The organism is Myxococcus sp. CA023 (assembly GCF_010998615.1).
In the GTDB taxonomy this organism is placed as follows: domain Bacteria; phylum Myxococcota; class Myxococcia; order Myxococcales; family Myxococcaceae; genus Myxococcus.
Map to the genome: position 1 here is coordinate 1 of NZ_JAAEAH010000054.1, position 57671 is coordinate 57671.

General features: G+C 69.2%; 41 protein-coding genes (1 of these 41 running past the window's edge). 15 read left to right on the forward strand and 26 right to left on the reverse strand.

The window, feature by feature from the left end; genetic code table 11:
- Positions 1–360 precede the first annotated feature (360 nt).
- The 9 genes from mnmG (at position 361) to F8M74_RS23150 (ending at position 16347) form a co-directional block, all read left to right on the forward strand.
- Positions 361–2208 carry a tRNA uridine-5-carboxymethylaminomethyl(34) synthesis enzyme MnmG gene (gene mnmG, locus F8M74_RS23110; protein WP_141253897.1) on the forward strand — a complete coding sequence of 616 codons (1848 nt, stop codon included), beginning with the start codon at positions 361–363 and terminating at the stop codon, positions 2206–2208.
- 98 nt (positions 2209–2306) lie between these two features.
- On the forward strand, positions 2307–2960 hold the full coding sequence (gene rsmG, locus F8M74_RS23115) for a 16S rRNA (guanine(527)-N(7))-methyltransferase RsmG (RefSeq protein ID WP_141253898.1): 654 nt from the start codon (positions 2307–2309) through the stop codon (positions 2958–2960).
- A gap of 180 nt (positions 2961–3140) precedes the next feature.
- Entirely contained in the window at positions 3141–3797 is a 657-nt protein-coding gene (locus tag F8M74_RS23120; RefSeq protein WP_228559626.1) for a hypothetical protein, read from the forward strand.
- A 360-nt stretch (positions 3798–4157) separates the two neighbouring features.
- On the forward strand, positions 4158–4616 hold the full coding sequence (locus tag F8M74_RS23125; RefSeq protein ID WP_141253900.1) for a DUF5063 domain-containing protein: 459 nt from the start codon (positions 4158–4160) through the stop codon (positions 4614–4616).
- Between the two features lie 8525 nt (positions 4617–13141).
- Positions 13142–13933, forward strand: coding sequence for a ParA family protein (locus F8M74_RS23130; protein ID WP_090491169.1), 792 nt, complete (start codon positions 13142–13144; stop codon positions 13931–13933).
- Between the two features lie 25 nt (positions 13934–13958).
- On the forward strand, positions 13959–14849 hold the full coding sequence (locus F8M74_RS23135) for a ParB/RepB/Spo0J family partition protein (protein ID WP_141253901.1): 891 nt from the start codon (positions 13959–13961) through the stop codon (positions 14847–14849).
- Between the two features lie 3 nt (positions 14850–14852).
- On the forward strand, positions 14853–15305 hold the full coding sequence (bacM, locus tag F8M74_RS23140) for a bactofilin BacM (protein WP_011557381.1): 453 nt from the start codon (positions 14853–14855) through the stop codon (positions 15303–15305).
- A gap of 2 nt (positions 15306–15307) precedes the next feature.
- The gene (locus F8M74_RS23145; RefSeq protein WP_141253902.1) at positions 15308–15853 is read left to right on the forward strand and encodes a hypothetical protein; all 546 of its coding nucleotides are present in this window, start codon (positions 15308–15310) and stop codon (positions 15851–15853) included.
- A 299-nt stretch (positions 15854–16152) separates the two neighbouring features.
- Positions 16153–16347: a hypothetical protein gene (locus tag F8M74_RS23150; protein ID WP_141253903.1), complete on the forward strand. Its 195-nt coding sequence runs from the start codon at positions 16153–16155 to the stop codon at positions 16345–16347.
- 66 nt (positions 16348–16413) lie between these two features.
- Here F8M74_RS23150 and egtD read toward each other — a convergent pair whose 3' ends face one another.
- From egtD to F8M74_RS23165, 3 genes are all read right to left on the reverse strand, one after another.
- Complete coding sequence (egtD, locus tag F8M74_RS23155; protein WP_141253904.1) at positions 16414–17439, reverse strand: L-histidine N(alpha)-methyltransferase; 1026 nt, start codon at positions 17437–17439, stop codon at positions 16414–16416.
- Between the two features lie 9 nt (positions 17440–17448).
- Positions 17449–18792: an ergothioneine biosynthesis protein EgtB gene (gene egtB / locus F8M74_RS23160; protein WP_171410178.1), complete on the reverse strand. Its 1344-nt coding sequence runs from the start codon at positions 18790–18792 to the stop codon at positions 17449–17451.
- Positions 18793–18999: 207 nt separating this feature from the next.
- Complete coding sequence (locus F8M74_RS23165; RefSeq protein ID WP_141253906.1) at positions 19000–19200, reverse strand: hypothetical protein; 201 nt, start codon at positions 19198–19200, stop codon at positions 19000–19002.
- 399 nt (positions 19201–19599) lie between these two features.
- Between F8M74_RS23165 and F8M74_RS23170 the strand changes: the two genes are divergently transcribed.
- Both F8M74_RS23170 and F8M74_RS23175 read left to right on the forward strand, forming a co-directional pair.
- A complete protein-coding gene (locus F8M74_RS23170; protein WP_140870281.1) occupies positions 19600–20121 on the forward strand; it encodes a hypothetical protein in 522 nt (173 codons plus the stop codon).
- Between the two features lie 98 nt (positions 20122–20219).
- Positions 20220–20600 carry a helix-turn-helix domain-containing protein gene (locus F8M74_RS23175; RefSeq protein ID WP_140796247.1) on the forward strand — a complete coding sequence of 127 codons (381 nt, stop codon included), beginning with the start codon at positions 20220–20222 and terminating at the stop codon, positions 20598–20600.
- Position 20601: 1 nt separating this feature from the next.
- Here F8M74_RS23175 and F8M74_RS23180 read toward each other — a convergent pair whose 3' ends face one another.
- The 20 genes from F8M74_RS23180 to F8M74_RS23275 form a co-directional block, all read right to left on the reverse strand.
- A complete protein-coding gene (locus tag F8M74_RS23180) occupies positions 20602–23460 on the reverse strand; it encodes an Ig-like domain-containing protein (protein ID WP_141253907.1) in 2859 nt (952 codons plus the stop codon).
- 349 nt (positions 23461–23809) lie between these two features.
- Positions 23810–26659, reverse strand: coding sequence for an Ig-like domain-containing protein (locus F8M74_RS23185; RefSeq protein ID WP_228559628.1), 2850 nt, complete (start codon positions 26657–26659; stop codon positions 23810–23812).
- Positions 26660–26910: 251 nt separating this feature from the next.
- A complete protein-coding gene (locus F8M74_RS23190; protein ID WP_141253909.1) occupies positions 26911–27879 on the reverse strand; it encodes an ornithine cyclodeaminase family protein in 969 nt (322 codons plus the stop codon).
- A gap of 21 nt (positions 27880–27900) precedes the next feature.
- Complete coding sequence (locus F8M74_RS23195) at positions 27901–28326, reverse strand: DUF4326 domain-containing protein (protein WP_141253910.1); 426 nt, start codon at positions 28324–28326, stop codon at positions 27901–27903.
- A gap of 19 nt (positions 28327–28345) precedes the next feature.
- A complete protein-coding gene (locus tag F8M74_RS23200) occupies positions 28346–28624 on the reverse strand; it encodes a hypothetical protein (RefSeq protein ID WP_141253911.1) in 279 nt (92 codons plus the stop codon).
- Between the two features lie 102 nt (positions 28625–28726).
- Positions 28727–29422 (reverse strand): class I SAM-dependent methyltransferase, encoded by a 696-nt coding sequence (locus tag F8M74_RS23205; RefSeq protein WP_141253937.1) that lies wholly within the window; start codon positions 29420–29422, stop codon positions 28727–28729.
- Between the two features lie 104 nt (positions 29423–29526).
- A complete protein-coding gene (locus F8M74_RS23210; RefSeq protein ID WP_141253912.1) occupies positions 29527–33333 on the reverse strand; it encodes an FG-GAP-like repeat-containing protein in 3807 nt (1268 codons plus the stop codon).
- A gap of 40 nt (positions 33334–33373) precedes the next feature.
- Positions 33374–34957 (reverse strand): caspase family protein, encoded by a 1584-nt coding sequence (locus F8M74_RS23215; RefSeq protein ID WP_141253913.1) that lies wholly within the window; start codon positions 34955–34957, stop codon positions 33374–33376.
- On the reverse strand, positions 34954–35754 hold the full coding sequence (locus tag F8M74_RS23220; RefSeq protein ID WP_141253914.1) for a zf-HC2 domain-containing protein: 801 nt from the start codon (positions 35752–35754) through the stop codon (positions 34954–34956). The genes F8M74_RS23215 and F8M74_RS23220 overlap by 4 nt, the downstream gene beginning before the upstream one ends.
- Positions 35751–36314: an RNA polymerase sigma factor gene (locus F8M74_RS23225; protein WP_141253915.1), complete on the reverse strand. Its 564-nt coding sequence runs from the start codon at positions 36312–36314 to the stop codon at positions 35751–35753. The genes F8M74_RS23220 and F8M74_RS23225 overlap by 4 nt, the downstream gene beginning before the upstream one ends.
- A 119-nt stretch (positions 36315–36433) precedes the next feature.
- Positions 36434–37486, reverse strand: coding sequence for a hypothetical protein (locus F8M74_RS23230; RefSeq protein ID WP_141253916.1), 1053 nt, complete (start codon positions 37484–37486; stop codon positions 36434–36436).
- A gap of 5 nt (positions 37487–37491) precedes the next feature.
- Positions 37492–39729 (reverse strand): hypothetical protein, encoded by a 2238-nt coding sequence (locus F8M74_RS23235; RefSeq protein WP_141253917.1) that lies wholly within the window; start codon positions 39727–39729, stop codon positions 37492–37494.
- Between the two features lie 24 nt (positions 39730–39753).
- A complete protein-coding gene (locus F8M74_RS23240; RefSeq protein ID WP_141253918.1) occupies positions 39754–40383 on the reverse strand; it encodes a hypothetical protein in 630 nt (209 codons plus the stop codon).
- The gene (locus F8M74_RS23245) at positions 40367–41050 is read right to left on the reverse strand and encodes a hypothetical protein (protein WP_141253919.1); all 684 of its coding nucleotides are present in this window, start codon (positions 41048–41050) and stop codon (positions 40367–40369) included. The genes F8M74_RS23240 and F8M74_RS23245 overlap by 17 nt, the downstream gene beginning before the upstream one ends.
- 94 nt (positions 41051–41144) lie before the next feature.
- Positions 41145–41990 (reverse strand): DUF1963 domain-containing protein, encoded by an 846-nt coding sequence (locus F8M74_RS23250; protein ID WP_141253920.1) that lies wholly within the window; start codon positions 41988–41990, stop codon positions 41145–41147.
- Between the two features lie 197 nt (positions 41991–42187).
- A complete protein-coding gene (gene epsA / locus F8M74_RS23255) occupies positions 42188–43003 on the reverse strand; it encodes an exopolysaccharide biosynthesis glycosyltransferase EpsA (RefSeq protein WP_141253921.1) in 816 nt (271 codons plus the stop codon).
- The gene (gene epsB / locus F8M74_RS23260; RefSeq protein ID WP_141253922.1) at positions 43000–45210 is read right to left on the reverse strand and encodes a GH44 family glycoside hydrolase EpsB; all 2211 of its coding nucleotides are present in this window, start codon (positions 45208–45210) and stop codon (positions 43000–43002) included. Before epsB ends, epsA begins: the two co-directional genes overlap by 4 nt.
- 37 nt (positions 45211–45247) lie before the next feature.
- On the reverse strand, positions 45248–45805 hold the full coding sequence (gene epsC / locus F8M74_RS23265; RefSeq protein ID WP_020478618.1) for a serine O-acetyltransferase EpsC: 558 nt from the start codon (positions 45803–45805) through the stop codon (positions 45248–45250).
- A 9-nt stretch (positions 45806–45814) separates the two neighbouring features.
- On the reverse strand, positions 45815–46828 hold the full coding sequence (gene epsD / locus F8M74_RS23270; RefSeq protein WP_141253923.1) for an exopolysaccharide biosynthesis glycosyltransferase EpsD: 1014 nt from the start codon (positions 46826–46828) through the stop codon (positions 45815–45817).
- Positions 46825–47343: a hypothetical protein gene (locus tag F8M74_RS23275; protein ID WP_228559632.1), complete on the reverse strand. Its 519-nt coding sequence runs from the start codon at positions 47341–47343 to the stop codon at positions 46825–46827. The genes epsD and F8M74_RS23275 overlap by 4 nt, the downstream gene beginning before the upstream one ends.
- Before the next feature lie 262 nt (positions 47344–47605).
- Between F8M74_RS23275 and epsE the strand changes: the two genes are divergently transcribed.
- From epsE to mgtE, 3 genes are all read left to right on the forward strand, one after another.
- Positions 47606–48844, forward strand: a complete 1239-nt coding sequence (gene epsE, locus F8M74_RS23280) for an exopolysaccharide biosynthesis GT4 family glycosyltransferase EpsE (RefSeq protein WP_141253925.1) — start codon at positions 47606–47608, stop codon at positions 48842–48844.
- A 249-nt stretch (positions 48845–49093) separates the two neighbouring features.
- Positions 49094–50659, forward strand: a complete 1566-nt coding sequence (gene epsF, locus F8M74_RS23285; protein WP_141253926.1) for a response regulator EpsF — start codon at positions 49094–49096, stop codon at positions 50657–50659.
- A 45-nt stretch (positions 50660–50704) separates the two neighbouring features.
- Positions 50705–52024, forward strand: coding sequence for a magnesium transporter (gene mgtE, locus F8M74_RS23290; RefSeq protein ID WP_141253927.1), 1320 nt, complete (start codon positions 50705–50707; stop codon positions 52022–52024).
- A 9-nt stretch (positions 52025–52033) separates the two neighbouring features.
- Here the strand turns inward: mgtE and wzy are convergent, their stop codons facing one another.
- A complete protein-coding gene (gene wzy / locus F8M74_RS23295) occupies positions 52034–53617 on the reverse strand; it encodes an exopolysaccharide repeat unit polymerase (protein WP_171410177.1) in 1584 nt (527 codons plus the stop codon).
- A 57-nt stretch (positions 53618–53674) separates the two neighbouring features.
- Here wzy and epsH point away from each other — a divergent pair, with 57 nt between their 5' ends.
- Positions 53675–54982 (forward strand): exopolysaccharide biosynthesis glycosyltransferase EpsH, encoded by a 1308-nt coding sequence (epsH, locus tag F8M74_RS23300; RefSeq protein ID WP_026113899.1) that lies wholly within the window; start codon positions 53675–53677, stop codon positions 54980–54982.
- 9 nt (positions 54983–54991) lie between these two features.
- On the opposite strand, the gene F8M74_RS23305 is transcribed toward epsH, so the two are convergent.
- Together F8M74_RS23305 and F8M74_RS23310 are read right to left on the reverse strand one after the other, a co-directional pair.
- On the reverse strand, positions 54992–56347 hold the full coding sequence (locus F8M74_RS23305) for a sigma-54 dependent transcriptional regulator (RefSeq protein WP_141253928.1): 1356 nt from the start codon (positions 56345–56347) through the stop codon (positions 54992–54994).
- Positions 56344–57671: the 3' portion of an ATP-binding protein gene (locus F8M74_RS23310; RefSeq protein WP_228559633.1), read on the reverse strand. It continues 175 nt past the right edge of the window; 1328 of the gene's 1503 nt are visible here — the last part of the coding sequence; its start codon lies beyond the right edge, outside the window — the gene reads right to left on this strand; its stop codon occupies positions 56344–56346. The genes F8M74_RS23305 and F8M74_RS23310 overlap by 4 nt, the downstream gene beginning before the upstream one ends.

Consider the following 57671-nt stretch of genomic DNA (forward strand, 5'->3'; position numbering starts at 1 on the left):
AGGCGGGGAGGTGCCGTCAACCCGGGGGGGCGGGCGGCGCCATTCCTTTCTCCCCACGCGACGACTTGGTTTTTGCCGCCCGGGACAGGGGGCGCGGTCCGGCTCGAAAGCCGGGCCCGACCTTCCGCCAGGTGGCCGGTGCGCGCGAGGCAGACAGCGCCTCAACCCCTCCCACTGCCTGCCTCGCGCGCTTCCGTAAATTCTCGAACGAGGGCAGGGCAGGGCGCTCGCTCCACCGGGCGCCCTCCCGCTCTCCAAGGGCCTTTGCTTGCCAAGGGCCCGGGTTGGGCGCCATACGAAGGCGCGAAACGGCGGCGGGGCAGGTCAGCCTGCCCGCGTCGCCCGCGACCTTCGTGAGACATGGGACTCCGGTACGACGTCATCGTGGTGGGGCTGGGCCATGCGGGCAGTGAGGCGGCGCTCGCCTGCGCGCGGATGGGATTGGCCACGTTGGGCCTGACGCTGAAGCGCGAGCGCTCGGCGGTGCTGAGCTGCAATCCGGCGGTGGGTGGCACGGCCAAGGGCCACCTGGTGCGTGAGCTGGACGCGCTCGGCGGGGAGATGGGGCGCGCGGCCGACCAGGTGGGCACGCACTTCAAGACGCTGAATGCCTCCAAGGGGCCCGCGGTGCAGGCCTCGCGCCTGCTGTGTGACAGGGATGCTTACGCGGCCGGCATGCAGGCGGTGCTCTTCTCGCAGCCGAACCTCACGGTGCGCGAGGGCGAAGTCGCCGCGCTGGTGGCTGGCGGAGGCCGGGTGGAGGGCGTGGTGTTGGGGGACGGCACGCAGGTGTCCGCCTCCGCGGTGCTGCTCACCACGGGCACCTTCCTCCAGGCGCTGATGCACGTGGGCGAGCAGAAGGAAGTCGGCGGCCGTCTGGGTGACGACGCGGCGCGCGGGCTGTCGGAGTCGCTGCGCGCGCTGGGCTTCACCCTGGGCCGCTTCAAGACGGGCACGCCGGCGCGGCTGGCGCGCGCGAGCATCGACTGGGACGCGCTGGAGCCGCAGCCGGGGGACACCCTCGTGCGGCCTTTCTCCTGGCGGACGAAGGTGGAAGGGGAGGGCGGGATGCCGTTTCCCCGTCAGCCCTCGGTGACGTGCGCGCTCACGGCGACGACGCCGCGCACGCACGCGGTGCTGCGCGACAACCTGCACCGCTCGCCGCTGTACCAGGGGGACATCGTCGGCCGGGGGCCGCGCTACTGCCCGTCGCTGGAGGACAAGGTGGTGCGCTTCGCCTCGCGCGAGAGGCACCAGGTGTTCCTGGAGCCGGAGGGGCCCACGTCGCCGCTGGTGTACCCGGCGGGTCTGTCCACGAGCCTGCCGGCGGACGTGCAGCTCACCTTCCTGCGCACCATTCCGGGCCTGGAGCAGGTGGAGGTGGTCCGCTTCGGCTACGCGGTGGAGTACGACTACGCGCCGCCCACGCAGCTCAAGGCCACGCTGGAGACGAAGGCCATTGCCGGCCTGTACTTCGCGGGGCAGCTCAACGGCACCTCGGGCTACGAGGAGGCCGCCTTCCAGGGCCTGTGGGCCGGCATCAACGCGGCGCTCCAGATGAAGGGCGAGCCGCCGCTCCTGCCGGGCCGCGACGAGGCCCACGGCGCGGTGCTGGTGGATGACCTGGTGACCAAGGGCGTGGACGAGCCGTTCCGCATGTTCACCAGCCGCTCCGAGCATCGGCTGAAGCTGCGCGAGGGCAACGCGGACCTGCGACTGGCCCGTCACGGGCACCGGGTGGGGCTGCTGCCGCGCGAGGCCTTGGAGCGGGTGGAGGCGCGAGGCCGCGCGGTGACGGAGGAGGTGGCTCGGCTGAAGCGCACCGGGCTGGCGGCGCGACTGCGGCGGCCGGAGGTGACGTACGCGCAGCTGGGCGAAGGCCGCGAGGACTGGCCGATGCTGTCACCCGACGTCTCCGAGGAGGTGGAGGTCGAGGTGAAGTACGAGGGCTATGTGGCCCAGGCCGCGAGGGCGGCGGCGCGCGAGGCCGAGTCCACGGACCGGTGGCGGATTCCGGAGGGCTACCGCTTCCATGAGGTGCGGGGTCTGAGTTCGGAGGCGGTGGAGAAGCTGACCGCGCATCGGCCCGGGACGGTGGGACAGGCTCGCCGGATTCCGGGGCTGACGCCCGCCGCGGTGTCGCTGCTGCTGGTGGCGCTCAAGCGCGGAACAGAGGCGCCCGCAGTCTGCTCGCAGCCCGAGGATTGATCAAATAAAGGGCTGTGGACAACGTGTGGGAAACTTTAGGGCTTGCCATCTCCTGAGTGATTCCAGTGGGTTGCAGGTAGGTTTGACGCGGAGGGCTTGTGGATAACGCGCGGTTCGAGGATCAGCTCGCGGCGGGGTGCCGGGCGCTGGGAGTGACGGTGGCGGCGGACCTGGGGCCGCGGCTCCAGCGGTTGATGAGCGAGCTGCTCAAGTGGAACGCGAAGGTGAACCTCACGGCGATTACGGCGCCGGAGGAGGTGCTGGAGAAGCACTTCCTGGATTCGCTCGCGGTGTTGCCGGAGGTGACGGGCGCGGCGACGTTGCTCGACCTGGGCGCGGGCGCGGGCTTCCCGGGTCTGCCATTGAAGCTCGCGCTGCCCGCGCTGGGCGTCACGTTGGTGGACACGGTGGGCAAGAAGGTCGCGTTCATCAAGGCCGCGGCGGCGAGCCTGGGTTTGCAAGGTGTGCGCGGTCTGCACGCGCGTGCGGAAGGTCAGCCGGAGACGGAAGGGATTCCGCGCGCCGAGGTGCTGATTGCGCGCGCCTTCATGGACCTTCCGGATTGGCTCGCGCTGGCGCCCGCGTATGTCGAGCCGGGCGGGCGCGTGGTGGCGATGCTCGGCAAGGCGCAGACGGATGAGGAGCTGGCGGCGCGCGCGGCGGAGCGGCAACTGCGCGTCGTGTCCGCGCGGGCGTACCGGCTGCCGTTCTCCGGCGCCGAGCGCCAGGTGGCGGTGTTCGCCAAGGAGTAGGAGAGGGGAGTGCCGCCGTGCGCGCCGGCCCGTGGGTGATTCCGGGCAGCGTGACACGGCGGTGTTTCCTCCCGGGGATGCACGGCGCTGCTGAGTGACTTCAGCGGCGCGCATCCCACCGGGAGGGAAGGGTGGCGCGAGCCAGGGGCCTCGTTAGGTTTCACGGCGGAGGTGCCGCGCATGCAGCCGCTTCCGACGGACAGTCCTCGCGTCTGGTTGTTCGAGCGTCACGCTCACGCCGTCACGTTGAAAGCCTCGCGCTCCAGCTTCGAGCGCCAGTGGGGCCCGCCACATCGCGTGGTGACTCGCGATGACGGCCGCTTCCTGGAGGCGCACTGGGGTTGGCGCAGCGAGTGTGGGCTCGAGTTGGTGGTCGTCTCGCTGCGAGAGGCCGACCGGTTCCATGTCTTCATCGAGCCCTTGGAAGTCGACCACGCCATGGCCCACCTGGGGTTGAAGGACGAGGTCGTGGAATGGAGAGCGGACGCGGGGCTCCCGCGCCCGCGTGAAGGCTGGGCAGTCACGCGCATGGATGAGACGGGCAATCGCTACGACGTCGCGCTGTCGCCCGAGCGCGCGCATGTGGCGTGCTTCGCGCGCATCCTCGAAGAGCGTGCGCACAAGCAGTCGTACTACGTCGAGTTCCGCGGCACGCCGGCCCCTGAGGAACCCTCGCGAAAGGACTGGGCCGTCATCCGTCAGGATGAGCACGGCAATCGTGCGGAGGTGGCTCGGCTTCAGAGTGAGCAGGGGGCTCACGCATTCGCTGATGCCTACGAGGCGGATCCTCGGCACAAACAGACGTACTTCGTGGTGCCCGTGGCTCCGCGTTCCTGAGTGGGCGCCGCGGGTGCGTGGTGGACGTGTCGAATTGGATGCGCGCGCCGCGCGCCCCGCGTTGATGTTGAACCGCTGATGCCGACCGGACCAGCACGGGCTTGCTCACAACTACGCGGGCGCCTCATTCGTGCATCCGTTGTGGCAGCGAGCGTTGCTGTATCGCGACAGTCGCCTCCACGGGCAGGTCCAAGCAGCGCGCAGGCGCCGCGAACGGCAACGAGCCGCTGTCAGCCTCCTACGTTCTCGCGCTGTTGCCGGCTCGGGTTCGCGGCGACAACACCGCGTATTCTCGCAAGGGCCCCGGCATGCACGCGTCGCACGAGTCCCGTGCGTGTTCTCCCGGTGCGGAGAGACTTCATGACCAGGAAGGACATCCTCGATGCAGTGAAGCGCTTCCTCGGAGTTCTCGACGAGCAGAAGCGCTTTGAGGACCGCGAGGGCTCGCTGCGTGCAGCCCTGGACTGGCTCGCTCTGGCCTACCACTTCGCCGACGCCCCGTTCGACCCCACGAAGTATCCGGACGCGCCCAGTGCTGACGACAGCGCGCTGCGAGCGTGCATCGCGTCACTCTTTCCTGCCCTCGGCTTCTACAACGAGGCCTTGCACCTCGCGGACAAGGTGGGTGAGTCCGAGCTCTGCATGGGCGACGCCATCGACGACCTCACCGACATCGCGATGGACATGCACAGCGTCCTCTTCCGCTGGGAGAACACGAGCGAAGAAGATGCGCTCTGGCACTTCCGCTTTGGCTTCGAGACCCATTGGGGACTGCACCTGCGAAGCTTGCAGCTGTACCTCCACGAGCGTGCCTGCTGATGTGTCGAGCAACTCGCGAAGGCAGCTGAGCCGCCGCGGATTCGCCACGACTGACTGCCCGACTTGATGCGGATGACTCCAGAGGCGCTAGCAGGGGAGGGGACACGACCCTGCTTGGTGCACGTCCTTGTTCACAGGGGCTCGGAAGCAGGGCTGGCAACCGAAGCTGCAAGTCGGCCGCTCGTTGCAGGGTGGCGAGCGGTTGGATGGTGAAGCACCACGCTCGGTGCATGACCTTGCTCGCAGCGGCTTGAGAGCATCGTTGGAAGTCTGCGCTGCATGAAGGGCGACGGGCGGTTGGATGATGCGCCAATACGGCCGCGTCACTGTTCATCGAGGTGAATGTCGAGGCGCGGGCTGTTGATGGAGCGCTGCGTGGGCACGGTCGGCTCACTTCTCTCGGGCAGGCGGGACAACGCTCGTGCCGTCGGATGCTCGGAGTCTGTGCGGCAGTGAGGCGGCTTGCCTAGCGGCGGGCCGAGAGGCACTGCTCAGCGAGCGGGGGCCGATGGGCGCGAGGCTGCGTTCTCGACATGGGCCCGCAGTGCGCCGCCTCCTGGGGTGAGCTGGTTCGAAGGCGATGTCCGTGAAGAGAGGCTGAGCTGAAGCCCACGTTGACCGGACAGCCAGCCTGGCGCCTGGTCGGCGTGCATGAGAGGCCTACGTCCTTGATGCTGCCAGCGGGCACGTCGTCATCCTGAACGCTGCATCCGTGCTCCCGGTGTTGGGGACAGTCCGCGCATCGGGCGCGAGCGAAAGTCGCGACACGGTGCCTCGGGGTACTTGATGCAAGTCGGGATGGGGTGACGACGACGTGCATCCTCGCCGCGGTTTCGTGCACACGGGGCTACGCGTCCGTCCTGTGCGGAGCGGTCTGTCTCCGTGAGGCTTCGAGGCTTCGGATGGATGGAGGTGCATCGCATGTCCGCCTCGGCGATGCCGTCTCGTTGGGGCGCGAAGTCTCCCCGGCTGCGCTCAGCTGAAGGCTGGATTGTCGTGGGCGGTGTTGCGGAGGGCTTCATGGTGGTCATGGGCCCGCACGCCACCAGTGGTTTCGGTAGGTGCCGTGGCTCGCCTTCCTGTGGTCCCTCAAGTCCGGCTGCGTGTGGGTGCCTGACTACGCTGCTCGCGAACAGTAGCGGTGACCAGGCTCGCGGATTCATGCGCGCGATGCGCGGCATGCTCCCTGTTCAGGTCGTGATGGTCCTCGTGACACGAGTGCCTGGCTTGGACCCAGGTGTTGGCGTGGTGCGCGCCTTCACTTCGTCATCCAGGAACAGCCCATGGGACGTAGCGAAGGCAGCCGGGGACAGTGGTTCTTCAGCGGCTGAACCGATGGGCCTCGTTCCACGTGGAGCAGGGGAGGGGAGTTCCCGTTACGGCACCCCGTGGTGCATGTCGCCATGGCTCCGCGAGCGAGCGGCACCTTTGGCTCAAGAACCTGCGAACGGTGATGCGTGATGGCCGCACCACTTCTCGCGAGGGCTCTCATCCGGAGCGCGTTCATCGGGCTCGTGCTTCAAGCGGACCGTGGTGGCACCGGTTGCGGCATGGAAGCGCTCCGAGAGTCGCGATGCGCAAGCGGTCGCATCGACATCAGCGGGCGCGTGCCTGTTCCGGATGAACCGCACGTTGATGGGAGTGGGGGTCGAGCATGGCTTCGCGGTGGCTGCGCGCGGCTCCCACCCGGCGCGCCGAATTGGATGGCCCGCGGAGGCGATGACCGGAGCGATGTGGATGCGAGCACGGCTTGTGACGGGCGGATGCCGTTCGCTCACGCGACTGGCTCAGGTCCCGTTCCACGTGGAACGGGGCGCTCGGCATGCTCATGCGTTGTGGTGGAGGAGCGCGGCGGGTCGCGGGTGTTGCTCAGGCGCCATCCGCGTTGATCGTGGGCATCTCGTGCACACGTCATCACGGAGAACTGGCGGCGCCAGTGCTCATGCCCGGGACATCGCATGGTCCAGGGGGACGGAGCCTGGGTGACGGGCGTCAGTTGTTCACGGGCTCAGCCAGCGTCCCCCGCGTGCGCATGTCCTCGCGGTGAACGGCATCGGCTGACCTCGTCTTCGACCTGGCGCTCGTTCCACGTGGAGCATGGAGCGCCTCACCTCAGAAAGGGGTCGTCATCTGTTCGCGTGCTCACCTGGGTTCCCACATCACGCGGAGCGCGGGGGGCTGCGAGTACGCGGCTTCGATGCGCGCTCATCCACCTTGGTCGGGCGGTTCCACGTGGAACAGGAAGGTGGAAGCGCAGGCCGGCGTGCTGACCGGAGTGGCTTGCGCATGCGCGATGCCACCGTCGCTCCCCGTTGAGCAGGAAGGCGCGAACTCATGGTCGCGTTGGACGGATGCGGCCTGCGCATGCGCGGGCCCTTTGCTGTTTCACGTGGAACGTGGAGGAGGGGAGTGCGGCGAGCCATGTCCAACGGATGGAACGCGCTGCTCGTCACTCCACCGTGCTCCGTGAATAAGGAAGGAGCGAGTGCATGGCCGCGTTGGACGAACCCGGTCGGCACATGCGCGTGCCCTCACCGTTCCACGTGGAACAGGAAGAAGGGACGCGCGGGTGGCCGCGCTGAACGGGTGCGACTCGCTCATGCGCGATGCCTGCCGTGGTTTCACGTGGAACAGGAAGGCGGCTTGATGCGTGGTCCTGCTGAGCGTGTGCGGCTCGCTCATGCGCGATGCCTGCCGCGGTTCCACGTGGAACAGGAAGGCGGCGTTGATGCGTGGTCCTGCTGAGCGTGTGCGGCTCGCCCATGCGCGATGCCTGCCGCGGTTCCACGTGGAACAGGGGGGAGGGAAAACCGCGTGGTGGCGCTGAACGAGTGGGCTCGTTCATGCGGGATGGCAGCCGCGGTTCCATGCGGAGCAGGAAGAGGCTGCGGTGCGCGGTTGCGCGAAGCGGGTGCGGCTTGCACTAGCTCCATGCCTTCTGTGGTTCCACGTGGAACAGGGAGACGGCACACGCGCACGGTTGTGCTGAACGAGTGGCGCTCGTTCATGCGCGATGGCCTCAGCGGTTTCATGCGGAGAAGGAGGTTGCGTTGGTGCGTGGCCGCGCTGAACGGATGCGGCTCGCACATGCGCGATGCCCATCGCCGTTCATGAGGTGCGGGAGCTGGGAGTGCGCGGAGCGGTCTGATGCGTGCGCAGTTCATCTGCCTGACCGTTCCACGTGGAACATGGCCGGGGCTGTGAGCACGTCATCGCGGAGAACAGGCGGCGTCCGCTCAGGTGCTCAAGGCGGCCTTCGTTCCACGTGGAACACGGAGGCCATGAGTGAGCGGCCGCGGTGCGCGAGGCGACATGAGCACGCGCGGCGCTCGCTACCCGTTCCACGTGGAACATGGAGCGCCGCACCTGATGGTGGTGCGCGAGCGCCTGCTTCCTCGCGTGTTCAGCTCACGGCGTGTTCCACGTGGAACGCCGGAGCGATGGGCAGGTTGGGATGTTGGGCGCAGTTGGCTCGCTCAAGTGCGTGCTCGGTTCCACGTGGAACACGCGGACGACATGAGCGTGCCCGGCATGATGGTTGAGCGTGCTCGCGTGCGCTGCTTCGGACCGTTCCACGTGGAACGTGGATGGCCGCAGGGGCACGCCAACACGGCGGTTGAGCGTGCCCCTGTTCATGGCCGCGCCTCATCACGTGTTCCACGTGGAACGTGGACGCGGCTTCTTGGGCTTCCAGTTCATGGATGCGGTGGCCGCCGTGCACACGTGAGACGCACGCTGCTTGTTCCACGTGGAACGTGAACGCGTGGCGTGCACCCGGGCGTGTGCGCGGTGCATCGCCAGTTCCACGTGGAACGTGGGCACGGCGTGGGCTCGAACTCTGCGCCATGGAGGAGCTTGGGCATGAGGCGGGTCTGGTGGATGGAACGGCCTGAGCACCTCTTCAACAAGGTCCGCCGTGGTGGCGTCCCAGCGAGTTCGCGAACGCGTGTTCCACGTGGAACGAAGAAGCGGCGCATCAGGTGCTTCTTCGCGGTGGTTGGAGCCGCCGTTCGGCATGCGCACTTCGCGGGGGCAGCGATGGTGGTGGGCGCCTGCGCACCGCATCGATTCGCGCATGCGTCCCGCTTGGTGTGAGTTCCTGGCGCTTGGCGAAAAGGGTGCGCGCGCTGACGCGTGCACTTCATCGAAGTGGATGGGCGCGACTGCTCATGGGCGGGTTGCTCTGTTCCTGTTCCACGTGGAACGCCGGACGGGTTAGTGGCGGGCGCGAGCACCGCGCCGAAGCGTCCGCTGACGGCTCCACGTCGAGGCCCGTGAGGCGCTCACTGCTCATGGAGCGGTGAGCGCACCGCCGTGTGTCACGGAGAGGTGGTCACAAGAGGGCCTTTGCCCATCCGCCACCCAGCGCCTGTTCCACGTGGAACGCCTGAAGAGCTTCGCGATGCATGGAGGCACCGGATGGGTGTGCCACTTGCCGGCCAGTGGAGTTGGCTTGATGCACGCCCTCCATGTGGAGTGTCCGTGTGCGGTGCGGCGCCAAACACCCAGGCCGCTCGGTGCACATGCTGATGGAGATTCCTGGGCAGCGTCGGTCGTGCGTTGTGCGGGCTCCATCCCGGCGCTCCGCGCTGGAGTGGCCACGCGCTCTTCGACATCTGTGCTCAACGCGGGGCGTCCCCCGTGGGGCGCGTTGAACGTCGGAGTGGTGCCGCCGCCGCGTTGCTGCGTCCCTGCGAATGCCGCCTGGTTCGCACGAGGGGCGGTGAGCTTCAGGTGGAGCAGGCGGTGCGGACTGGCGATGGCGCGGATGGCCACATCGGCCCGAGCGGATGTTCTCCTGTGCCCGGGAGAGTTCGTCTGGAGCAGGCAGTGACGACTGACGATGGCGCGGATGGCCGCATCGGCGCGACCGGATGTCGTCCTGTGCTCGGGGACGCTGCGAGTCCACGTGGAGCAGGTAGTGAAGACTGGCGATGGCTGAAACTGCCTCCTCGGTACGAACGCAGGCCACTTCATGCTCGGGTGAGCGGCGAGTCCAAGTGGAGCAGGTGGTGAGGACTGGAGATGCCTGAGACTGCCGCCTCGGTACGAACGCAGGCCACTTCATGCTCGGGTGAGCGGCGAGTCCGAGTGGAGCAGGTGGTGCGGACTGGAGATGGCTGAGACTGCCGCGTTGGCACGAGCGCAGGCCACCTCATGTTTGGGTGAGCTGCGAGTTCATCTGGCGCGGTTGGTTCAGACTCGCGGTGGCTGGGACTGCCGCATTCGACTTGGCCAGGTGCTGCCTCGCTCCCGCGCGGATGTGCTGCCAGACCTAGTGGAGCTTGGGGGAGACAGCTCGAACTGCCGCATCGGCACCGCCGCACACTGTCCTGAGGTGGTGGTCACCAGATGCGAGTCCGAGTGGATGGAGCTAGCGGCGACGATGGGGGGTGGCTTGGGCGGCCGCATTGGCAAGTCCGCGTGCCATCTGGAACGCACTCGCAATGAGGTGCGAGTCCGAGTGGATGGAGCTAGCGGCAAGGATGGGTGGTGGGTCGAACTGCGCCGCATCGGAACACCTGCATGTCGTCCGGGCTCATTCGTAACGAGGCGCGAGGCTCGAGCGGCTGGAGCAGGCGGTGAGAAGGAGTGTTTTGGGAGACGGACTGCTGCGTCGGCATGGCCGCGTGGCGTTCAGAAGCCATGCGCATGTGACGCGCGTTCCGCGGGGAGCAGTCGATGCTGACGGAGCTGCGGGGGCAGCGCAGGTGCATGCCGTCCGGAGTCCATGCTCACCGAGGTGCGAGACTCGTGTGGCGCAGATGGCAGGGACGGGCGGCAACTCATCGCGCAGCTCAGATGAGCTGAGCGACGGAGCCGCTGCAGTGGGCGAACCCTCCGCGACATGTCGTCCGTGGGTCGCGCGAGCGCCAGGCAGGGCAGGACGAGCGACAGCAGGACGGAGCGGTTCGCGTAGGAGTGCATGCGCGCGGGGGAACCTTGTGAGCGCCCGGCGCGCGCGGATGCCATCACCTCCGTGGTGGATTTCATGCTGAACGGACCGCGCGCCCCCCCGGAGGCCCCTCGCGCGGGGGCGCCGGCGGCACTCCCGTAGTCCGCTGTTCGGAAATGTCGGGGGTTTTGCGCCCGCGAAATCTCCCGACATTTCCGAACAGCGAGCTGCCGAGGTGCGCCCCGGCTCTCGGGGCGCCTCGCCTCATGGCGCGCCTCAAAAGGGCTGAGCGATTGCGTCGCCGCGGTGGGCCAACCCACCGGCTGCCTCGCGCGGAGAAATGGCCGCCAGGAGGGGTGGGGTACTCGCTTGCCAGGCTGCGATGGACCGCTCGCGCAGGTCGAGCGAATGCGTACCGGACATGGCAGGCGGTACCTCCTCTCACTCAATAGTCTCCGTCTGCTCGCATCATCCGCACGCCGCGATCAGACTGCGACACCGGTACGTCGACACTCCTTCCGGAGTTCATGCTCACCGAGATGCGAGGTCCGTGTGGCGCAGATGGCGAGTACGGACTGTTCCCGTGAAAATGCATCGGTCCGATTGCAGGTTGGCGGGCGCTCCGGCTCAGCGATGTGCGAGTCCCATGCGGAGTAGTCGGCGTGGACGAGCAGCCGTTCGGGCCACGTCTTTGGCACGGTCTCATGTCGCCCTGAAGCTCTGGCTCAATGCAGAACCGGGCTCGATGTGACCGCGGAGAAGCTGCGGCCCACACCACTCGGTCCCGCTCAGCGGTGCGCTATCCGATCCCTGTTCCTGATGGGAAATCAGGGCACCTCGGTTGAGGCATCGATGTGACGGCATGCTGCCTCGCGATTCGTGAGGCGCTCAGTGGGCGTGGAGCTCCCGGTGATGCCGCCGGACGCAGAACCTCATCGATGCGACGTCTGGCGCTGCGTACCCATGTCGAGCGGCCCATCTCCGGCACACTTGGAGGGCGCGAAACGAACTCACCGTGGTTGGCGAAGTCCGATGGAGTTCCTCGCCTGCCGTCATCGGATGCGTGGCCCTGATGAACATCCCTGCGGCGAAAACCTCGTGCAGGTGTGAGTCGCCATCCGCATCGCCGTTCGTCGCGGCGTGTTTCGCGCGACCGCTGTCCGTCCCGAGTGGTGAGTCCGCTGAGCTGGGCCGGCAGTTGGACTGACCTCGTCGATGTGATGCCTGCGGTCGTTGGCGGAAGTGAGGGGGATGGGTCCTCGCCTGGAGTTCGCTTCGAACCACGTGACCGGGTCAGACGCGTCGCGCGCGATTCCAAGAGGGTAGGGCTTCGCGGCGGGAATCCTCGGCAAAGGGGGAACCAATGTGCGTGGTCATGTGGACTGCCGGCGGCGTGGCTCATGCGGACGGCTGACGTTGAGGCTCATGTGAAAGCACCATCGCCGCGCGCAGGACTCCGTCGCCCGTTCCACGCGGAACATGGATGCCACGTGTCAGCGTCACTCAAGCCGGTGGCTCATCGACGCTCGCAGGTTACACTCGGCAAGGCCTGGGCCGCTTCAACGCGCGTCGCATGGGGTGGCGGCATGGCTCAACTGCGCGGCATGGGGCGCTTCCAGTCGCGTGCGCAAGTTCGCTGCACTGACCCGACTTACCGCGCGCATCCCGGAAGCGACGGTGCCGCATCGCGCGGGCGAGAAAGAACAGCTGAAGTGCCAAGGCCTCGCCGGAACCAGGCGCTGCGCGGGTCTACGAGGCGGTGCAGCGGTTGCTCCACGCAGATGGGCCGAGCCAAGCCGGTCGGATGCGGAACCATTGGGCCCAACACTGCCAATGGCACCGCGTCGTGCCCGAGGACGGCCCACCACCGATAGCGTGTGATGCGCCGAAGCAATCAGCGCGTGCCTTCCGCGTGCCAACCGGCAACCCCGACCGTAGCCTCACGCGGGCATCGTGCGAAACGCACCCGCTACCCGCGACAACGTCACCGCGTGAGGACAGAACCCACGGATGCCCGTGGCCCGAAACGCGCGGCTGCATCCACATTCAGGGAACCCAGAAGCCCGGCCTCGCGCGCGAACGCGACGCACGTTCGTGGGCTCTGCTCGAAGTCCACCACCGCCGACCCCCTGAAAACTGGCTCAAAGGTCCGGGAACCCCGCAAACAGACTCGGCACGTCTTATTCCGCGAGGGCTTCCTTCCCGCCTGCTCACTCGCTGCACGGCCGCGGGGTTCCACGAGGAACGTGCCGTCTCCAGCCTGGGGACGGCGTGGCCACGGCTGGGCGGAACAGGTGCAGCCCGGTGGGGGCCCCACGGACCGGCGGCTCGGCCGCATCATTATATAGGGGGCTGACACGGGCCCTCCGTGGCCCCGTTCGACTGGCACCCCGGCGCACCGCCTCCTTATATAAGGAGGCACACCCGGCCAGCCTCCAGGCCTCTTCCGGGCACCTGCCACCGGCCTCCAGGTCGCGCAACCCCCGTGAAGAGAGCAGGGAAGCAAGGCTCGCCGTGAATTTGATCCGATACCAAACCGCGTGCTAGCAGCGTGGATCAGCGCGCAACCGTGCACTGCATCACGCGCGGGGCCCTGGCCTATGGCCGGGGAGAGAGAGGATGGGCCACCGTGGGTCGTATCATCTGCATCTCCAACCAGAAGGGCGGCGTCGGGAAGACCACCACCGCCATCAACCTCGCCGCGAGCCTGGCCTCCGCGGAGCGCCGCACGCTGCTGGTGGACATGGACCCGCAGGGCAACGCGGGCAGTGGCCTGGGCATCAAGCAGGACAACATCACCGGCACCATCTACGAAGCGCTGCTCAATGACCGGCCCATCCAGGAGCTGCTCCACCCCACGGAGCTGCGCTACCTCCAGGTGGTGCCCGCCACGCCGGACCTCACCGGCGCCGAGGTCGAGCTGGTCAACCAGGACAACCGCGAGTTCCGCCTCCGCGATGCCCTGCGCCCGCTGGCCTCCGAATACGACTACATCATCATCGACTGTCCGCCGTCGCTCGGCCTGCTGACGCTCAACGCGCTGGCCGCCGCGGACTCCGTCCTCATCCCGCTCCAGTGCGAGTACTACGCGCTCGAGGGACTCTCGCAGCTCACCCACACCATCGACCTGGTGAAGCAGGGTCTCAACCCGGACCTGAAGATGGAGGGCATCCTCCTCACCATGTTCGACTCGCGGGCCAACATCGCCCACCAGGTCGTCGAAGAGGTGCGCGGGTACTTCAAGAAGCAGGTGTTCGAGGTCATCGTGCCGCGCAACGTGCGCCTGTCCGAGTGTCCCTCCTTCGGAAAGCCCATCATCCTGTACGACATCAAGTCGAAGGGTTGTGAGAGCTACCTCGCGCTGGGCCGCGAGCTGATGAAGCGGGACACCCCCAAGAGCCCTCGCAGGCGCGTGGCTTGAGCCGCGCCCTGGCTGGAGTCACGACGTGGTGAAAGCAGACATGCAGAAGCGGGCCCTGGGGCGCGGGCTGTCAGCCCTCATCCCCCAGGCGGGCGCCACCGGGGCCGCCAAGGGCGAGCAGGCCCCGAAGGCCGGCGTCCTCAAGCTCCCCATCGAGTCCATCCACCGCGACAAGGACCAGCCGCGCCGCTACTTCGACGAGGAGAAGCTCAAGGAGCTCACCGAGTCCATCAAGGCGCAGGGGGTGCTGCAGCCCATCCTCGTCCGCAAGGCGAGTGACGGCTACCGCATCATCGCGGGTGAGCGCCGCTGGCGCGCGTCCCAGGCGGCCGGCCTCAAGGAAGTGCCCGCCATCGTCCGCGAGGTGACGGAGGTCCAGGCCTTCGAACTGGCGCTGGTGGAGAACCTCCAGCGCTCGGACCTGAACCCCATCGAAGAGGCGGAGGGCTACAAGCGCCTGGTGGAGGAGTTCAAGCTCACGCAGGAGCAGGTCAGCGTGCGCGTGGGCAAGGAGCGCTCCACGGTGGCCAACGCCCTGCGCCTGCTGGCGCTGCCCGCGGACGTCAAGGGCATGGTGGCGGATGGCTCGCTCAGCATGGGCCATGCGCGCGCGCTCCTGGGCGTGCCCCGGCTGCCGGAGCTGCAGAACCTGGCCAAGCAAGTCGCGGACAAGAAGCTCTCCGTGCGTGACACGGAGCGGCTGGTCCAGCAGAGTCGCTCCAGCGGGAAGAAGGACGCGGGCAAGGCGGCACCGAAGCAGAGCCCGCAGGTGAAGGCACTGGTGGAGGAGCTTCAGCGGCGACTGGGTACCAAGGTCCGGCTCACCGAACGAAGCCCCGGAAAGGGCACCATCGAGGTGGACTTCTTCTCGTACGATGACCTCGACCGGCTCTTGAAGCTTCTCAGGAAGGAGTAGGACGTGGCGCTCCTTGGCGGGAAAAAAGACGAATCATCCAGCAAGCCTCTGTTCAGGCGGGAGGAGGAATCCGTGTCGCAGCGTTCTGGTGAGGTCCACACGCTCCTGGGCAAGGGGAGCGAGTTCGAAGGGAAGCTGACCTTCGAAGGGCAGGTCCGTATCGACGGCAAGTTCCAGGGGCAGATCATCACCAAGGACGTGCTCGTCATTGGGGATGGCGCCAAGGTCCAGGCCGAAATCCAGGCTGGCACCGTCATCATCAACGGCCAGGTCGAAGGCAACGTGAAGGCGACGCAGATCATCGAGCTGAAGACGCCTGGCCGCGTGAAGGGCAACCTCGAGACGCCGTCGCTGTCCATGGACCGCGGTGTCATCTTCGAGGGCTCGCTGAAGATGGAGAACCTGGGCACCGCGGGCGCCCGGCCGCCTCCGCCTCCGGGTGGCGAGAAGAAGTAGACGTGCGTTCCTGGAAGCACATGGCGCCAGCCTCACTGCTGGCGCTCACCCTCCTGGGCGGCTGCAAGGGTTGCGGCCAGGAGGATGCTGCTTCCGGCACCGGAGAGGATGACGGCCGTCCGTCCTCCATCCGCTCCGGTGTGAAGGTGCCGCTGCCGGAGGGCTGGTCCGCGCTGGTGGCGCCGGATGAGAGCTTCCAGGCGGGTCCGCCCGGCCGGCCCGTGTTGCGGGTGGACCTGCGGCGCGGGGACGGCGAGCAGCTGCCCTCCGTGGACACCCTGGCCGACCGCGTCCGCGAGGAGCTGAAGGACTTCGAGCTCTCGCTGGACCAGGAAGAAGAGACGGAGCGCTACTCGCTGCTGCGCATCACCCTGGCGCCCAAGCTGGCGGATGGGGGCGTGGGCCCGGAAGCCCCTGGTTTCTTCGGCGCGCGGCGCGTGGGCAACGACTTGTTCCTCTGTGCCAGCCTGCCGGGCGCGTCCGCCGAGGATGTGCTGCGTGCCACCGAGGCCTGCCGCGAAATCCAGGTCCAGGGCGCGCTGCCATAGCGAGCAGCACCGCGCGTCCAAGGCAATCACACGTCGAGACAGGTGGGAGTGTCACCTCCTGGCGGAGTCGATGCAGGCGAGCAGGCTTCCGTTACCGCCTCGTGAACATCTGGCGCGGCTCGGGTGTCCCAACGTTATGCATTTCAGGGTGCACTTCCGTGCACGCCACGCCGACATTGACGCTCAGGGACTTCCCCTGGCCGTCACGAATCTTTAACCTCACCCTCCCGGACTGCGTTGGGTGCTCGCCTCGGACCCATCCAGGACCTCCACGCAGTGCCCTCGCAAGGAGTCCCCGCATGTCGTTCTCCGGAATGCTCCCCCTCCAGTTCGCCACCGTGGACATCGCACCCGTGGGAGAGCAGCTGATCGCCGTGGGCGGCCTCGTGGTCGCCGGGCTGGGGGCGCTCTGGGCCGCCTGGACGCGGCCGTCCGCGCAGCCGGTGCCCATTCCCGTGCGCGGCGGCTCGTCGCGCCGCAACCCGCGTCGCTGAATCATTGCGAAGGGCGCGAAGGTGGGGTGAGTCCCCGCCCCGCGCCGCTGAAAGCAGCACCCCGCCTCAGCGCTTGAAGGCCAGGGAGAGGGCGAAGTCGCCCGCGGCGTCCGTCCACCACTCGGCCAGCGTGAGTCCCGCGGCCGACAGCTCGGATGCCACCTGCCGCTGGTGGAACTTGCAGCTCACCTCCGTGCGCAGCACCTCCCCTTCGGCGAAGTCCACCTGCTTGCGCAGCGTGGACAGCCACACCGTCTGCGCGCGCCGGGACACCAGGCGCATCTCAATCCAGGCGTTCTTCTCGTCGAAGGGCGCGAAGTGCTCGAAGGCGTCCGGGTCGAAGTCCCCTCCCAGCTCGCGGTTGAGCACCTTGAGCACGTTGCGGTTGAACTCGGCCGTCACACCCGCGCTGTCGTTGTAGGCGGCGTACAGCCGTTCGCGGTCCTTGATGAGGTCGGTGCCCAGGAGCAGCCCGTCTCCCGGCTGCAGCCCGGCGGAGAGCTGCCTCAGGAAGAGCGCGCGCTGCGCCGGCTTCAAGTTGCCGATGGTGCCGCCCAGAAAGGCGACCAGCCGCCGGCCGCCGTTGGGGATCTGGCCCAGGTGGCGCTCGAAGTCGCCCACCACCGCGTGCACGGTGATGCCCGGGTACTCGCGCGCCAGGCCCGACGCCGCGCGCCGCAGGAAGGTCTCGCTCACGTCGAAGGGGACGAAGCGAGCCAGTCGGCCCGCCTCCTCCAGCGCGTCCAGGAGCAGGCGCGTCTTCTCGCTGGTGCCGCTGCCCAGCTCGATGAGCGTGTCCGCGCCGCTCAAGCGGGCGATGTCACCGGCGTGGGCCAGCAGGATTTCCCGCTCGCGCCGAGTCGGGTAGTACTCCGGCAGCCGGGTGATGTCGTCGAAGAGTTGGCTGCCGCGCTCGTCGTAGAGCCACTTGGGAGATAGCTCCTTGGGCGTGCCGCACAGGCCCTGGAGCGCCTCTTCCCGCAGGGCGCGCTTCGCGTCGCCCGGCTTCACGTAAACGTCCACCTGGACTCCCGGCGTGTGCTGCGCGTCTTCACCCGGAGTCGCCACCGTCGGTACCGTCGTCACCCGCATCGCCTCACCTCACCTCGCGTTCCGTGCACAGCGGAAGCCGGCGAAAATCTGCCGGCGGTTGGGGAAGTCCCAATTGCGAAAGCCGTTGCGCACCGCGACCGGTGCGCTGGCCCATGCGCCTCCTCGGAGAACCTTGTAGGACTCGCCGAAGAACACCTCGGAGTACTCGGGGTACGGGAAGGCGCTGAAGCCCGCGTACGGGCGGAAATCGCTCGCGGTCCATTCCCACACGTCGCCCAGCAGTCCCCAGATGCCGTCCTGGCTGACGCCTCGCGGATGGCTGCCCACGGGCGCCGGGCCCCACGTGCTTCCGTCCAGGTTGGCGTGGGCCCGGGTGGGCGGCGTGTCGCCCCAGGGGTACTCGCGGGGGCGGCCGTCACTGCCGCGCGCGGCCTTCTCCCACTCGGCCTCGGTAGGCAGCCGCTTGCCGGCCCAGCGCGCGTAGGCGTCCGCCTCGTACCAGCACACGTGCTGCACCGGTTCGTCCCTGGGCAGCGGCTCTACCTGGCCGAAGCGCCGCCGCAGCCAGGTGTGGTTGCCCTGGGGAAGCCAGAAGCCCGGGTACTTCAGCCCTTCTGCCTGGATGACCTCCCAGCCCTTGGGGTCCCACCAGCGCGGGTCCTCGTAGCCACCCGCCTCCACGAAGACGAGGTAGTCGCCGTTGGTGACGGGGTGCGCGTCCATCAGGAACGGGGCGACGTGCTGGGAGAACGCGGGCCGCTCGTTGTCGTAGGCCCACGGCGACGTGCTGCCCAGCCGCGCCTCGCCGCCGGGGATGAAGACCTCCGCCTGCGGCACGGCGCCGGGCTGGGGCCGCGGGCGCGCCGAGGGCACGTGGTACCCCGGCGACGTCATGAGCTGCAGCGTGGCGGCCAGCGTCTCCGCGTGCTGCTGTTCGTGCTGCGCCACCATGCCGAAGACGTAGCCGCCCGCCAGCAGCGGCGCGGTGCTGTCCTCGGGCAGCCGGTGCAGGTGTTCGCGCACCGCCTCACGCACGCGCCGCGCGTAGGCGAAGGCGGCCTCGGGTGGCAGCAGCGGCAGCTCGGCGCGCGTGGCGCGCGGGTGCCGGAAGGCGTCGTAGATGGCGTCGAACGCCGGGGCGGTGATGGCCGGCGCCCCCAGCGCCCGGAGCAGCCACTGCTCCTCGTAGTTGGCCACGTGCGCCACGTCCCAGATGAGCGGCGACATGAGCGGCGAATGCTGACGGCGCAGCGCGTCCTCGGGCAGCCCGGCGAGCATCGCCAGCACGCGCGCGCGCGCCGTCTCCAGCTCGGTCCAGGCACGGGACTTCCAGGGTGAATGGGCCCCGCCTTCCTCTCGCGAGCGACTCCGTTCCTCGGCCATTTGGAACATCACCCGTCCAAGGTAGGGAGGCGCCCGACGCGGAGGTAAGCCCCCGCCTCACCGGCGCCCGAGCGGCTCGTGAAGGAGCGCACGTTGCCCGTGCGTCCCCAACGCCTTGTCTCTACGCCTGGCGTGGATCCACGTCCTGGGCTCAGCCTGGAAATCCGCCATGAAAGTTGAAGCTCAAACACTTTGCCCAGCAACGAGCGGAGCCGTTCAAGGCTCACTGGGGACGCGAGCGAGACCGAGCAGGGTGAGCGTGCGTGAGCGCTCGTCCCACGCATACTCCAGCGCCAGTCCGTGCTGCGGCACGACATGCCGCGCCACCAGGCCGTTGGCCGCTTGGGGCTCGCGCAGGGCCGGGTCGCCCAGGCGCTCCAGTACCTGCTGGAGTGCATGGAACGTCTCCGCCGTCATGCGGCCCACCTCCCGCCACGCTTGTGGCGCGTAATGCACGCGGTGAGGGCCCTGTCGTTGGCGGAGCTGCGGCATATCCCGGTGGTCCTTCGTCCTTTCCGGGATGCTTCGTATGCCAACGGCGTGCCCACCCCCGTCGCTTGGATTTTCAACAAGCTGGGGCAGGTGCGGGGCGACCCGTGCTGCAGGAGTTACAGGCAGGCGACAGCGGAGGCAGAAGAAAGGACAGGCTCAAAGTCCCGGGAGCGGGGTGCGGCTGGGAAGTGCGAGGCCGGCCCGGTGGCCGGCCAGGGAGGCGGCGTCGCGGACCCCCGCCGCGTCGTGGCTGCCCGCCTGTGCCGGGCATGCCCAGGTTCAACGCAGGGCCGAGCATGCGGCGGGCCCTGGCAAGGAGGAAGGATGGCTCGGCGGAGGTACACTCCCTGGTCCGCCACCAACGGCCTGCTCTTTGGCATGGCCGCGGGCGTGGTGCTGGCATTGGCGGAGGTGGTGCTGGCGGTGGCGTCGGGGGACAACCCGATGCGTCCGGTGCGCATGTCCGCTGGGGTGCTCCTGGGGCCGTCAGCCTTCACGGCCGCGGTCTCCGACAGCACGGCCCTGCTGCTGGGCATGGGCGTCCACCTGATGATTTCCGCGGTGGTGGGGCTCTTCTACTCCGTGTTGGATGCGTTCCTGCCGCCAGACGGGCGCAGCCGCTGGGAGTTCCAGGCCGCGGTGGGGATGCTCTACGGCATCTTCGTGTGGCTGGTGAACTTCCAGTTCATCGGGCGTGGCTCGTATCCGTGGTTCCTGGACGTGCCGCAGTTCCCCCAGATTGTGCTGCACGCCTTCTTCCTGGGACTACCGCTGGCGTCGCTGTTCACCGCCGCGGAGCGTCGCCGGCTGCTGCTGGATGCGGCGGAGAGCACCCCCGCTCGCTGAGACGCGCGAGCGCTTTGAAAAAACGCGGAAGGTATGGTGAAAGTACCCGACCTTGAGGGTTAGCTGGGCCGGCCCTTCTTCCGTGGACTGATACACGCATGGACACAGAACTGGCGAGCATGCTCGGGGCCGCGTCGAGGGCCGCCCGGGTGCGGATGGGGCTGACGCAGGCGGATGTCGCCGAGCGCATTGGCATGGCGTCGGAGGTGTACGGGCGGTTGGAGCGCGGCCACATGCTGCCCAGCGTCCAGAACCTGCGCCGGCTGTGCATGGTGCTGAACGTGCCTCCTCACGAGCTGCTGGGCCTGGGCGAGGGCTTCACCGCCCCGCCGCCGGTGAAGGAGAAGGCCGCCGCGAAGAATCGCGAGGAGGACACGCCGGAGATGCGGCGGCTGATGCGCAACCTGCGCAAGCTGACGGCGGTGCAGCTCAAGCTGATGAACCTGGTCGCCTCGGCGATGCAGCACAAGAAGAAGTAGCCTACGGCTGGTTCCGCGTGACGAAGGGGAACGTCTGGATGGCGAAGTTCCCCGCCGGGTCATCCATCCACACCTCCACGGTGTGCTCGCCGTCCACCAGCTCGCGCGTGTCCAGCTCCGCCGTCCAGGTTCCGTCCGGCTGGAGCGTGGCGGCCCGGATGCCGGAGCCATCCCGCGTGAAGGCCACCCACCGCACGCCGCTCACCGCGTCCGTCACCCGCGCGGTGATGTGAATCACTCCGCTGTACGTCTGCCCCGGCACCGGCAGCAGCAGTGAGGCCACCGGCGCGGCGTCGTCGTAGCGCACCGTGCGCGACAGCGTGGCGCGCATGCCCGTCTCGCTCGTCACGTCGATGGTGAACGCGTTGTCCCCGGGCACCAGGTCCAGCGTCGCCTGCACGCCGCCGCCACCCCGAGGCAGCGTGTACGTCCGCCCCGTGGACAGCGTCACCGTGGTGGCGGACGCGGAGTACACGCCGATGTCGTAGGGCATCGCGTTCCCCGGCTGCGGCCCGACGAGCCACCCATCCGGCAGACCCGTGGACACCCACGGCGCCTCCGCGTCCACCCACACCGTCAGCATCCGCTCCGTGACGTGGCCCACCGAATCCGTGGCTCGCACCAGGATGAGGTTCTCCCCCGGCCACAGGTCCACCCGGTGCGTCACGTCCCCTCCGCCCGCGGGCACGTCCGTCACCTGCACCCAGTTGGTCTCCACGCGCACCGGCGACCAGTCACGCACCACCATCCGCACGTCCACGCTGTAGGAAGGCATGGCCGCGCCGTTGGCCGGTGAGAGGAAGGTGAGCTCCGGCGCGGTGTTGTCCACCATGACCACGGCTTCCTCGCTGGCGATGCCGCCGAACGAGTCGGTGGCCACCAGCCGGATGACGTTGGGTCCGTCCACCAGCGGCAGCACCGTGTCCACGTAGCCGCCGCTGGGGTCGGGGGCCACCGGGTGGCTGACGCCCTGGATGACGAAGGTGGCCGAGTCGATTTCCGCGCCCGCCGCCAGCGGAGTGACGAAGCCGCACACCTCCAGCGTCAGCGCGTCCGTGAAGTCCGGCAGTCCGCACAGCGTCACCGACGGCGCGGGGAAGGGGGACGGGTGCACCTCCACCGCGAACGACGCGGCGCTGCCCAGCCGGTTCTCCCGCGCGGGCGCCAGCGTCACGCCCGAGTACACCGCGCGCAAGTCCTGCACGCCCAGCTCGCTCCAGGTGGAGGCGCGCGGACGCCACACGAAGGAGTAGACGCCGTCCCCGTCCGCGTCGTTGTCCGCGCCCACCGTGACGCCCGCCACGGAGAACGTCACCACGCCCATGCCCGGGCCTCGCGCCTCCCAGCCCCGGTCATCCACCACGCGCGCGGACAGGGTGTTGTTCAGCGCGACCGTGAGCTGTCCGTCCACGGGCGCCAGCAACGTGGTGACGGTGGGCACGCCGTCGGTGGGCGGCGGCGGGTTGGTATAGGTGGTGACGCGCACCGAGCCCTTCACCCCCTCTGCTTCCTGGGAGGCCGCCACCACCATGACGTCCGAGGTGAGCGACGGCTCCAGTCCCTCCGGCGCGGTGATGGTGAGCGTGAGGGTGGCCTCGGTGTCGGGCGCCAGCTCCAACGTGGTGCGGCTCAGCGTCGCCGTCCAACCGGTGAGCCCGCCCTGGGTGCTCAGCCGGTAGCTGTCCGTCCGGTAGCCGTGGTTGCGCACCGTGACGGGGTAGGTGACGGATTGGATGCGCGGCAAATCATGCTCGAAGGGCCGGCGCGTCCCGCCGCTCACGCTGACGCCCACGCTGTAGTCGCCGAAGCACGCCAGCCCCAGCGAGGCGAAGGTGGTGGGGATGTCCGGATAACGCGTGTCCGCGCCCCAGCTCCCGTTCACCGCCTGCCGCGCCTTGAGCCACTCCAGCGCCTCCGACATGCGCCCGTCCGCGCCGGGCTTCCGGCCCGCGAGGCACAGCGCATACAGGGAGATGCCGGTGGCGAACTCGTCCGGCACGTCGCCTTCCAGCGAGCCCCAGCCCGGCGCGCCTCCGCCCGCGCGCGTGGACAGAAGCCGCGTGGCCATGGTTTCCAGGGCCAGGGTGTTCATCGCGTTGGTGCCCGGGCCGGCGGCCTTGAGTCCCACCATGGCCCACGCCACCTGGTGCGTGTAGCGCTGGCCGTCGGTGGCCGGGCCATCCGTCCAGTCATTCATGTGCGCGCGCACGTAGTCGGCCGCCCGGTCCAACGCGGCCTGGTACCGCGAGGCCTTGGCCGGGTCCACGCGCTGCCGGGCCTGGGCAATGGCCGTCATCATCCGCGCGGTGACGCCGACGTGGCCGTAGCCCACCGGGTAGAAGGGGAAGTCCTCGCGCCAGCGGCCGGTGGCCTCCTGCCGCGTCAGCGCCCAGTCCGCGGCCAGCACCAGCGCGTCCGAGTACCGCGTGCCCAGGTGTGCGTCGTAGCCCGCAAGCCCGAAGGCGGAGTAGCTCGTCTTCGCGTTGGGATAGAAGATGCCCTCGTGGAACCACGAGCCGTCCGCGCGTTGCTCGGAGACGAGCCGCCCGGTGATGAACTCCAGGTTCTCCCGGTTGGTGCGCCCGTTGTACGTGAGCGCGTCCAGGTCGTAGCCGGTGGTGCGCGCGTTCGCGAGACCGAACATCGCCGCGCCGTGGCGGTGGCACGACGTGCAGCCGAAACGCACCGACCAGTTCGCCGCGTCCGCGCTGAGGTAGTTGATGGCGCGCTGCGCGGACTCGGCGTTGGTGGCCGCCTGTGCGGGCCCGGCGAGCAGCAGCCCCGTCAGCGTGACGAGAAAGAACGTGACGCGCGCGAGTGCGGCGCGCGGCAATGCAGGAGAAGCGGCGTGTGAGGGCATGGGGGGCTCGCTCGAAGGATACCGCTCTGGGTATTCATGCAAGCAAAGCGCCCGAGGAAGTGAGTGCAAGCCTGTCTTGGAGGCATGACAGCCATCATCTTCACGTGAGGGTCGCGCCCCACCCCGAGGCCACTTCGCCCCGAGGCAATCGAGACACATGCGCAATCCATGTTCATCGCGCTGGCGCGCCGCGTGTGCGGCTCCCGCGCGATTGACATGACACACCAGACATTCGCTGGATGCCGTGCTGGCGGTGAATCAAACACATTCCCGAGACAGGCTTTGCGCCGTGTGGGGGAAGGGCGCCCACCCTGGATGGGATTCCAGGGTGGGCCCCACGTTCACCGCATCAGTTGCTGACGACGATGTTGAAGCTCTGCACGGCGAAGTTGCCCACGCCGTCGTTCATCCACAGGTCGATGGTGTGCGCGCCGTTCACCATCTCCCGCGTGTCGAATTGCGCCGTCCAGGTCCCGTCCGACTGCTGGGTGCCCACGCGGATGCCGGACATGTCGCGGCTGAAGCCCACGTTCGTCACCGGGCCGAAGTTGTCGGTGACGCGCGCGCGCACGTTGATGGTGCCGCTGACGGTGCTGCCCGCGGTGGGGCTGAGCAGCGTGGCCGTGGGGGCCTGCACGTCGTAGTTCACCCGGCGCACGAGGTTGGCCGTCATGCCCGTCTCGCTGATGACGGAGATGCCCAGCGTGTTGACGCCCGGGGCCAGCGTCACCGACGTCTGAATCTGGCCGCCGCCGCGAGGCAGGTGGAAGGGCGCCCCTCCGTTGACGCGCACCGTGGTGGCGGAGACCGTCTGCACGTTGATGGCGTACTGGAAGGTGCCGTTGGGCAGCGGGCCGTAGAGCTGGCCGTCCGCGAAGTTGGTGCTCACCACGGGCGTGCCCGCGTCCACCCACAGGTAAAGCAGCTTCTCGGTGACGTTGCCGGCGCTGTCGGTGGCGCGCACCAGGATGACCTGGCTGCCGTAGCTGACGTTCACCGGGTGCTCCACGGTGCCGTTGCCGAACTCCAGGAGCGAGCTGTTCACCCACTGCGTCTCCACGCGCACGGGCGTCTGGTCCTGCACGGACGAGCGCACCGTCACCACCGGCGTGTTCACCGCGGCGTTCTCCGCGGGCGACAGGATGGTGAGGATGGGGGCCACCCGGTCCACGGTGAGGTTGACCTGCTTGGTGGTGACGCCGCCGAAGCTGTCACGCGCGGTCATCTGAATGATGTTGGGGCCTTCTTCCAGGGTGATGGAGGTGTGGATGAGGCCGCCGTTGCCCGGCGTGAGGACGATGGGCGCGCCGCCGTTGATGATGAACGCGGCGTAGGTGATGACGGCGCCCGGCGCGCGCGGCGTGGCGTAGCCCCAGATGTCCAGGGCCGTCTCCCGCGTGAAGGCCGGCGGGTTGCCGATGGTGACCATGGGCGTCAGGTGGGGGAACGGGTCGATGATGAGGGTGCTCGACGCCGTGCTGCCCAGCAGGTTGGCCAGCGGGGCCTGCCGCTCCACGCCGGAGTACACCGCGCGGTAGTCCTGCGCGCCGGTGATGGTCCAACTGTCCACCGCGGGCACCCAGTTGAAGGCGTAGATGCCGTCGCCATCCGCGTCCACGTCCGCGCCCACGGGCACGCCCGCGACATAGAAGGTGACGACGCCATGGGCCGGGCCCGGGACGATGGCGCCCCCGTTCGTCACGCGCGCCGACAGCAGAGTGCCGTTGCCAACGGTGACGCGCGCGTTGGCCGCGGGCGTCACGATGGTGGTGACGGTGGGCAGGCCCGTCACGGGCGGCAGGGGCGGGGTGTATGCCGCCACGCGCGCGGAGCCGGTGACGCCGGGCGCGCCGCCGGACGAAGCGATGAGCGTCACCGCGGAGGTGAGCGCGGGCAGCAGCCGGGGCGGCGCATTGACGGTGACGGTGACGGTGCCTTCGCCGCCCGCGGGCAGGAAGAGGGTGACGGGGCTCACGGACGCGGTCCACCCGGGCAGGCCGCCCTGGGTGCTCAGCGTGTACGTGTCCGCCTGATAGCCGTGGTTCTTCACGGTGAAGGTGAACGTGGCCTGCTGCGGCGCCGGGTTGTCGATGCTCAGTTCCTGCCGCTCCGCGCCGACGACGGAGACGCGCACGCTGAAGTCACCGAAGCACGACAGGCCCAGGGCCGCGAAGGTGGTGGGGATGTCGAAGGTGGCCGAGCCGGTGCGCCAGCTGCCGTCGGCGGACTGCCGCGTCTTCATCCACTCAATCGCGTTGCGCAGGCGCGGGTCGGTGGCGGGCTCACGGCCCGCGAGGCACAGCGCGTAGATGGCGCTGCCGGTGGCGAAGTCGTTGGACTCCTCGTTGGGCAGGTTGCCCCAGCCCGCGTTGCCGGGGGACGTGCGGGTGATGAGCCGCTCGGCCAGCGTGTTGATGGCGCCGGTGTTGACGTCGTTGAGGCCGGGGCCCGCGGCCTTGAGGCCCAGCACCGTCCAGGCCACCTGGAAGGTGTAGGGCATGCCGTTGCCGGGCGCGCTGGTGTCGTTGTTGTTGAGGTTGGCGCGCAGGTACGCGGCGGCGCGGTCCAGCGCGGCCTGGTACGTGGCGGCGCGCGCGGGGTCCACGCGCTGCTTCGCCTGGGCCATGCCCGTCATGATGCGCGCGGTGGTGGACACGCTGCCGTGGTCCACGGGGAAGTGCGCGTGGTCGCTCGGCCACCGGCCGCTGGGCTCCTGCGTGGTCAGCGCCCAGTTGGCCGCGTTCACCAGCGCGTTGCTGTACTGGGTGGAGACGTTCTCGTCGTAGCCCGCCAGGCCGAAGACGGAGAAGGACGTCTTCTCGTAGCGGAACGCGGTGCCCTCGTGAATCCACGAGCCGTTGGCGAGCTGGTCATTGCGGATGCGCTGGGCCAGCAGCTCCAGGTTGGCCAGATTGGTGCGCCCGTTGCCGACGACGGCGTTCATGTCGTAGCCGTTGGCGCGCGCGCTCGACAGGCCGTACACCACCGCGCCCTGACGGTGGCAGGCGACGCAGTTGTTCTCCTGCGTCCAGTGCACCACGTCCGCACTGAGGAAGTTGATGGCCCGCTGCGTGGACTGGGTGTTCGTCTGCGTCTGCGCGGCTGAGGGAAGGGCGACGACGAGCGGGACGAGCGCCACCAGCCGCAGCAAGAGCGCGGGGAGGTGGCGCCAGGAGGGACGCCGGGGGACGTGAGCCATCTGAGGTCTCCGAAGAGAGGCAGGTGCCGGGATTGGCACTCCGCGCGACCTCCGGGAGGAGCGCTCCAGACGCACGACGGCAGCGCTGGGCGAGCGCTCTCTCCGCGCTTCACCCAGAGTAACTGTTGCGGCTTTGAGAGCTTCCCCCCGGACTGCGCGGTTGAAGGAATACTCCTGTGTTGTTGGAACTGTCCAGTCCTGCGGGTTTCGAATGAGTCACAAGATGTACGGGGTAGGGCCGACCCACTGGGTCATCCGTTTCCGATGATGTCGAAGGACTGTCCGAGCCCTCGCGCCAGAGCGGCGTCGTAGAGGGCGCGAGCGAGGGCCACGTCCTGGAGCGCGAGGCCGGTGGAGTCGAAAACGGTGATTTCGGTCGCGCGGGTGCGGCCGGGCTTCTTGCCAGAGACGACTTCACCCAGGGTCCCGGCGATTTGCTCGGGGTGGAGGAGGCCGTCATGCAGCGGCACGTTGACCTCGCCGGAGTGGAGGGCCTGCTCGGTGTCGTCGATGAAGACGCGGCCTTCGGTGAGCAGGCGCGCATCCAGCTCCTGCTTGCCGGGGGCGTCAGCGCCCATGGCGTTGATGTGGGCGCCGGGCTGGAACCACTCGCGCTTCACCACGGGGACGCGGGCGGGGGTGGCGGTGCAGACGATGTCGGCGCCGCAGGCTTCCTGGGTGCTGACGATGCGGCCGCCCTTCTCGGCCTGGAGCGCCTTGGCGGCGGCTTCGGAGGTGTCGGCGAGCAGCAGCTCCAGACTGTCTCCGAAGAGGGCGCGGTGCGAGTCGATGAGCACGCGAGCCTGCACGCCGCAGCCGACGAGGCCCAGGGTGCGCGGCTGCTTCTTCGCGAGGAACTTGGAGGCCACGCCGCCCGCGGCGCCGGTGCGCCAGGCGGTGAGCAGGGTGCCATCGAGGATGGCCAGCGGGGAGGCGGTGTCCGGGTCGCTGAGGATGTAGAGGGCGCGGACGGTGGGCAGGCCGTGCTTCTCCGGGTTGCGCGGATGGGCGTTGACCCACTTCACGCCAGCGGCGCCGTCGAGGAACGCGGGCATGGCGCGGAAGTCGCCGTCGTAGGAGGGCAGGGACAGGTACACCTTGGGCGGCATCAGCGACTCGCCGAGGCCGTGGGCACGGAAGGCCCGCTCGACGGCGGTGAGGCCGAGCTCGACGGTGTACAGGCTGCGGAGGTCCTTCGCGCTGAGGATGAGGGTGGGCATGGCGGCGCTACATAGCGCCCCCTACTCCGGCTGCGCATCCACCCACTCCGCCAGGATGTCCGCGTGGCAGGGGCCGGGCTTGCACCAGCAGCCCAGGTGTTTGCCACGCAACGTCAGCACGGCGGCGCGGTAGTCCGCGTCATGCCGGGTGCGCAGCGCCAGGTACCAGCGGAACGCGTCGAAGGCGTCCTCCTCCGGCCCCATGCGGCGCAGGGCTTCCTGGCGGATGCGCTCCTGCTCCGCCTCCGGAAGCGTCCCCAGCCACGGCGCGAAGTAGGTGCGCAGCATGGCGCCTGGAGTGCGCACGCCTCCGGGCTTGAAGGGGTTGCCGAAGCGGCCGGGCACCGGGTTGAGCGGGCTCGGCTTCGCATAGGCGCGGAAGGCCCGGCCCACGTACACGTCGCAGCCGTCGTGGACATGGACCGCCGTGGTGCGCGTCACGGTCATCGGCGTGGCCTCGCGGACGCTACTTCTTGCGCTTCTTGCCCGCGGCGGGCGCGACGACGGGCTCCGGGGGCTTCTCCGCGGCGGCCTTCAGCGTGTCGCGCTCCTCCAGCACCTTCGCCAGCTGCCCCTCCAGCTCGCTGACGCGCTCCTTCAACGTCGCGTTCTCCCCGCGCAGCGTGTCCGCGTCCTTGCGCAGCGTGTTTGCCTCCACGCGCGCCCGCGTCAGCTCGCGCGACGACGTGCAACCCACGGCGAGGGGAACCACCGCCAGCGACACCACCGTCATCCATGCCTTCATGTGATTCAGCTCCTGGACGCCCGGGCCCAGGGCCTTGAGCCCAGTCGGCCCGGCGTCGTGGCGCGGAGCGTAGGCATGGAGCCCGCGTCACAGGAAGCCGCGTCAATTGGTTGTATCTCCAACGACACTGTCGCGGACCTCTTGAATCCAGACGTGCTCCAGGCCCCAGGTGAAGAGCAGCCGATGCTTGGAGAGGACGGTGAAGCCCGGCGCCTCCACGGGCCGCGTCACCGTGAGGATGCGCGTGCCGGGGCGGCAGGTGCGGAATCGCTCCACCAGCCGGGCCCGCGTCTGTGGCGTCAGCGCCGTCCAGTTGGTGAAGACATGGGTGGCGTCCTGGAGGTCCGCGCGGGTCGCGTCGCCCACGATGAGCTGTGCGCCTGCCTTCTCCACGGATTTTCGGGCCAGGTCCACGTGGTGCTGCATCAACTCCACGCCGCGAGCCTCCGCGCCCAGCCAGCGCGCGGCCAGCAGCGTGCGGCCCCGTCCCGCGCCCAGGTCCACCAGCCTTGAGCCCGGACCCAGGCAGGCCTTCCGGAAGAGCCACACCCCCGTGTGCACCGGCATCTCGCCGTACATCAGTTCCTTGAAAATCTGCCCGCTCGCCTGGAGCACGCGTGTCGTTTCGAAGGAGCGCTTCAGGCGGTAGGGCGACACGCGCACCTCGTGCAGCCACAGGCTCAGGTAGGGCGGGAGCAGCCGGGGCCGGCGCAGCAGCACCAGGACGTCACCGAGCCGGGTGAACAGCTCGATGAACACGATGCTGATGCGCAGGACGACCAGTGCCGGCAGGGACATGCCGTAGTCGTCGTCCTGCTCGGGCGGGGGAGAGGGGGGCTCCGTCACGGTTCCTCGGAGTTCGTGAGGATAGCACTCCGAGGAACAGCGCCCGTTGCTTCGCGTCAGCGGATGCGCAGCAGCGTGGTGTGGGTGCCGAGGATGCCGCTCCCGGTGAGCACCTCGGGGACGCCGTCGTGGTCGACGTCCAACAGCACCAGCTCGTGTGGGGTGTTCAGCGTTCCGAAGCAGCTGGCGGTGCCGAAGCTCGCGTAACCCCAGGAGGGCAGGACGCAGACGGCGTGGTGCTCGGGGGATGCGATGAGCAGTTCGGGGAAGCCATCCCCGTCCAGGTCCCTGGCGGTGAGGTGTCCGCCATGAGCCCCGAGGCGCGCGGGTTGCCCTCTGTAGAAGCTGAAGTTGCCCGAGCTGATGATGGGGAGGACGCCGTCCAGCATGCTCTGGCAGGACACCACCAGGTCCACGAGTCCGTCGCCGTTCAGGTCCTCGGCCACGATGCCAGCGGGGTTGCAGGATGGGATGAGCGGCGTGAACTCACTCCGCCGGACCAGCGTGCCATTGGCGCGGCCCTCGAACATGAGCAGTTCGAAGGTCGGATACGTCCTCCGCACCACCACCAGGTCCGTCTGGCCATCCTGGTTCAGGTCTCGTGAGAGGAGCAGGGGGCGCGAGGAGTAGGTGGCGAGCACGCCGCCGTGCGCGAAGGTGCCATCCCCTTCGTTGCGCAGCAGCCGCAACTCGACGGAATCAAACTCGCCCTCCCTGCGTGACAGGTCGATGACCACGTCCAGGTCGCCGTCCCCATCCACGTCTCCCGTGACGAGATGGTGCGTGCTCAACGCCGTGAAGTCCTCTCCCAGGGACAGCACCTCACCCGGGCGGAAGGTTCCATCTCCGTTGCCTCGCAGCAGCACGAGCGACTGTCCGTAGGGGGGCACGTTCTGGCGCGTGAGCGCGAGCACGTCCACCGTCGGACCTGCGTCGAAGCGGCCCGCCAGGAGCTTCCACGCCTCCTCCGGGAGCGTGAAGGGGCCACGCAGCACGAGCCCACCTTCCGCGCGCGTGAGGTGCACCTGGAGGCTGCCCTCCACCCGGGACGCCACATCGTCCTGGCCATCTCCGTCGAAGTCGCCGGTGACGAAGAGCGCGCCCATGGCCGGGAGCGTGGGTGCCTCCAAATCCCTCAGCACGCGCACGGTCTGCTCCATCCCGGAGAGCACGGCCAGGTCCGGCTTGCCACTGCCGTCGAAGTCTCCCGCCACCAGTCGTGAGGGATACCGTCCCGCGGGCAGCGTGCGAGGCTCGAAGGTGCCATCGCCGCGTCCCTGGAAGAGGGTGACGGTGTTCGCATCCGCGTGCGTGTAGGCCAGGTCCTGCCGTCCGTCTCCGTCGAGGTCACCGGAGATGAGGTGGCTCTGCGCGCCGAAGCTGTGCCAGGTGTGTTGATGCAGGCGCAGGGGAGCGGCGAACCGGCCGTTGCCGTCACCTTGCAGCAAGTGGATGGCGGACTCGCTCTGGCCCACCACGAGGGCCGCGATGTCCAGGTGGCCATCCCCGTTGAAGTCGGCGGCCGTGGCGAAGGGGGTATTGCCCTCCAGCGAACCCATGTGCTCGGACGCGAAGGTGAGCGAGCCCCGGCCGTAGAAGGCCTGGATGGCATCTCCGATGACCACCAGGTCCAGGCGCCCGTCGTTGTCGAAGTCCCCGGCGACCACGGCGCCTCGTGCCTGGTGGTGGAGCTTGGGGCCCTCGAAGGCAACTGTCAGTCTGCCTCCGTCCGTGTGGCGCATGACGACGACTCGGGTGGGCAGGGAGACCACGACCTCGGGCGTTCCGTCGCCATCCAGGTCTCGCACCACGGGCGGGGGGAGGTCGTAGGTTTGGTCGCGGTTGTTTTGGTTCGGGATGGGGTTGTAGGTGCGCGCTTCGAAGGAGCCCTGTCCCTGACCGCGCATGACGTAGACGCCTGGGCTGGAGGATGCGTTGGCTGAAACGAGGTCCAACACGCCATCCTGGTCCACGTCGGCGGCGACCAGGTGCTTGCCGCTCATCAGCATGTTGGGCTGGGCGTTCTGGAACTCGAGGCCGCCATTGCCCAGCCCGCGGAGCAAGCGCACGTCGGCGTTGGCGTCGTGAAGCACGGCGATGTCCGGCTTGCCGTCCTGGTTGAAGTCACCGAGCGCCGTGCCGTACGTCTTTCCCGCGGAGTACTGGGGCATCGTCTGCACGGGGCTGGAGTCCAGGTCCACCTCGCAGCGCATCTCCGGCGCGGTCAGTGCCACGGCGTGCGTGCGCGTCGCGGGTGCAGTACCGGGGACAGTGGCGGTGATGCGAACCCGGGCCGTCGGCGCGGCGCCCGGCACATCCTTGGGGCGGTTCCAGCGGAAGGTGTGCGCGGTTCCCTGCGCGGAGGCCTCAAGCGCCACCAGGCCGGACGCGCGTTCGTAATAGGAGTCCCCCGCCTGGGTCGCGCGGGTGAACGTCCCACTGCCCGTGGCATCGAACTCCACAAGGACGTCGGCGCGCTCCCCGTCCACCTGCCGCAGCGTGTAGGTCACCGGCTGGCAGCCACGGACCGCCGAGGGAATGTCGAACTGGGTAACTTCCACGGGGGCAGGCTGTGTCTTCACGGGCGCGCCAGCCGTGGCTGCGGGGCTGTCACCCACGGCGTTGTGCGCCACCACCGAGACTGTCTGGGCCTTCTTGCTGGGCACGTTCTCCAGCACGGCGCTGTGCGCGTCCGCGTTCACCGCCAAGTTCACACCTGAAGGTTGGGCCACCACGGTGTAGCCGGTGAGGCTGGAACGTCCGTCGGACGCCGGAGGCTCCCAGGTCACGGTGAGCGAGCGCATGCCCGGCTCGGTCTGGACGGAGGTGGGCACGCTCGGCGGTGCGTGCGTGCGCGCGGAAGCCGTGCTGGCATCAACTCCCTGGCCCACGTCGTTCCGCGCCGCCACGGTGAAGGTGTACTCGGTGTCGTTCTGGAGGTCCGTGAAGGTGGCTTCGTTGGCCTCGCTGTCCACCTGCTGCGTGGCGCCACCGGGCGCGGCCGTCACCACGTAGCCGGAGACGGGCAGGCCGCCGGTATCCTCGGGCGGCTGCCAGGAGACGGTCGCCGCGCGCACGCCGGGCGTGGCGGCCACGGACACGGGCGCACCGGGCCGGGCGGCGGGGACCACGGACGCGGACTCAGTGGACGCGGGGCCCGCGCCCACCACGTTCACCGCGTGCACGGTGAAGGTGGAGGCCACGCCGTTCGTCAGTCCGCCGATGTTGGCCGTCAGCACGGGGCCGTCCGACGCGATGCTCGCGCCGCTCGGGAGGGCCGTCACCACGTAGTGGAGGACGGAGCGCCCACCGTCAGACGTGGGGGCGTTCCAGGTGACGCGCACCTGCCGGTCTCCGCGCTCCACCGCGAGGGCCACGGGCGCGGTGGGGACATCCGGCAGGCTCACGGCGTCCACGCCCGTTGTCGGGCTCACACCCACGGCGTTCCGCGCGGCGATGGTGAAGCGGTAGGTGCCGCCGGCGCGCAGGCCGGTGACGCGCGCGGTGGTTCCCTCCACCTGGACCTGGATGCCGTCATCGAGGGGCTCGACGCCCACGTCGTAGCCGGTAATCGCGCTGCCGCCAGTCTGCGCGGGTTCGAACCAGGTGAGCGTCACCATTCCCGGGTCGGGCATCGCGGACACCTGGCGCGGTGCGGACGGCGCGGTGGGCTTGGGCGGCTGGAGTTGTTCGCACCGGGCGGCATCCGCCACGCAGACGTTGGCGTCGGGGCAGCACGTCCAGCCGTCGGTGCAGGGACAAGGCCGCTCACCCTCGTTCACGGGGTTGATGCAGCCGGAGAACAGCAAGGCGCCGAGCACCAGGCTCAGGACGCGGGAAGGAAGCCGAGGAGATGTCTTCATTTCAAGCTTCACAACGAAAGGAGCTCGCGCCTTGGACGAATCAGAATGCGCCCGTGAGGCCCAGGGCCGCGCCATCCGAGCTCAGGGTGGCCAGCGGCACTGTGTCCGTATCCGGCCACAGGAAGAGCAGCGCGCCGCTCAGCACCGCCGCGCCGCCCAGTCCGTAGAGCACGCCACTGGTGGTGTTGTAGGCGCGGATGCGGCGGTTGCGCGCGGCGGCTTCCTGCTGCGACAGGTCGGGCGAGACGCTGCTACGAATGTCACGAGCCTCCAACGTGGCCCACATACCCACGCCCGCGGAGGCCACGCCCAGCGCCAGTGCGCCCCAGCCGAGCTGCTTCCGGAGGCTCCCTGCGTCGGAGACCTCCGTCAGCGTCAGGGGTGGCGGCGCCCGGAACTCGAAGCCCGCGACGGTGTCGCTGCCGAAGGGCAGGGTGAAGATGTGCTGGAAGGACGCGTGCGCGGCGCCACGTGACGCCACGCGGGGCGCTTCGGCGGACAGGGACTCCAGCCGCACGACGTCTTGCGCGGTGGGGAGCGCGTACTCCTGTGCTTCATCACCCACGCGCCGCAGGAAGACAGGGCCGCGAGGAGGCGGGCGCAGCAGGCGCAGGGACTGGCCTTGCGCGTTGTGGAACTCGGCCAGGCGCACGCCGTTGGCGTCCTCCAGCAGGTAGTGCGCGCCCTGGGCGCCGTCGACCTCGAGCCGCCGCTCCATCCCCGGGCGCAGGTCCACCAGCAACTCGGAGCCCTTGGGCGGCCGAGCGTGGAGCTGGGGGCGGAAGCGCTCGTTCGGAATGGCCGCGTTGGCGCGCTCCACGAAGGCGGCGATTTCGCGGTAGCTCACTTGCCCGTCACCGTCCGCATCCGCCGCGCCGAAGAGGCCCGAGCGCACCTCGTGGTTGAAGACACCGGCCTCGAAGGCCTCCCACTCGTGGCTCTCGCGAGCGGACGAGGTGGACAGCAGGAGGCCCACGTTGTCCGCCAGCGCCAGGCCCACCGCGCGCGTGAAGCCCGCGGGCAGAGGACGCCGCTGTCCGCCGGGCCCACGGCTGTAGGCCAGGAAGTACGAGTAGCACGCGTCGACGATGAGGTGGACGCGGTCGGCGCCGAGCTTCCCCACCACGTCCGAGGACAGCATCTGCCCGGTGAGAGGACCGTCCTCCAGGCTGACGTAGCCCTCGCCGTTGCGCACGTTCCCGTGGCCCGCGTAGACGACGTAGGCCACCGTCTCCACGCCACGGCTGCGCGCGAGGGCGATGTCCTCGCCCAGCTTTTTCACGGAGGAGGCCAGCTCCGGGTGCTTGGGGTCCAGGGCCTCGGCGGCGGCCTGCGGGTGCAGTCGGCGCGTGTTGTCGTCCATGCGCGCGAGCAGGTATGTGCGCGCGCCGAGCATGCGGAACAGGTCCAGGTATCGCGCGGCATCGTCATCCGCGAAGCGCAGCGCGGGCTGGTCCGGCTCGTGGCTGCGATTGACGCCGATGATGAGCGCGAAGGAGGCGGTGCGCGGCGGCGTCGCGGCCTCCAAGGACACTGTGCGCGGATGAGGCGGGATGGCCTCCGTCATGGAGGTCCCCGTGGCCACCACCGGAAGCAGGGCGAAAAGCAGGACGGCGAATCTCATGGGATGACCTGGAGCTGGAGCGAGGTGACATCCGCGCCGGCGGGGAGCACGGTGTCGAGGTCGCCCTGCTCCACGAGCGACTCCATCTGTCTCACGGTGAGCGGCGACTCCAGGAAGACGGCGTGAAGGGTGAGGGCCCCGGGCGCGAGCGGATGAGAGATGGCTTCGGGTAATTCGCGCAAGGTGTCCCCATCGGGGATGGGAATGGCCGAGGGGTTGCTCATCGGGTCGGTCCAGCTCGGGTGGTACCAGTAGACGCGGCCCGCGGTGTCCCGGGCGAAGACCATGAGGAAGCGGTGCGCGTCGGGGTTGCGGAAGGCGAAGGCCAGCTCCTGCTCGGGCCGCAGCGTTGGGCCTAGCAGGGTGGTGTGGCCACCGGGCGTCAAGGCGTAGGCGAGCAGCCGCGCCTGGGCCGCCGCATTGCCTGCGCCCCGGGCGGTGAAGCCCGTGTCGTCGGTGGCGGCGGAGGGCAGGCGGACCACGAGCATCGCGAGGCAGGCCACCGCCACGGGAACCAGCGCGAGGTGCCACCAGCGCGGCGCGTTGGCGCGCGCATCCGATGCGCGCCCCTCGGGCCGTGGAAGCGCGGACGCGCCGAGCCCCAATCCCCGGGCCAGCCGTGTCCGCGCATCCGGAGCGGAAGGGTCCATCCGGGCGAGGAGGAGCTGGCGCTCATAGCGTTCGCGGCAGTGGGCGCAGTCCGGGAGGTGCTCGCGCATGCGCCGTTCATCCGGAGGGGTGATTTGCCCGGAGAAGTGACGGTCGACGAGGGGGAGGATGTCGCAGGAGGGGCTCATCGGGCCTCCGGGGTGAGGAGGAACTTCTTGAGGAGCTGGCGGACGCGCAGCTCCTGGTAGGCCAGGGTGGTGCGGCGCATGCGCAGGGCGGTGGCAGCCTCGCGCTGACTGAGCTGGCGCACGAAGCGGGCCTCGAAGACGGGGGCCCACTTGGGAGGCAGGCATTCCTGGCGGAAGCGCTCCACCAGGAGGCTGGCGTCGAGCCCTGGCTCGGGGGGAGCCGGGTCCTCGGACGCTGAGGACTCCACGGCGAGCCGGGCCAGGGCGTCCGACTCACGCCGCTGGCGGCGCAGCCGGTCCACGGCGAGGTTGTGGGAGAGGATGTGCAGCCATCCCGCCAGGGAGCCACCCTGGAAGGAGCGGCGCGCGGCCTCATCGGACACGAGCCGGAGGAAGACGTCGTGAACCACGGTCTCCGCGTCCACTGCCGGGAGGATGCGAGCGGCGGAGCGGTACACCGTGTCGAAGTGGTCCCGGTAGCAGGCGTTGAGGACCCGGGCGTCCCCGGCATGGAACCGGGCAAGCCACTGGCGTGCCTCCGCCGAGGTGTCGTCGCTCAAGGGGCCACGTCTGGAGGGGCCTGCAGGGTCCACGAAATGCCCAACGTCCGGGGCGGGGAAAATGGACGAAACCATTTTCGGGCGGGCTCCGGAAAAGGAACCCGCCCGGGCGTGGAGACCTACGGCCGGCGGCGGCCCCCCAACTCCAGCATGTCGCGCGTCACCACGGCCATCCGCGTGGGACCGCTCATGGCTTCCCCACAGAAGGCGTAGACGAAGTTCGTCTGGGCCTTCCCAGCGAAGGCGGGGTGCTGGAAGAGGTCGTATTCGAAATGCCCCGTCACCAGGGCCCCCGCTTCCACGGGGGCGTCCTGGAAGCAGGGGACGCGGAGGGAAATCACCTCGGCTTCGCCCGTGCGACTGCCAATCACCACCAGGAAGACGGGGACGATGGCCACCGGGCGGGGCTCGCCGTAACCGTCGTCGTCTTTCTCCGGCCTGGGCGGAACCCGCTCGTGGGCCAGCACGGGCACCTGGAAGGTGCCGCGGATCCACGCGGGCCGGCCTTGCTCGTACAGGAACACCCGCTCACCGTGCACGGCGATGCCCGGGGCCTCCGGTGCGGGAGGACTGTCCGGTCGGGCCTTGAACTGGCGCTCGTCCTCGTCGGGGGCATACCGCACGGGCTCGGGCGGTGGAGGCTGCTGACGCATGGCCTCCAGAAAGCGAGCAACCTCCTCGTCCTGGTAGCCGCCAGGCGTGGCGCGGGTGACGTGGACCTGCACGCGGTTGGACGTGCGGTCCAGCATCAGCGCCGTCAGCACGTAGTGCCCGGGTTGTTGCAGGGCATCCAGGCGGAGCGCATCCGTCTGCTCTACGACGGCCAGGGCGCCTGTGCCCGGGGGCTCGGATGGCGGCGGGTCCTGGTCGAACAGCCCCGGCTGCTCCGGGGGTTCGAACAGTGGGGTGATGTCGAGCGTCCGGTCTTCCAGCCGCACGGCCACGAGGTGGCCGGTGCTCCATGGGTCGTAGATGCGCATCTCCTGCTGCCTGGCCGCGTACAGCGCCAGCAGGGGGATGCGGTCGATCATCACGAGGTTCGCTTCCGCTGGCGTGTCCAGGAACAGCCCATAGCGTCCCTCGGGGAGGAACTTGCGCAGCACCCGTGCACTGAACTTGAACGGGTCCGTCCAGTAGTCCTGGCCCTCGATTTCGAAGATGCCCGGTGCCATGTCCACTAGGCCTTCCAGTTCGTCGTGATGTCGAGCGCGTCGCTGGCCCGGATGTAGCGCGTGCACTCCGGGCAGTAGTTGAACTGCACCGTCTTCGTCTGGTCACCCTGGCCGAAGAGGACGCAGTTGGTGTCGAGCATGAATTCGGCGGGGGTAAAGCTCCTGGCGCCCAGGTCCTTTCCGGCGGCCTTCAATCCATGCGCGCAGTGCGCGCCCTTGTGGCCGCGGCCTGCATAGAAGAAGCCCGCGGGGATGAAGGCGTCGAACGGGATGCCTGGAATCTGGTGCTTGGAGTTCCGGCCTCGCTTGTCGGTCGCTTCACCTTTGTTCTCGATGTACGCGTGGCCCAGGTTGTGGCCCATCTCATGGCACAGCGTTCGCGCGACGCCCTCGGCGGTGCCAAGGCCCATGAACGGCGTCATCCTTATCTTCCCATGGACGGCGTTGGCGTTCGCCCCCAGCTGGAAGTGACGGAGCCCCACGGTGACCACGATTCGGTGCTCGTAGCCGTTCCAGCTCAGGTACTGCCAGGGGTCAGTGGGGTCCGTGTTGGGCAGCTTGATCTTGAACTTCTGTGAGGAGACGAAGTCGACCCACTTCGAGGCTTCCGCCTCGGTCGTTGGAAGCACCTCCGTGGGCGCCTCCCAGTAATCCCAGAGGGAGTTGAGGTCGCTTTGTCCTGGCTCGTCCTCCTGCCAGATGACCTCCTTCCCCAACCACTCGGTGTCGCCCTGTCTGCGGAAGCCGGTGATGCGCCAGTAGACCTTCTCCACGCCCCATCGGTCCGCGGCGCCCTTGCACACGGGGTTGCGCAGGGCGGCGAGCTGCCCTTTGACTGTCGCGTGCTCCACCGGGGTGTCCTGGGCCTCGAACACGGCCACGTACTCTCCGGGCGTCGCGGCGGCCACGCTCGCGTCATCGTCGGACAGCGTCTTGGGCAGCATGTCCGTCCAGACGAGCATGAACCGGCGAGGATCCGCTGGCGCATTGTTGAGGGCGAGGTCCCGGAGGGCATCCAGGTCGGTGGGGGCCAGGTACGTACAGTTCTTGTCCGCGGTGAGCCTGGGGTGGACGTACGCGCCCGGCATGATGAAGGTATCCACGCCCCCTCGCGCCGACAGCAGGGTATTGATGTGGGCCGCCGTGTAGACGGCGCAGAAGGCATCGGGGAAGTTCAGCTCGATGAACAGCGGGTCCAGGATTCGCTTGAGGGCGGCCTCGAAGTTCGCGTGAGGCCTGGGGGCCGCGTTGTCGTTGTTGACGATTTCGTCCCAGCCCTGGCGCAAGTCGCTGTGGGGGACGACGAACTCGGACTCCAGCCGCCGCCAGTTGCAGACCCAGAGTTCGTCGTCGCCCGTGCCGTCATCGAAGCCGACCTGGATGTGACAGCTGTCGCCGCCGGCGTAGCCGAGCTGGACGTGGAACACGCAGCTGCCACCATTCGCGGGCAGGGCGAGCTGGGCCTTGTAGACGAGGTCCGCCGTCCCCGGCGCCGCGCCCGGGTCCGTGCTGGTCTGCTCCGCGCCGTTGAGGATGAGCGCCGGACGGGGCGTGGTCCGCTTGCTGTTGGTGGCCTTGAAGGTGACGCACACGCTGAGCTTCTGGTCCTTCAATCCGAGCGCCCGGTCATGCGGTGCCACCTCCACCCGCATGATGTTTCCGTTCTCCGTGCCGTCCTGGAGGGGGCGGTTCACATACTGTTTCCAGGGGGTGGCCTCCGCCCTGCCGTCGGCGTGCGAGATGATTTTCGCCGTCCACGGAAGCTGGGAGACCTTGAGCGTGTAGCTCGCGGCCTCTTCCGTGGAGGCAATCTTCTCCTCGAGCTTCCATGGGGAGACGACCTCGAGTTGGTAGGCCTTCTTTTCGAGCGGGCCGGTCCAAGCGCCTCCCGTCACCGTGGGCTTCTCGGTCTTCTCACCCTGCGCCAGGGAGAAGGTGAAGCCCTCCACCGAGCCCTTGGCGCCCTCCTTCAACTGGACGGCGAGTTTCAGGTGCTTGGGCCAGACGCGGAAGGTGTCCTTGCCAGAGAGGAGCTCCTCCTGGGCCGGCAGCTTGTACTTCCACGAGATGACGTAGTTGTCCTGCCCGGGGGGGACCTTGCCGCAGGTGTGTTTGTGGCTCTTGGCCGTCGCCGTCTCTTCCTTGTCGTTGCCATCCGTGTTGAGGAGGGTGAACTCGACGTCTTCCTCGGTCTCGACGCCGGCCAGGTCGATCGGATCGCCCTCATAGACCTCGTATTGCATGTGGAATTCCTTGTCGGGATGGGCTCAGTCGAGCTTGGGCTGAGGGGAAAAGGAGGCCCGGGCGGAGCCGGAGCGCTGGGGCGTGGCACGGGCTTGGGCGGAGCCCGAGGGCTCCGAAGCGAAAGTGGCCTTGGCGGTGCTCGGAGGCCGCGAGGTGACGGTGGCCGTGGCGGAGGCGGGGCTTCGCGATGCGCCGGGGTCCTGGGGGACGCCCGAGCGGGATGTCACCTGGGCCTTGGCGTGGAGCGGAGGCCGGCTCTTCACGGTGGCGACGGCCTTGGGAATCACGCACCGGACGGGGACGATGATGCTCTTGGTTTCGCTATCGCCCAGGGAGAAGGGCCCGGGAGGCGCGTCGATGCGGTACTTCCTGGCATGCGCGCCCGTGAGGGTGAGCTGGAGCGAATAGGCGCCAGCTTGCAGCGGGCGGAATGTGACGGCGCCCGAGTCGACGGCGGTGGCACCCTGCTGTCCCGTCGGGCCGTTGAGCTGGACGGTCGTGTCGCCGATGAGCTGTGCGTTCTCAGGGCACCACACCTGGACCACGACGGTGGCCGCGGTGGCGGGGCAGCGCATGACGGGGGCGCCCGCATCCGGGGGCACGTTGGCGACGTCCTGGGTCGCGCGGTCGGTCCAGTCAGCGGTTGGTGGCATTGGGGACCTCGCCGCCTTGCTGCTTCAGCATTCGGAGAATCATCCCGGCCTTCTCCTCGGAGGGAATCGACGTCGAGCGCAGGATGGCGCCGCTCCAGGCCATGGCGACGGTGTCCTCGAAGCCAGGGCCTTTCACCACGACGAGGTCGGTGAGCAGGGTGATGCTCTTCGGGTCCTGGATGCCGTGGCGCTGCGCGGTGGCGGCACCCGCCTCGACGAGCGCGAGCGCGGCGGCGGGGCTGAGGGTGCTCATCCGTTCGGGGAAGACGCGCCGCAGGTGCGCGAGCTGCCGCTCCTGGACGCTGGGCGTCGCGGGATTTTCGAAGGCCTGCATCTGGGCGGCGCGGATGGTCAGCGCGCCCTTCCAGGGGCCCTTGGCGACGCCGTGGCCGGGGGCGGAGCGCCGGCACGTGGTGGCCCAGGTTGTTGCGTCGTAGCCCGGCGTCGTTGCATCCGCGAGCACCTGGCCGAGCGCGAACAGCACGGCCTGTGGCGTTTCTCCCAGCCCCTGCCGGTGCGCGGTGGTGAGGCCCGCTTGAAGTCTCCGGAGGGCTTCGGACTCGCCCAGGGCGCGGTACTCCCAGGCGTAGTGTTGCTTCAGCGAGGCCAAGGCGTGCCGCAGCAGCGCCGATGACGCCGCTCCCGCCACGTGGTTCCAGGAGTACATGGGGGGTAGATATTGCACGTTAAGCGGGGTAGGCGGGAGGACCTGGCTGGCAGGTCGAACTCGCCTGACGTGAGAGCGTGCCTCCCAAATTCACTCAGGCATTCGCCCAGGCCACCACCGCGCGCTCCAGCCGGTTCGCGGCGAGGTCCTCGTGGTGGAGGAGGACGTAGGCTTGGTTCGAGCCCCAGTGGAATCCCGAGGCGTTGTCGAAGTCGATGCGCAAGAGTTGCGCGTACGCATGAAGGGCACTGTCACGCCCGGGAGGCGGTACGAAGGAGTAGGGTTCGTCGAGCCCCGCGCTTCGGTGGCCGGACAGTCGGTGGAGGCCAGGGCGCTGCTCATCCTCCAGATAGCCTGAAGGCGTCCACGCGTTCCATGCATCGTGGAGTTGCATGAGCCCAGCAGGTAGCGGCGCTTCCCACTCGGCACCTCCCGGGAGTGACCAGCCGGGGATGAACTGCATCCGCGTTTCCCAGCGGCCGACGCATCGAGGCGGCGAGACAGGGCGGGCGCGCGCTTCGGTGGGGTCCGGATACCAGCGCACACGGAACGCGCTGGCGGTGCAGTCCGGTGCGCGAAGATTGCGGTCGAGCGCGAAGAGGCCACGGCGCGGCAATGTGGCAGGTGTGTCACTCAGTTGAGCGAAGTTGAGCTGCCCGAGGAAGTGGAAGCCATCCCACGTCAGGTCCGCCTCTTCGACGTAGGGGATGCCGCCGAACTTGCTGTCGAGCGTGGAGAGCACGGGCTGCGCGGCCCTGTGGCCCATCAGTCTGTGGAGGATGGAAGGCCGGAGGGGCGAGCGAGCGACGCGCTCCGAGCGGATGTACAGACACGGTGAAGGCGCCGTTTCGAGGAACCGCACGACGTCGGACTCGAGCCCTGGTGTTTGAGAGCGGAGCAGCCGCCGGAGGTCCTCGGGGAGTTCGAGCGGGGGTCTCATGATGTCTCGGCGCCCAAGCCTGCTCGCTTCATTGTCTGGGCCACCCGGACGTGGACGATGGGCATCACACCCACCCCCAGACGGGTTGTCGAGCAGCCTGACGCCAGAAGCAGGACCAGCAGCACGACCCAGCCGCTCATCATGAATGTCCCCCAGGGATGAGTGCCCGCCGCGTCACCCCCGTGTGACGGGGGCGGCTACTCCGGCTTCTTCGCACCCGTCCGCTGCCAGAACTCGCGCAGCAGAATCGTGGCGAAGCGGGAGTCATTCAGGATGTACCGCCGCCACAGGCGCTTGGGCTCGTTCACCAGGCGGTACAGCCATTCGAAGCCCGCGCGCGAAATCCAAACGGGCGCGCGCTTCGCCGTGCCGGCGATGAAGTCCAACCCCGCGCCAATGCCAATGGCCACCGTGGGGCCCAGCTTGGAGGTCACCTGCGAAATCCACACCTCCTGCTTCGGGCTGCCCAGCGCCACCAGCAGCAAGTGCGGGTCCTTCTCGCGAATCTTCGCGACAATCGGGTCGTTCTGCGCGTCACCGCCGTCCACGCGCACCATGGGCGAATCCCAGCCCACCACCTCCACGCCGTACTGCTCGCTGACGATGCGGCCCACCTTCTCCGCCACGCCGGGGCCCGCGCCCAGCAGGAACACGCGCCACTTGCGCTCCGCCCCCAGCTTCATCAGCGGGAGGATGAGGTCCGAACCGGCGATGCGCTCGGGCAGCGGCACGTCCATGGCGCGCGAGGCCCAGACGATGGGCATCCCATCCACCACCGAAATCGTGGCGCGTGAGTACGCCTCGCGAAACTGCGCGTGGTCCTCGGCCAGCACCACGTGGTCCACGTTGGCGGTGAACACGTAGCCGCCCTGGCGCGAGTCCACCAGTCGGCCAATCTCCGTCACCGCCTCCTCGAAGGTGAGCTGGTCGATGGCGAGCTGGCCGATGTTCAGGCGCGCTCGGCCAGTGGTGAACGGGGTCTGCGGGGGTACGGGCGTCGCGGCGGAGCTCATGGCTTCTTCACCGTCAGGTCGAGCACGGTCATGGAATAGGGCGGCAGCCGCTGGGTCAGGGAACCCGCGGCCTTCGCACCGGGAGTCTGCTCGGTGAACCCCCCAGGTGCGCCCGAGTAGCCCAGCACGCGCACGCTGTCGAGTGTCCCGCAGCCCTTGAGTTGAATCTGCGCCTGGGCGGCCTGGTCCGGGTCGAAGTTGAGCACCACCGCCACCATCTTCCCGCCCGCCTCGTCGCGCGAGGCGAACACGCTGGTGCCCTCGGCGGCCTTCGCGGGCACCCACCAGTCCTGGAAGCGGCTCCCCTTGCCGTCGAAGTTCCGGAACGCGCGGAACGCCCAGAACACCGGCGAGCCCTCAGTGGGGTACTGCCAGAAGTAGGCGGAGTAGATGTTCTCCTGCGCGAAGCGGCCCAGCGTCTCGGCCTGGGCCAGGCCGCCGCTCATGTGCCGGAAGGCGCCGAAGTTGTACTCGCCAATCGAGATGCGCAGGCCCGGGTAGTTGTCGGCAATCCACTCCTTCATGCGCGGGATGAGGCGCACGGGCTCGCCAATCCAGGACTCGTCCTTGTACGTGGGGTCCCACAGCCCGCGCGTGGAGCGGATGCGGCGCGCGTTGGTGGCGGGGTCCGTGTTGCCCTCCAGTCCGACTCCGACGTTCGTCTGTGGATAGAAGTGCAGGTCCACGATGTCGAGCAGCCGCACGCCCGTCTTCTTCTCGTGCTCGCGAAGCTGCCGCAGGTACCAGGGCAGCAGCGGCATGTTGCCGTGCGCGCGCCGGTCCGAGTGCGGCATCTTCCCCGGCGTGAAGTCCGCCGCGGACCACAGGTAGTTCGTCCAGCCCCACTCGGCGGGGCCCGCGATGAGGCCCTCCGGGTCTTCCTTCCGCACCACCGAGCCGTAGGCAATCGTGCGCTCCAGCAGCCCGTCATACGACAGCGGCTCCGGGTGCACGTCGCGGTGCGTGGAGTTCCAGAGCATGGGCTCGTTGTCCAGGATGTACGTCTGGACGCTGCGCTGGCCCCGCTCCTGGTCCTTCTTCCGGATGGCGCGGATCCACTCGGCGATGAACTCCGGTGGGGCCTCGGTGCTGGTGAGCGTCGGCGCGCCGGGCTTCAGCGGCGTGCCATCCCGGGCGAGCCCGTTGCCCGAGCCGTTGTCCTCCTGCTGCTGCGAGCCGAAGCGCGACACCGGGAAGCCCACCGACTTCGCGTCCTTGGCCACCCAACCCAGGATGGGCACCGTCAGCGCGGACGTCATGCCGTGCTTGCGGTTGGACTCCAGGAAGTCGTCGTAGCTCAGGCCGATGTCGACGTTCTGGTAGAACCAGTCGTTCGCGGTGTTCCACGCGCCGCCCAGCTTCCAGTTGTAGCGGGACGTGGGGTTGCCGCCCCAGCGGCGCGTGGTGGCACCCACCTCGTACTGGTGCTTGTCGCGCTTCTCCGTCAACCCGTCGAAGGCGATGCCGTAGATGAGCGGACTGATGCGGTGGCTCGGCGCGGTGCAGTCGATGGTCATCGGCGCTTCGCGGCCACTGCCCTGGCCCGTGCGTCCGCCCCCCGCAGCCAGCGCGGCGGCCAGTTCGGGCGGCAGCGGCACCAGCGACACCTTGTCGAACAGCACCCATTCACGGCCCACGCTCTTGGACGCGCGCAGCACCACGCGGTCGAACGGCTGGCCGCGCGGGTTGAGCTGCTCCATGGGGATGACGATCTCCGACCACTCACCGTCCTTGCGGACCTGGAGCTCGGGGATGATGGGGACGCGTGGGAAGCTGGCAGCGCCCGGAGCGTCCAGGCGGACCTCCAGGAACTCGCCGAAGGACTCCGGAGCGCTGAACCGGAACGACAGCGCGCCGAAGGTGCCCTCCAGCTTGGGCCGGTAGAGAATCCACCCGGCGTAGTTGAACAGGCGCATGCGCGCCGGCGCGCCCTTGGGGAGCTCGCGCTGCGCCCAGCCGAGGTCCTTCCAATCGGAGGACAGGCCTCCGTCGTACAGCATCACCGGCGTGGTCTGTTCGGTGCCGGCGCCCGGCGTCGTGGCCGCGGCGCCGCTCTTATCCGTTGCGTTGCTCGTGCCCGGCGCTGCCGTGGCCGCGCTGCTCGCTCCCTGCGCTTCCGCGCCGACGGCCCGCGCCACCGTCACGGTGCCACCGGCCAGCAGCGCACCCGCCAGTACAGCGGCGCCAGCCTTCGTCCGCGAACGCATCACTTCATCCTCCATGGGCGGCGCCCGCCCCACCACGCTAGAGCGCGACTTCGTCCGTGTCCTTGCGCGGGAAGATGCGGGCGGGAATCCCCACGGCCACGCTGTCCGGCGGTACGTCCTGGAGCACCACCGCGTTGGCGCCGATGCGCGAGCGCGCGCCGATGCGCACCGGTCCCAGGATGCGGGCCCCCGCGCCAATCCAGACGTCATCCTCGATGACGGGATAGCCGTTGTCCTTCGCGGTGCCCACGGTGTTGTTCCCGTAGAATCGCACGCGGTCGCCAATGCGCGCGTCGCCGCCGATGACGACGCCCAGGCTGTGCACGAAGTACACGCCCTTGCCGAGCGTGACGTCCTTGCCAATCTCAATCCCCATCACCGCCGTCTGCGCCACGCGCAGCACGTGGTTGACCAGGGGGATGCGGTAGGCCAGCGCGGCCTCGCGGGCGCGGTTGAGCGCGGTGATGCGGTACGAGTCACTGGTCAACACCACCTTGGCAATGGACTTCGCGTCCGAGTTGCCATTGGCGGCCTTCGCCAGCTCCAGCGCATCCGTGACGAGCGAGCCAATCATCGATTCCCTGGCCTTCAGCATGGTGTGTGACTACTCCCCCCGGCCCTGCAGGTAGCGGGCGACCTCGCGGGCAATGCCCGTCCAGCCGCCGGCCTCGCCGCGCGCGCCGCGCAGATACTCCATCCCGTACACCACGGAGGTGCCGGCGAAGGCGGCCTTCTCCAGGCCCAGCTTGTCCGCGGCGTTGGCGGCGTGCATCACCGCGCGCGTCAGCACGCGTGACGCGTCCGGCGCCACCAGGGTGGCGGCCAGCAGCGGGCGGGTGAGCGGGTTGGTCTGGAAGAGCAGCCGCCACGGATTGACGTCACGCACGTCTGGGTGCTTCCGGGCCACCTGCGTGTCGAACATGCCGTAGCGGTGCGCGCGCTTCAGCCAGCGCTCGAAGGACACGTGGTCACTGCCGTGCAGCACGTACGCGTCACGCGCGAAGACGAAGGCGCATCCGGCCTTCTCCAGTCGCACGCCCAGCTCCACGTCCTCCGACTGGCCCAGCGACTTGTCGAAGCCGCCCACGCCCACGTAGTCCTCGCGAGGGAAGGACACGTTGCCGGTGAACAGGTGAACGCCACGGGCGCGGGCGCCGGGCGTGGAGAGCTCCTCGGCCATGCGGTTGTTGAGGTACGCGTACCAGCGCTCGAACAACGGCATGTCGCCAATGGACGGATCCGGCCGGATGCGGCCCAGCACCACGGTGCGCGAGCCCTCCGGGTGGTGGGCCAGGTGCCGCTCCAGGAAGTCCGGGGCCACCTGCATGTCGTCATCCGTGACGAGCACCACTTCGCCCCGGGCGGCCATGACGCCCCGGTGCCGGGCGGCGGCGGCGCCCGCGTTCTGCTGCACCTCCACGCGCAGGGTATAGGGCAGGGCCAGGGCCTGCAGCGGCTCGCGGGTGGGCTCCTTGGAGCCGTCGTCCACCACGACGACCTCGAACTGCTCGGGCGGCAGCGTCTGCCCGGCCAACTGCCACAGCAGCCGGGTGATGAGGGGCAGCCGGTTGTACGTGGCGATGACGACGCTGAGCCGGGGCGCGAAGGTGGAGCTCATGCCTTCTTCTTCTGGGAAGACGCCCGGCGCTGCTTCTTCGTCAGCCGGGGAAAGGTGACGCTGCCGAGGAAGCGCTCGCGGCCCACGAACTCCAGTGTCTTGTTGGCGGCGCCGAAGTCCGTCTCGCCCAGGGTGACGCAGAGGAGACAGCCGTCGGCGGCCAGCGCCAGCGGCAGGCTGGCCGGACGGGTCATCAACGAGTCGATGACGGCGACGACACGCTCGCCCCGGGACACACGCTCGCGCAACTCCAGCACCTTCTGCGCGGCGGCCGTGGGCGACAGGCCGGTGGCGTCTTCCAGGTGGATTTTCTGCGAGTAGGCGTAGGGCGCGCCCGCCTCCAGCACGGCCGTGGCGGCTTCCAGCGCCGGAGCACCCGGGTGGGCCGGCACCACCGTGAGGAAGCTCCACGCGTGGCGCTCCAGGGCGAACCACAGCCGTTGCAGCGCCGGGGACGGAATGGCGCTGTCGGTCGAGGTGGCGTCGGCGGGAGGTGCGCTGGAATCGGCTGCCATGGGGAGGGGCTCGGTATAGCGCAACGCGTGGCGTCGGCCCAACGGCCTCTCCGGGCAGTCCGGGGCGCGGCGGCCCGCCTGGCTGCCGCGGAGCGCGCCTGTGACGCTCGACGGTCAGCGCCTCCCAGACCGGGCGTTCCGTCGCGTGCTCCCCAGGCGGCCCGGCGGGGCTCGCGAAGCCCTCCCCACCGCGCGCGTGAAGGGCGTGTGACGGGCTGGGTACGCCCCTACCCACGCCGTGGCAGGGGCAGGCAGGCGTGTTATGCCATCCACTGTGCAGAAGATTGGCTATTTGATTCCCGAGTTCCCCGGACAGACGCACATCTTCTTCTGGCGCGAGCTGCAGGCGCTCCAGGGGAAGGGCGTGACGCCGGAGCTGGTGTCCACGCGTCCGCCTCCCGCGCGCATCATCTCGCACAGCTGGGCGCGCGAGGCCATGTCGCGTACGGAGTACCTGACGCCGCCGGGGCCGCTGGGGGTCGCCAAGGCCGCCGCGGAGGTGGCCCGCGCCATGCCCACGGGCTGGGCCCGGTGCCTGGCCTCCATCGCCCGAGCGGAAGGGCTGGACGCGAAGGGCCGCGCGCAGCTGTTGGCCTTCGCCGTCATGGGCGGCCGGCTGGCGTCGCTGGCGCGGGAGCGGGGCTGGACGCACGTCCACGTCCATTCATGCGCCAACGCCGCGCACGTGGCGCTCTTCGCGAACCTCCTGTCGGGGTTGCCCTACAGCCTGACGCTGCACGGGCCGCTGTACGACTACGGCCCCAACCAGCGCGAGAAGTGGCGGCACGCGCGGTTCGCCTTCGTGATTACGAAGAAGCTGCTCAAGGAAGTGAATGACGAGCTGGCCGGCGCGCTGCCGTCGCGCATCGAGCTGGCGCCCATGGGCGTGGAGCTGCGCAAGTTCAACCGCTCCGTTCCCTACTCGGCGTGGACGGGTGAAGGCCCGCTGCGCATCTTCTCCTGCGGCCGCCTCAACCCCTGCAAGGGCCACGCGGACCTCATCGACGCGGTGGGGATGTTGCGCGCGAAGGGGCTGGACGCGCGGCTGTCCATCGCGGGCGAGGACGAGGCCGGCGGCACCACGTACCGCAAGGTGCTGGAGGCCAAAATCCAGGAGACGGGCCTGGGCGACGCGGTGACGTTGCTGGGCGCGGTGAGCGAGGACACGGTGCGCGGTGAAATCGAGCGCGCGCACATCTTCTCGCTGGCCAGCCTCCAGGAGCCGTTGGGCGTGGCCATCATGGAGGCCATGGCCATGCGCGTGCCCGTGGTGGTGACGGGCGCGGGTGGGGTGCCGGAGTTGGTGGATGACGGTGTGGACGGAATCCTCGTGCCCCCGCAGCAGCCCCGCACCCTGGCGGACAAGCTGGAGACCGTGGCGCGCGACGCCCAGGAGGCCCACCGGCTGGGCGAGGCGGGCCGCCGCAAGGTGGAGACGACGTTCAGCAGTGAGCGCAGCGCGGACATGCTCGCGCAGATGCTCCAGCGGGCGGTGGTGTAGCGGGCCACACGGTAGGAGGTCCCGCCGCGCTGGAAGGTGTTGCCAGGCCGTCATTGGCCCGGTGCGGGCCTTCGGCGGACTGGTGGGTGTCCTGGGGCGGCACCATGATGGGGCCGTCCTGACCGGGGGGCGCTGGGTTCGCCCGCCTGGCAGAGACCCGCGGGCACGGCGGGTTGGACCCGTTGCCAACTCCCCCCACGGCGCATGACCGCCTGGGGTCAGGCACGAAGGGAGGCATCGCGGGTGAAAATGCCCGAGCAACCCACGTTCCATGCGCTCACCCGGCTGGAGCCGCTCGCCACGAGCGTCCTGCTGGTGGACGACAACGCGGCCAACCTGCTCGCGCTGGAGGCCGTCCTGGAGCCGCTGGGCCAACGGTTGGTGAGGGCGTCTTCAGGTCCGGAGGCCCTGCGATGGCTGCTTCGGGAGGAGTTCGCCGTCATCCTGCTGGACGTGCAGATGCCCGGCGTGGACGGCTTCGAGACGGCCCGCCTCATCCGCCAGCGCCAGCGCACCCGCTACACGCCCATCATCTTCCTCACCGCGCACGGCCGCGACGAAGCCCACCTGGTGCACGGTTACGCGGTGGGCGCGGCGGACTACGTGGTGAAGCCCTTCCATCCGGACGTGCTGCGCTGGAAGGTGGAGGCCTTCGTCGGGCTGTACCTCCAGCAGCAGCGGCTCCAGCGGCACGAGTCCGCGCTGTGGGCGCGCGAGCGCCGGATGCTGGAACAGCAGGGCGAGCTGCGCTTCCGCCGGCTGGTGGACACCATGCCCCAGTTCGTCTGGGAGCTGCTGCTGGACGGCACCATCGGCTACGCCAACCGGGGCTGGCTGGACTACGCGGGGCTGTCGCCGGAGCAGGGGCGGAAGTGGAAGGACACGCTGTACTGCCTGCACCCGGAGGACGTTCCCAGCCTTCGGAACGCCTGGCAGGAAGCCCAGCGCAAGGGCCAACCGCTGGAGCAGGAATGCCGGCTGCGGCGGGTGGATGGCGAGTACCGCTGGTTCCTGACGCGCACCATTCCAGAGCGGGACGAGAAGGGCCGGCTCGCCGGCTGGGTCTCCACGGCGACGGACATCGACGACGCGCGCCGGGCGGTGGAGACGCTGCGGGCGGCCAGTGAGGCGAAGGACATGTTCCTCACCATGGCGGCGCACGAGCTGCGCACGCCGCTGCAGGCCGCGCGGGGGTATGCGCACCTGGCCTCGGTGAAGGCGGGCGACACGCTGGCGCCGGGCGTGGACAAGGCGCTGCACGGCATCCACCGCAGCGTGAATCGCATGGCGAAGCTGGTGGAGAACCTGCTCGACGTGGGGCGCATCCAGCGGGGCGAGCTGCACCTGGAGCCGAAGGCGCTGGACGTGGGCGCGCTGCTGCGCGACGTGGCCGAGCACTTCGAGCCGCTGCCCGAAGGCCAGCTCATCGAGCTGGACGCCCCCGAGGGACTGGTGGTGCCGGGAGACCGCGAGCGGCTGGACCAGGTGTTCACCAACCTGGTGTCGAACGCGCTGCGCTACTCACCGGAGGGCGGACGCATCCGGCTCGCCGCCCGCGAGGAGGCGGGACGCGTGCACGTGGAGGTGGTGGACCACGGGCTGGGCATCCCCGGCGAGAAGCTGGAGGACATCTTCGAGCGCTTCGGCCGCGCGCACGGGATTTCCTACGGCGGGCTGGGCCTGGGGCTGTCGATTGCGCGGGGCATCGTCGAACGCCATGGCGGGCGCATCTGGGCGGAGTCTCCCGGCAGCCAGGGCATGGGCAGCACCTTTCACGTCGTGCTGCCGGTGGAGCCGGGCAAGCCCGCGCCATGACGCCGCCGGGCCACCTGCCTGGGGTGGCGGAAGAGGGGGAGGCGGATGGAGCCCGAGGCCGAGCTGGTCCACGAAGACGAGCTGCGTGACGCGTGGCCGGCGCTGTCGGCGCAAGAGCGGGTGGATGGTTTCCACCTGCTGCCGCCCGAGCGCGCGCGGGACTTCTTCGCCACCCTGAAGCCTCCAGCGCAACTGGGGCTGCTCGAGGCGCTCTCGTCCGGGGAGCGGGGCACGTGGCTGCGGGCGATGGCGCCGGATGACGCGGCGGATGTCGTGCAGCGGCTGTCTCCCGAGGCGCGGGAGGCCTGGCTGGCCCTGCTCGACGCGCCGTCCCTGCGTGAGGTGCGGGCGCTGCTGGCGTATGGCGAGGACGCAGCGGGTGGGCTGATGAACCCGCGCTTCGTCCGCGTGCGGCCGGAGATGCGCATCGACGAGGCCCTCAGCTACCTGCGCCGGCAGGCTCGCGAGCAGGTGGAGACCGTCTACTACGCCTATGTGCTGGACGCGGCACAGCGACTGGAGGGCGTGGTCTCCCTGCGCCAGCTCTTCCAGGCCACGCCGGACAAGGCGGTGCGGGAGGTGATGCGCACGGAGTTGATCCGCGTGCGGGAGGACACGGACCAGGAGGTGGTGGGGCGCCTCTTCGCCCGGTACGGCCTGGGGGCCATCCCCGTGGTGGACGACCAGGGGCGGATGAAGGGCATCGTCACCGTGGATGACATCGTCACCGTGGTGCAGGAGGAGGCCACCGAGGACATCCAGAAGGTGGGTGGCACGGAGGCCCTGGGGGCGCCGTACCTGGAGGTGGGCCTGCCCGCCATGCTGAAGAAGCGCGCGGGCTGGCTGCTGGTGCTCTTCCTGTCGGAGATGCTCACCGCCACCGCCATGACGCGCTACCAGGACGAGATTGCCCGCGCGGTGGTACTCAGCCTCTTCGTGCCGCTCATCATCTCCGCGGGAGGCAACGCCGGCAGTCAGGCCTCCACGCTGGTCATCCGCGCGCTGGCGCTGGCGCAGCTGCGCCTGCGGGACGTGGGCCGCGTGCTGCGGCGGGAGCTGCTGTCCGGCCTGTCACTGGGGCTGGTGCTGGGCTCGGTGGGCGTGGCGCGCATCCTGCTCTGGCAGGTGCTGTTCCACCTCTATGGCGAGCACGCTTTCCGGGTGGCCCTCACGGTGGGGCTGGCGGTGCTGGGCGTGGTGACGTGGGGGACACTGGCGGGGTCGATGCTGCCGTTCCTGCTGCGGCGGTTCGGCTTCGACCCCGCGAGCGCGTCCGCGCCCTTCGTGGCCACGCTGGTGGATGTCAGCGGGCTGGTCATCTACTTCACCACGGCGGAGCTCATCCTCCGTGGCACCCTGCTGTAGCCGCCGCGCTCAGCGCTGGCTCGCGGCGGGAGGTGGTGCGTCCTCGTTGGGGTAGGTGATGGCGCCCGGTGGTGGCACGGGCGCCGCGGGCGCGGGGCCCAGCAGCCGGCTGTGGGGCATGGGCCACGCGCCGGTGTGCACGGCGAGCTTCCCCGTCATGGCCACGGCCAGCGATATCTGGAACGTGCAGATGTACGAGATGATGCCCATGTCCCCGAACACCTGGTTGATGTACGTGGCCACCAGTCCCACGATGATGAGCGCGGCGGCGCGGTACTCCGAGACGTCGGTGCGGTGATACGAGCGCACCACCAGGTAGATGGTGACGGCCAGGTACATCCACACGCCCGTGTAGCCCAGCAGCCCTCCGAACGCGAACAGCCCCAGCAGTGAGTTGTGCGGGTGGAAGCGGTACTGGGGGAAGACGAAGGCGATGTCCGGCAGTGGGATGGGCTCCAGGAACTCGTGCCCGTAGCCGGTGCCCAGGATGGGGAACTGGGCCCACGTGGCAATCATGTCCAGGTTCTCGATGTCGCGGTAGTCCAGGTTGCCTTCGCCGCCCTGGCCGTCAATCAGCGAGCGGATGGTCTGCACCGGCGCGAAGACGGACGAGCCGGAGTTCCACCCCGCCGCGATGTACACGACGATGATGGGCGCGAAGAACGGCAGCGTCCGCACCAGGAACCGCTTCAGCGGCGTCCACGGGTTGATGAGGAAGGCCGCCAGCAGACAGCCGGCGAAGCTGACATAGGCCAGGCGCCGGTCGTTGAAAATCATGCCAATGCCAATGAAGGCGATGATGGCCAGACCGCGCAGCATGTGCGCGGACTTGGGCTTCTCGATGAAGCGCATCGTCGCCACCAGCAGGGCGAAGACGAACGTCATCGAGTCGGAGTGGGACGTGGTGTACTCCACCTCCACGCCCAGCTCGTGCACCACGACCATGGCGAAGTAGGTGCTCACCGCGGACTTGGTGAGGCCAGCCAGGATGATGGTCTTCGCGAAGGCGGGCCAGTCCTCCGGGCCCCGCATGGCGTAGTGATACATCGCCACGATGAAGGGCATCATCGCGGCCTGGTGCCATTGCCACAGCGAGTTCTTGATGTCCCCGCCCCGGGCGATGCCGCGCACCTCCATCCAGAGGATGGCGACCAGGGACAGCGCCACCACGGCGATGAGCGGCCGGGGCATGGGCAGCGGCTCCGGGTCGATGGTTGACTTCGTCACCCGCCGGTACATCGCCAGCCCCATCAACCCGAGGATGAGCACGTCCACCAGGGGGAAGCGCAGCGCCCCGATTTTGGTGATGTAGCTGAGCTGCGCGAACATCAGTTCGCCCAGCGGGTGGAGCGGCGAGGGCCACAGGCCCGACTGGGGCCGCTCTGGCACGTAGTCCACCGCCAGGACGAGCCAGGTCACCACCAACACCGGGTACTTCACCGGCACCTTCAGGATGACCCACACCACCCCCAGGCACAGCACGGGGGCCAACGCGACCACGGGGTGGATGACGGCGCCGCCCACGGTGGCCAGCACCAGGAAAGCAAGCAGTGCGCCGTAGCGCAGGTAGGGCGGCCGGTCGGGTGCGTACATCGAGACCCGGAGGAGGCTACATCCGGAGAGCGGGTTGGGATAGATGGAGTGGCACGTATGCCTGCTCCCCGCCCACGCGTCCTTCTGATTGCCGAGCTGTGCAACCCCGACTGGGTGAGCGTCCCGCTCGAAGGCTGGTCGCTCTACCGCGCTCTGGCCGAGGTGGCGGACGTGCACCTGGTCACCCACGTCCGCAACCGGGAGAACATCCTCAAGCAGGGCGTGCAGGAGGGCTCGCAGTTCACCGCGTTGGACTCCACGCCTGTGGAGAAGCCGCTCGACAAGGTGGGCGAGGTGCTGCGGGGAAAGACGGGGGTGGGCTGGACGACGGCCACCGCGCTGAGCGCGCTGCCCTACTACTACTTCGAGGAGGTGCTCTGGCGCCGCTTCGGCCCGCGCATCGAGGCGGGTGAGTTCGACCTGGTGCACCGCTACACGCCCATCAGCCCCACCACGCCCAGCACGCTGGCGGCGCGGTGCAAGAAGGCGGGCGTGCCCTTCGTCATGGGGCCGCTCAACGGTGGCCTGCCCTGGCCCAAGGGCTTTGGCGGCGCGCGGCGGCGGGAGAAGGAGTGGCTGAGCTACATCCGTGACGTTTACAAGCTGATGCCCTTCTACAAGTCCACGCGGGAGAACGCGTCCGCCATCATCACCGGCTCGCGCGCCACGCGGGGGCAGGTGTCGGGGCAGTGGCAGGGCAAGACGGTGTACGTGCCGGAGAACGCCATCGACACCCGGCGCTTCGGCACGGAGAAGTCGGAGGGCCCGGTGGAGTTGCCCCTGCGCGTGGCCTTCGTGGGCCGCTTCGTGCCGTACAAGGGCATGGCCATGCTGATGGAGGCCGCCGCGCCGCTCATCCGCGAGGGCAAGGTGGTGCTGGAGTACATCGGTGACGGCCAGGAGATGGCCAACCTCCGGGCGCAGGCGGCGCGCGAGGGCATCGAGTCCGGCGTCACCTTCGCCGGCTGGGTGAAGCACCAGGAGCTCCAGGGCCGGCTGGCGAAGAACCACATCTTCGGCTTCCCCAGCGTGCGCGAGTTCGGCGGCGCGGTGGTGTGCGAGGCCATGGCGCTGGGGCTGGTGCCCATCGTCATGGACTACGGCGGCCCGGGGGAAATCGTGAGCCCGGCCACTGGCTTCGCCATCCAGATGGGGACGCCGGAGGAAATCGTCCTGCGCGTGCGCGAGGTGCTGACGAAGCTGGCGGCGGACCCGTCCGTCATCCGCCCCATGGGCGAGCGCGCCCGGGAGCGCATCTTCAAGTACTTCACCTGGAGGGCGAAGGCGGAGCAGGTGCTGGAGGTGTACCGCTGGGTGAAGGGCGAGCGCGGCCAGCCGGACTGGGGCATGCCGTTGGCGGACTGAGGCGCGGCCTCACTCGTCCAGGTCCAGCTTGCGGTACAGCGTGCGCCGGTTGATGCCCAGGATGCGCGCGGCGGCGGCCTTGTTGCCGCCCTGCGCCTCCACCACCCGGCGCACGTAGGCGCGCTCCACCTCTTCCAGGGGCGCGTCTTCTCCCGAGGCACGGCTGAGCAGCGACGTCAGGCCGCTGTCGCCGCCGCCCGGCAGGTCGAAGTCCTCCGGCACCAGCGTGTCGTGGTCCGCCAGGGCCACCGCGCGCTCCAGCAGGTTGGCCAGCTCGCGCACGTTGCCGGGCCACGCGTGGGACATCAGCCGCTTCAGCGCGCTGGCGGACACGCCCAGCACCTCGCGCTGCTGCTGCTCGCCCAGGCGCCCGAGGAAGAAGTCCACCAGGGGCAGGATGTCCTCGCGCCGCTCGCGCAGCGGGGGCACCTCGATGCGGATGACGTTGAGGCGGTAGTAGAGGTCCGCGCGGAAGCGGCCTTCGCGCAGCAGCACCTCCAGCGGCTGGTTGGTGGCGGCCAGCACGCGGGCGCGCACGGGGGTCTCCGTGCTCGAGCCCAGGGGCCGCACGCGTCCCGTCTCCAGGGCCTGGAGCAGCTTGGCCTGCACCTCTAGCGACAGCTCGCCCACTTCATCCAGGAAGAGCGTCCCGCCGCCGACCGACACGAAGACGCCGGCCCGGTCCTCGCGCGCGTCGGTGTAGGCGCCGCGCCTGGCGCCGAACAGCTCGCTCTCCGCCAGCCCCGAGGGCAGGGCCGCGCAGTTGAGCTGGAGGAAGGGCTGGGTGCGCCGGCTGCTGGATTCGTGGATGAAGCGCGCCAGGGCGCTCTTGCCGGTGCCTGTCTCGCCGGTGAGCAGCACAGTGGCGTCGCTGCGCGCCGCGCGGCGGGACACCTCCAGCGCCTTCTGCATGGCGGGGCTGCGAGCCACCAGCCCGCCGGGCGTGTCGCCGGGGACGGCCGCGCGCAGGCGCACGATTTCGCGGCGCAGTTGCCGCTCTCGGAAGGCGCGCTCCAGCGTGAGGACGAGCGCGTCGATGTTGAAGGGCTTGGTGACGAAGTCGCAGGCGCCGGCCTTCACCGCCGCCACCGCCAGCTCCACGCTGCCAAAGGCGGTGATGAGCACCACCAACTGGCCCGGCTTGCGCGTCAGCAGCGCCTCCAGCACCTCCGTGCCGCGCATGCGGGGCATCTCCACGTCGGTGATGATCAGGTCGAAGGACTCGCGCTCGAAGAGGGCCAGCGCCTCCTCGGGCGAGGTGCGTCCCACCGCCTCGTAGCCCCGCGCGTCCAGGGATTCGCAGAGGAAGTCCACCACCCCCGCGTCATCATCCAGGATGAGCAGGCGCTTTCTGGGAGTGCTCATACCGCCCCCGTTCCTTCTTCCTTCTCGGAAGGAATGTGCACGATGAAGTGAGTGCCCTGGCCCTGTCCCTGGCGTGACGTCACCGTCACGGCGCCGCCGTGCTCGGAGATGATGGCCTTCACCATTGGCAGGCCCAGGCCCGTGCCGCCGTGGGCGCTCCAGGTGGTGAAGAAGGGCTCGAAGACGCGCTCCAGCGCCGCGTCATCCATGCCCACGCCGGTGTCCTCCACGGACAGGCGCACGCCGTGGCGCTCGCGCAGGCCGGGGGCGGGCTGGAAGGTGGACGGCGCCAGCGTCACCCGCACCTCGCCGCCTCGGGGCGTGGCGCGCAGCGCGTTGGTGAGCAGGTTGAGCGCCACCTGCTGCAGCCCGTCTCCGTCCGCCAGCACGCGTGGGAGCGGCTCCTCGGAATGGAAGGTCAGCCGGACGTCGCGCCTGCGCGCGTCGAACTCCAGCAACTCCACCACCGCGCGCACGGAGGCGAGCGCGTCCAGGGACTCCAGCTTCGACGGTTTGCGGCGGGCCAGGTCCAGGAGCTGGCGGACGATGCGCTCGATGCGCTCCGACTGCTCCACCAGGATGCGCGCGTTGCGCCGCACGTCGTCGGGCAGTTCGGCGCGCGCGGCCAGGGCCTGGGCCCGTCCGTTGAGGATGAGCAGGGGGGAGCCGATTTCGTGTGCCAGCCCCGCGGACAGTTGTCCCACGGCGGCCAGCTTGTCCACGCGCCGCAGGCCCGCCTCCAGTGCCAACCGTGACTCGGCCTCGGCCGACAGCCGCTGCCGTGCCTCGCCCAGCTCCTTCACCATGCCGTTGAAGGCGTGGACGACCTCGCCCACCTCGTCGTCACTGCCGGGCGTCACGGTGGCCGTGAAGTCGCCGCCGCGCACCGCGCGCATCGCCCCCACCACGCGCTCCAGGGGACGCTGGAGGTAGAGCATCAGCAGCAGCCAGCCCACCAGGGAGATGCCAGTGATGAGCGTCAGCACCGACAGCACGGTGGAGCGGCTGGTGGACTCCAGGTCCTGCCGCAGCCCGTCCAGCGGCTTCACCACGGCGAGCGCCCCCACCACGTTGGTGTTGTCGTCGCTGTGCAGGGGCAGGACGATGAGCAGGTGCGACAGCTTCTTGGGGCCCGCGAAGTGGGTGAGGGAGTGGTGCGTCTTCAGCACCCGCCGGGAGGCATCCTCCACCAGGTGTAGCGTCTGCGAGCTGCCCGGGGAGCGCACCAGTGGCACGGCCTGGGCGTCGAAGACGAAGACGTCCACGGTCGGGTCCCGGTGGTCCAACGACTCGAGGATTTCGTTCACGTCCGCCGCCTGCCCAT

What these genes read in the sequence shown, in the direction of transcription:
- mnmG (WP_141253897.1), top strand. Translation starts at nt 361, where the DNA reads ATGGGACTCCGGTACGACGTCATCGTGGTGGGGCTGGGCCATGCGGGC.
- F8M74_RS23120 (WP_228559626.1), top strand. Translation starts at nt 3,141, where the DNA reads ATGCAGCCGCTTCCGACGGACAGTCCTCGCGTCTGGTTGTTCGAGCGT.
- F8M74_RS23125 (WP_141253900.1), top strand. Translation starts at nt 4,158, where the DNA reads ATGACCAGGAAGGACATCCTCGATGCAGTGAAGCGCTTCCTCGGAGTT.
- F8M74_RS23150 (WP_141253903.1), top strand. Translation starts at nt 16,153, where the DNA reads ATGTCGTTCTCCGGAATGCTCCCCCTCCAGTTCGCCACCGTGGACATC.
- egtD (WP_141253904.1), bottom strand. Translation starts at nt 17,439, where the DNA reads ATGCGGGTGACGACGGTACCGACGGTGGCGACTCCGGGTGAAGACGCG.
- egtB (WP_171410178.1), bottom strand. Translation starts at nt 18,792, where the DNA reads ATGTTCCAAATGGCCGAGGAACGGAGTCGCTCGCGAGAGGAAGGCGGG.
- F8M74_RS23165 (WP_141253906.1), bottom strand. Translation starts at nt 19,200, where the DNA reads ATGACGGCGGAGACGTTCCATGCACTCCAGCAGGTACTGGAGCGCCTG.
- F8M74_RS23170 (WP_140870281.1), top strand. Translation starts at nt 19,600, where the DNA reads ATGGCTCGGCGGAGGTACACTCCCTGGTCCGCCACCAACGGCCTGCTC.
- F8M74_RS23175 (WP_140796247.1), top strand. Translation starts at nt 20,220, where the DNA reads ATGGACACAGAACTGGCGAGCATGCTCGGGGCCGCGTCGAGGGCCGCC.
- F8M74_RS23180 (WP_141253907.1), bottom strand. Translation starts at nt 23,460, where the DNA reads ATGCCCTCACACGCCGCTTCTCCTGCATTGCCGCGCGCCGCACTCGCG.
- F8M74_RS23185 (WP_228559628.1), bottom strand. Translation starts at nt 26,659, where the DNA reads ATGGCTCACGTCCCCCGGCGTCCCTCCTGGCGCCACCTCCCCGCGCTC.
- F8M74_RS23190 (WP_141253909.1), bottom strand. Translation starts at nt 27,879, where the DNA reads ATGCCCACCCTCATCCTCAGCGCGAAGGACCTCCGCAGCCTGTACACC.
- F8M74_RS23195 (WP_141253910.1), bottom strand. Translation starts at nt 28,326, where the DNA reads ATGACCGTGACGCGCACCACGGCGGTCCATGTCCACGACGGCTGCGAC.
- F8M74_RS23200 (WP_141253911.1), bottom strand. Translation starts at nt 28,624, where the DNA reads ATGAAGGCATGGATGACGGTGGTGTCGCTGGCGGTGGTTCCCCTCGCC.
- F8M74_RS23205 (WP_141253937.1), bottom strand. Translation starts at nt 29,422, where the DNA reads ATGTCCCTGCCGGCACTGGTCGTCCTGCGCATCAGCATCGTGTTCATC.
- F8M74_RS23210 (WP_141253912.1), bottom strand. Translation starts at nt 33,333, where the DNA reads ATGAAGACATCTCCTCGGCTTCCTTCCCGCGTCCTGAGCCTGGTGCTC.
- F8M74_RS23215 (WP_141253913.1), bottom strand. Translation starts at nt 34,957, where the DNA reads ATGAGATTCGCCGTCCTGCTTTTCGCCCTGCTTCCGGTGGTGGCCACG.
- F8M74_RS23220 (WP_141253914.1), bottom strand. Translation starts at nt 35,754, where the DNA reads ATGAGCCCCTCCTGCGACATCCTCCCCCTCGTCGACCGTCACTTCTCC.
- F8M74_RS23230 (WP_141253916.1), bottom strand. Translation starts at nt 37,486, where the DNA reads ATGGCACCGGGCATCTTCGAAATCGAGGGCCAGGACTACTGGACGGAC.
- F8M74_RS23235 (WP_141253917.1), bottom strand. Translation starts at nt 39,729, where the DNA reads ATGCAATACGAGGTCTATGAGGGCGATCCGATCGACCTGGCCGGCGTC.
- F8M74_RS23240 (WP_141253918.1), bottom strand. Translation starts at nt 40,383, where the DNA reads ATGCCACCAACCGCTGACTGGACCGACCGCGCGACCCAGGACGTCGCC.
- F8M74_RS23245 (WP_141253919.1), bottom strand. Translation starts at nt 41,050, where the DNA reads ATGTACTCCTGGAACCACGTGGCGGGAGCGGCGTCATCGGCGCTGCTG.
- F8M74_RS23250 (WP_141253920.1), bottom strand. Translation starts at nt 41,990, where the DNA reads ATGAGACCCCCGCTCGAACTCCCCGAGGACCTCCGGCGGCTGCTCCGC.
- epsA (WP_141253921.1), bottom strand. Translation starts at nt 43,003, where the DNA reads ATGAGCTCCGCCGCGACGCCCGTACCCCCGCAGACCCCGTTCACCACT.
- epsB (WP_141253922.1), bottom strand. Translation starts at nt 45,210, where the DNA reads ATGCGTTCGCGGACGAAGGCTGGCGCCGCTGTACTGGCGGGTGCGCTG.
- epsC (WP_020478618.1), bottom strand. Translation starts at nt 45,805, where the DNA reads ATGCTGAAGGCCAGGGAATCGATGATTGGCTCGCTCGTCACGGATGCG.
- epsD (WP_141253923.1), bottom strand. Translation starts at nt 46,828, where the DNA reads ATGAGCTCCACCTTCGCGCCCCGGCTCAGCGTCGTCATCGCCACGTAC.
- F8M74_RS23275 (WP_228559632.1), bottom strand. Translation starts at nt 47,343, where the DNA reads ATGGCAGCCGATTCCAGCGCACCTCCCGCCGACGCCACCTCGACCGAC.
- epsE (WP_141253925.1), top strand. Translation starts at nt 47,606, where the DNA reads ATGCCATCCACTGTGCAGAAGATTGGCTATTTGATTCCCGAGTTCCCC.
- epsF (WP_141253926.1), top strand. Translation starts at nt 49,094, where the DNA reads ATGCCCGAGCAACCCACGTTCCATGCGCTCACCCGGCTGGAGCCGCTC.
- mgtE (WP_141253927.1), top strand. Translation starts at nt 50,705, where the DNA reads ATGGAGCCCGAGGCCGAGCTGGTCCACGAAGACGAGCTGCGTGACGCG.
- wzy (WP_171410177.1), bottom strand. Translation starts at nt 53,617, where the DNA reads ATGTACGCACCCGACCGGCCGCCCTACCTGCGCTACGGCGCACTGCTT.
- epsH (WP_026113899.1), top strand. Translation starts at nt 53,675, where the DNA reads ATGCCTGCTCCCCGCCCACGCGTCCTTCTGATTGCCGAGCTGTGCAAC.
- F8M74_RS23305 (WP_141253928.1), bottom strand. Translation starts at nt 56,347, where the DNA reads ATGAGCACTCCCAGAAAGCGCCTGCTCATCCTGGATGATGACGCGGGG.